Consider the following 54,835-nt stretch of genomic DNA (forward strand, 5'->3'; position numbering starts at 1 on the left):
TGTGGATAACTCCAACACCAAATTCCACAAACCACTGGTTAGACGGTTTTTGGCGTTTTCGGTTTTCCGAAGGTCCAGACCTTATTGATCACAAAGTTCACCGGCATCGCGATCAGTGTGGAGATGGCTTGGGCCCAGTAGGATTTGGTGCGCAGGCCGGTGGAGTCGTCGAAAAGTGAATCGGAGAGTCCGATGGGGGTCGTCGGGTTCATGAGCAACGTCATGCATGTCAGCGACACCGCGAACGCGAGCGCGCCGGTGGCCAAGAAGGGGAAGAACCCGCGCAGCCAGGAGCGCGCGTGCACCCCACGGAAGGTCCAGGCGCGGTTGAGTTGGTAGTTCCACGTGTTGGCCAGGAGGAACGCCAGGGTGGACATGAGGTGGTACCAGCGGATGTTCCAACGGGTGGAGCCGAGTTGCATGAACACGTCGTTGGCGTGCAGATCAAAGCCGTTCTCTAAGGCTTTGTTGGCCAAGTAGAACACGACGAAGTTCACGAGCACGCCGGAGCCGCCGACGATGCCGAAGCGCAAAAATTGGCGCAGCCCGGCCACGAGGCGTACGACAGTGCTGCCGCTTTCGGGCGCGACGGCGTGTTGGTCGCCGGTGGCCGGCGACGGATGAGTGGGGTTAGTCAACGGTGTTTCCTAGGCGGGCGACTGCCGCTTCGATGCGCTCGTCGGGTGCGGTGAGCGAGATGCGCACGTGTTGGGCGCCGGCGGGGCCGTAGAAGTCGCCGGGGGCGCCGAGGATGCCGTGGTCGGCGAACCAGTTGAGGAGTTCGCGGGAATCCTTGCCGTCTTGGTGGACCCAGAGGTAGAGGCCTGCGTCGGAGTCGTCGATAGTAAGGCCTGCGTTTTTAAGGCCCTTCATCAACACAGCGCGGCGCGTGGCGTAGGTGGAGCGCTGCATTTGTTCGTGCAGGTCGTCGCCGAGGGCGGCCACCATGGCGGCTTGGATTGGGCCGGGCACGATGAGGCCGGAGTGCTTGCGGATAAGCAGAAGTTCTTGCACTAGGGCTTCGTCGCCGGAGATCGTGCCGGCGCGATACGACGCCAGGTTGGACGTCTTGGACAGCGAATGCAGGGCGAGCAGGCCAGTGTTGTCGCCGTCGGTGACGGACGGGTGCAGGATGGATACCGGTTCGGCGGACCAGCCGAGGTAGAGGTAGCACTCGTCGGAGGCGATGATTGCGCCGGTTTCGCGGGAGAATTCCACCCAGGCGCGCATCTGCTCGACGTCAAGGACTGCGCCAGTTGGGTTCGACGGCGAGTTGATGAAGACGAAGGCGGCGTCGCGGGGTGCGGCGGCGGGGTCGTCGCAACGAATAACTTCGCAGCCTGCCATCAGCGCGCCGACCTCGTAGGTGGGGTACGCGATCTCGGGGATCACAACTTTCTCGCCGCGCAGGCCCAACAATGTGGGCAGCCACGCGACGGCTTCTTTGAGCCCGATCACGGGCAGCACGGAGCGTTCGGTCAACCCTGCGATGCCGAAGCGGCGGGCGTGGGAGGCCACGATCGTTTCGCGCAATTCCGGCGTACCCGCGGTTTGCGGGTAGCCGGGCGTTGCGGCAGCTTCGGACAGCGCGAGTTGGATGGATGGGGCGACTGGGTCGACGGGGCCGCCGACGGAGAGGTCGATGAGCCCGCCGTCATGGGATGCGGCGCGCTTGCGCACGTCGGCGATGGTGTCCCATGGGAAGTCGGGCAGTTGTGATCCGAGTGGGGTGCGTGCCACGGTTTAGTCCTGGTTCTGCGGCGGCAGTGCTGCGACGAAGGGGTGGTCGAAGTCCTGCGGGCCGGTCTTGGCGGCGCCGCCTGGCGAGCCGAGTTCGTCGAAGAAGCCGACGTTGGCGTCGTAGTATTCGCTCCACTCGTCGGGGGTGTCGTCTTCGTAGAAGATGGCTTCGACGGGGCAGGCAGGTTCGCAGGCGCCACAGTCGACGCATTCGTCGGGGTGGATGTAGAGCATGCGCTTGCCCTCGTAGATGCAGTCAACGGGGCATTCTTCGACGCAGCCGCGGTCCATGACGTCGACGCACGGTTGAGCAATCACGTAAGTCATGGGAAACAGTATGTCACTTCGCCCTGATGAGTGGCCAAACGCCTCCGGCGATTCCGGTGAGAAGGAGTGCGAGGGTCCACCCGGTTGGAGGGAGGATGACCATGGAGGCGAACAGTGCTGCTGCCCAGACGGCGAGTGGAACAATCATGCTTCTCGACGACCACAGCCTCGCCGTCTTCGTCAACACCGCATTGAACACGGCGGCGATGATCACCCAGAACCAGTTCAGGTACGCCACTTCCAGGATGAGCGAGCCGAGCGCGCCGACGCTCAGCCAGGTGATGCCGGCGATGGCTTCACCGCGTGAAAAATTGTCGCGGATGACGGGGTGGCTCATTTGGGGATTCCGGATAGGACGTGGGTGGCGTCGTCGTGAAGTGGCGTGCCTGCGCCGAGTTGGAAGTGTTCGACGCGTTGGATGGGCTGGGTGATGAGGTTGGACAGGGCGTAGTAGACGACGGGACCTTGGGCGATGGCGGCGTGGGGGTTGACGTCGGTGGTGCGGCCGTCGGCGATCCAGAGTTGGGTGGCGTGGGCGCGCATGGCGGTGATTTTGGCGCTGTAGGCGTGGTCATCGAGGGTGACCGCAATGTCGGAGGTGGCGACTCCGTCGAGTTCGCCGGGTTGGGCAAGGCGCCAGCCGTCGGGGGCGGTCTCGGGCGTAAGCGCTGCGGTTTCTTCGGCGAGGCGCACGGCCCACAGGATGCGCGGGATAGCGACGCGTTCGGCGGCGGTGTGGGTGATTTCGTGGGCGCGGATGTGGTCCGGGTGGCCGTAGCCGCCGTCGGGGCCGTAGGTGATGACAAGGTGGGGGCGCTCGGCGTCGAAGATCGCGGCGAGTTCGGCTACTGCGGCGTCGCCGGAGTTGACAAAGGCGCGCGGGTTGCGGCTTGCGGGCGAGCCGGCCATGCCGGAGTCGCGGAAGCGGCCAGCTCCGCCGAGGAAGGTGCCGCGCGCGCCGATGGCGGCCAACGACTCGCGTAGTTCGCCGATGCGGAATCCGCCTAGCTGGTCGGCTTCGTCGACGACGAGGTGCTGGTACGGCTCGCCGATAACTTCGCCTTCTTCGCCGAGTGTGCAGGTGACGACGAGGACGTCGGCGCCACGTCGGCTCAGATCGGCGATGACGCCTGCGGTGGTGATGGCTTCGTCGTCAGGGTGGGCGTGGACGGCCACTACTCGGTAGCCGGTGAGGTCGCGCGTTGTCATGGTTTCTCCTTCGGTGTCGGGCCTACTGTATCGGCCAGTTGCCAGCGGGCGGCGTCGCTGATACCCCCGGGCCAGGTGGAGACGCCTGGGATGGCGACGCCACCGGAGGATGCTGCGATGCGTGTTTCGTTGAGGATGGGCACCCACACGGCGTCGCGCTCTTCGGCTTCGGCCACGGCTGCTCGGGCCTCGGTCGCACTCATGGTCCCGTCCAGGATTCGCCCGGCGAGCGCTTCGTTGCCTACGGAGCACAGGCCGGAGAGGTTGCCAGCACGCGAAGTTTTGGACGGACACGCCATGCGGCTGGCAAGCGTGGTCATGGACGTGGAGTTGCGCTGCCACACCACTGCCAGGTCAACTTCCGACGATGGCAGGCTGCGCCCGGCGAGCGTCGTCGCGTCGGTAGAGGTGAGTTTTGCGGGAATGCCGGCGCCGTTGAGGATGTCGACAAGCGTGCGCGCCGCTGCGGCCGCCGCCGGGTCCATCGCATCCGCCCCGACGCGGATGGGAACGGTGCGCGCTCGTAGCGCTGCGGTGTCCTTCTCCCCCGGCGTGAACGCATGCTCTGCTACGGCCAGGTTGGTGCTGCGGCCGGCGGCGATGTGGGCGAGCAGGGGGACGTCGATAAGCGATCGCACTTGCTCGCGCATTGCTTGGTCGAGCCCGCTTGTCGCGGAGATGACGACGCCAAGCACGCGTGACGACGACCCCTCGCGCACCTCCACCCCCGGCACCCGGCGAAAGACCTCTTCCGTGGTTTCCTGCGGCGTGACGTCGGCGAACGCGAGCTGGCCGGAGCGCAACTGGTCGGCGGTTTGTATTGTATCGCGCGCGGCGGTCAGCGTCAAAATGTCCACGCTTGCTGGCTCAGTACCCCAAAACCTGTCGTTTCTATTCAGCACTACCGTGCCGCGGGCCCGGCCGACATCTGCCATGAGGAAACGCCCGGCAGACGCAGGGACCATGTTGCGCAGTGCGAACGGGAAATCGCTGGCGTCAGCGGCGAACAGGTGCGACGGCAGCAGGTAGGCAAAGAGCTCCTCGCGGTTGGCCACGGGGCGCTCAAAGTCCACATCGACGACCTTGCCGCCTTGACCAGAAATGCGGATCGCCTGAATTGCCCGGTAGGCCGCAGGGTTGACGGTGCCGGCGGTGGTCACCATCCCGCGCCACAGGTAGGCAAAGTCGGATCCGGTAATCGGGGTGCCGTCAGACCACTGCGCCTCCGGTGCGATGACGTAGCGCACGGTTTGGGCCGCGGGCGAGGTCGGCAGCGTTGAAACCCCCACCAGCAGGTCCCTGTTCGGGCTCGTGCCCACATATGCGCTAGGCAGGGTGAGGTCTGCGATGGCACGCACCGTCGAGGAATCGTCCGCAATGAGGTGCGGGTTGAAGCCTCCTCGTACAGGGTCAACACCCACTTGCACCTGAGTGCGGTCGCTGCGGCGCGGGTTGTCGTCGGAAGGTGTCGTCGATACGCCAGATGTTTCGCTTTGGGCGGACTCCGGCTCAACGAGCGGCGGCGGGCCCGGGTTCGCCGAGCACGACGCGACGAGGCAAAGCGCGGAAAGCGCCGCCGCAGCACGGGTGGCTGGGCGGCGCGATCGAGGAGGCTGCATGAAGAACAGGCTAGCTGTTCTTCTGCTTCGCACGGGAGCGGGCACGGCCACGCTCGGTAGCGTTCAGGATGAGCTTGCGCACACGCATCGCCTCAGGGGCGACCTCGACGCACTCGTCCTCGTCACAGAACTCGATGGCCTCATCCAGGGAGAGGGTGCGGGCCTTCTGCAGCGTGACAGTCGCGTCCGCGGTGGCGGAGCGCATATTGGTCAGCTTCTTTTCCTTGGTGATGTTGACGTCCATGTCCTCGTCACGCGAGTTCGCACCAACGACCATGCCTTCGTAGGTCTCGGCACCCGGCTCGACGAAGAAATCGCCGCGGTCTGCAAGCTGCTGCAGGGCGTACGCGGTGACCTGGCCGGAACGGTCGGCGACGAGCGAACCGGTCGGGCGGCCCTTGATCTCGCCGGCCCACGGACGGTGCTCGATCGAGTAGGAGTTGGCAATACCGGCACCACGGGTCTCAGTGAGGAAGGTCGTACGGAAACCGATCAGGCCACGCGACGGGACGTCGAACTCCATGCGGACCCAATCGCCGGAACCCGCGTTGGACATTGCGGTCATCTGACCCTTGCGGTTTGCCATGAGCTGGGTGACAGCACCCTGGTGCTCCGACGGGACGTCGATGATCATGTGGTCGTACGGCTCGTAGGTCTTGCCGTCGATCTCCTTGGTCACAACCTGCGGCTTGCCAACGGTGAGCTCGAAGCCTTCGCGACGCATCGTCTCAATCAGCACGGTCAGCGCCATCTCGCCACGGCCCTGAACCTCCCACGCGTCCGGACGCTCGGTCGGCAGCACCTTGATGGAGACGTTACCGATGAGCTCCTGATCCAGGCGAGCCTTGACCATGCGGGCGGTGAGCTTGTCGCCACCGTTACGGCCAGCCATCGGCGAGGTGTTCACGCCGATGGTCATGGAAATTGCCGGATCGTCGATGGCGATGCGCGGCAGCGGCTCGACGTGCTCCGGATCGCACAGCGTGTCACCGATCATGATGTTTTCCACACCGGAGACAGCGGCAATGTCACCTGCGACAACGTCGCCTTCAGCCGGAACACGGTCGAGACCTTCGGTGACGAGCAGCTCAGCGATCTTGACGTTCTTAACCTGCTGGTTGCCGTCCTCGTCGTAGTGGACCCATGCGACCTGCTGGCCCTTCTTTACCGAGCCCTTGAACACACGGATCAAGCCGATGCGGCCCAGGAAGGAGGAGGAGTCCAGGTTGGTCACCTGTGCCTGGAACGGAGCGTCGATCTCAGCGGACGGCTCCGGCAGGACGTCGTAAATGACGTCGAACAGCGGCTGTAGGTCCTCGTTGTCCGGCAGGTTGCCGTTGCCCGGGTTCTCCAGGGACGCGCGGCCTGCACGGCCTGAGGTGTACAGCACCGGCAGCTCGAGGAGGTTCTCAGCAGCCTCTGCAGCCTCCGGGTCCTCCAGGCCAGCGCCAAGTTCGAGCAGGAGGTCCTGTGCTTCCTCAACGACTTCGTCGATACGTGCGTCCGGACGGTCAGTCTTGTTCACACAGATGATGACCGGCTTCTTCGCTTCGAGGGCCTTGCCCAGGACGAATCGGGTTTGCGGAAGCGGGCCTTCGGAAGCATCGATCAGCAGCACGACACCATCAACCATGGACAGGCCGCGCTCGACCTCGCCACCGAAGTCGGCGTGGCCCGGGGTATCGATAACGTTGATGACCAGGTCCGCACCGTCCTTGCCTTTACCGGCGCGACGGATGGCGGTGTTCTTGGCCAAAATGGTGATGCCACGCTCGGACTCGAGCTCGCCGGAGTCCATCACGCGGTCGCCGTGCTCGCCGTGGTCGCCGAAGACGCCGGACTGCTCCAGCATGGCGTTGACCAGGGTGGTTTTGCCGTGGTCAACGTGGGCGACGATGGCTACGTTGCGAAATTCAGGGTGCGACACTCAACAGATCCTTTTACATTGTCGGAAATAACGGTTACACGATACTCCCCAGCTAAGTTGAGCGCACCTCTCCGCTACCCCTCCAACGTGGCGCGGAGCTCTGCAAACGCGTCATTAAAAAACTGTTCGGCCGTTCCAGTAGTAATGACAGCACCTTCAGTCCCTCGCGCGGAGAGCTCGACGGTGGTGGTGCCATCGCCGTTATCTGCGGCATCGATAGCCAGCGGCGCCTGGTAGTCCTTATTCAAATACACACCGATAAGACGGAACTTCAGTGCACTGCCGACGTTGACAGCCAGTTCGCTGGCGGTTTTGTCCTTGACGTTGAACTTGTCCAGTCCGGACAGCCGCTGCTCAATCTCTTGCAGTGACAGGTTGGTGGTGAACGTCTGGGTATCCATTGCGATCAGTCCTTTCAGTGTTGGGGACAACGGATCTCACGTTCTCACAGGCCTTAAATGTGCCCGTGCTCACAATCGTAATCAGGTGTAACTGTGGGCACGACTGGAGTTTCCCGGCAATTTTCCTTGCAAAATCAACGGTTTCCACTTGACGCTGTTACTTATGTGACTAATGTTGCTTGAGTTAATGTCCGTGGCCCCTATGTAATAAAGGACAGCCGTGCGCACTCCCCGATCTTTTGCACGCTCCGCCGTCGCGGCGGTTTGCGCTGCCGGCATGCTGATTGCCGGCGTCGTCGATACGCAAATGGCTCATGCCAAATCATCGAACCCGCTCGATAGCCTTGGCCGCCCCACCCCCGAGACCGTCGCCCGAGTCCACGCGTTCGCGGACCAACCACAGGTGCCGGAACAGGTCGGCAACGCGCTTCGCACCGCCGTGAACTTCTTCGCTGGTACCGGCGAGCTCGGCGGCCCTCCACTGCCAGAGGACGCCCCCGCCTTCACGCAGTTCGCCTGGCCGACGGTCTCCGGGCACTGCATGGGCAAGGGGCTGCACTCGACCGCGTCCGCAATTGCGGTACCGGGACCGACCAAAACACCAGCGCCAGGCGCAGGCGCGGGACAGACCACGTTTGTATTCACCGCACTGGGCACCCCGGCCGCCGCCAAGGACCAGGGGCTCATGAAGGTGTACTGGGTTAACCTCAACACTTTTCGCACCGGCGTAACACCTTTAGATAACAACGGGATAAACCCAACAGGACCGTCCACCCTGTCCGCCACCGCAAACACAGGCAAGGGCCGCGTCCTCGCAGTCGTCGACGGTGCAGTACGCACCACCGACAAGACCTGCGCATTTGCCCCGACCGCCGCTTCGATCAACGTGAGGTAACCGATGACCGTCGACCTACACCCGGTAAAGCAAGAGACCTTTGACACGTCCGCGAACATCAACACGGACCCAAAGGGATTCCTGCGCGAGGTAGACACGTACCAGGTCACCGACTTTGGCCTCTACATGGCACGCGGGGCGAATCACCCCGAGTTCGGCTACCTAGAAAGCTGGCTGCTGCCGGAACTCGGCCTGCGGGTAAACATCTTCCACTACCGCGAGGGCGCAGAGCGCGATCAGGACTTCTACTTCGACATCGCCGACATTGACGTTGATGGCGATATCTGGCGCACACGCGACCTGTACGTCGACATTGTGTCGCTGACAGGCAACCCGATCGACGTGCTTGATATCGACGAACTCGCAGCCGCGACGTCTGCAGGCTTGATCACTGCCGAGGAGGCAGAGAAGGCCATGGACGTCACCCTCAACGCCGTTGAGGGCATTACTCGGCACGGCGACGATGCCATGGAGTGGCTGCGCGCCCTGGGTATTGAACTGACGTGGGCGGACGAAGTCGAGTTAACTCCTGTGGCATAACACCCCAATTCCCGTACTGCACCCCACCTGCACCCCGCAGGTGGGGTCGTTTTATGCGAATAACATTCACGATCCGTGAAGAAGCTGAGAAAGCGTTGCGATGGCTACAGATGCCTATCAGCGTGCAGAAACACCCATTCCTGTCATAGCCCTGTGAGGCAGCGTGCATTTCGCCGTAAATTACTTTTCACAAACACTGTGAACTGCCTAACACTTCATGTAAGTTTTTGTGCAACCTGATTACGTCGTGTTCACCTGAGCTTCAAGTTTTGGTGGGCCCAATCGTGGTGCAGGGGTCGTCGAAATACCCATTTCGTCGTACCGCCCAAACACGGGCAACCGTCGCAAAGTTCTCTGCGTACGGACGATCACTGAAAGGACCCAGACCATGAGCAAACGCCTCCGTGTCGCCGCTCTCGCCGGACTCTCCTCCCTGTCCCTCGTCCTCGCCTCCTGCTCCTCGGATGGCGGAACCGAAGAGACCACCGCAAACCAGGCCGGACAGGACTCCGCGAACTCCAAGGAAGCTGACAACTCGGGCGAGCAGCTCGAAGTCAACGCTGCCGGTGACTACAACCCGCTCGAGCGCGACCAGATCCAGGATGGCGGCGAGCTCACTCTCGCGATTACCGAAATTACTGAGCAGCAGAACGTGTTCCACGCGAACATGACGTCCTACACGGACACCATCTGGAGCAAGTACAACCCGCAGCTCACGCTTTTCGACGGCGACGGCACCTATCACCCGAACCCGGCTTATCTGACCGACGTGAAGGATGAGACCGTCGACGGCAAGACCGTGGTCACCTACACCATCAACCCGGACGCCGTGTACAACGACGGCACCCCGCTTGACTGGACCGCCTTCGAGAACACCTTCAAGTTCAACAACGGCTCCAACCCGGATGTCCAGGTCAACTCCACCGACGGCTACGAGCTCATCGAGTCCGTCGAGCGCGGCGAGGACGACAAGCAGGCCGTTGTCACCTTCAAGCAGGCATACCCGTGGTGGGAGGGCCTCTTCGGCACCCTCGTGCCGCCGCAGGTCAAGGACGCGGACACGTTCATGAACGCTTACCTGAAGAAGGTCAACCCGGAGTGGGGCGCTGGCCCGTTCAAGGTTGAGAACGTTGACTTCGAAGGCGGCACCGCCTCCTTCGTCCCGAACGAGAACTGGTGGGGCGAGAAGCCGAAGCTGGACAAGATCACCTACCGCCAGATGGAAGACCAGGCATCCCTGAACGCCTTCCGCGCAGGCGAGATCGACGCAACCGGCGTTTCTTCCCGTGACCGTCTGGCAACGGCGAAGGAGATGGGCGACTCCATCGAGATCCGCACCGCCCTGAACCCGGCGAACTACCTGATGACGATCAACTCCACCGCCCCGGGCCTGGACGACATCAAGGTCCGCGAGGCCATCATGCGCGGTGTTGACCGCGAGCAGCTCGCCGCGATCCGCTTCCAGGGCCTCGGCTACACCGAGGATCTGCCAGGTTCGTTCAACCTGTACCAGACCCAGCCGGGCTACGAGGACAACTTCGGCGAGGTCATCCAGTACGACCCGGAGAAGGCCAAGGAGCTGCTCAAGGAAGCAGGCTACGACGAGTCCAACCCGCTGTCCGTGCGCTACGTCACCCTGGGTGACTCCCCGATGATCCAGGCGACCACCACTGCCCTGCAGGCAATGCTGCGCAACATTGGCATCGACGTCCAGGTTGAGGAGCGTCCGAGCTCCGACTTCTCCAAGGTCGTCTCCGAGCGCGACTTCGACCTGTTCATGTCCGGCTTCCGCTCCTCCGACCCGTTCGGTGTGGCGTACTTCGGCCAGATCTACAAGTCCGATTCCGAGCTGAACAAGTCCGGCACCGGCACCCCGGAGATGGACCAGAAGATCGAAGAGCTGCAGCAGCTCCCGGATGCTGACGAGCAGATCAAGCGCGCAAACGAGCTTGAGAAGGAAGCCCTGGCTCAGTACGGCATCATGCCGTACGCCAACGGCCCGGCCATCGTCGCCGTGAAGAAGGGCCTGGCAAACTTCGGTGCTAACTCCTTCGCGATCCTCCCGATCGAGAACGTGGGCTGGGCGAAGTAACCGTAACGGTTCGACGCACGTGAAATCCACGAACTGAGTGCGAGCCCGCCCAGCATTCCCACGCTGGGCGGGCTTCCAATCTTTCTCAATAACTCCCCCGTCCGCCCACCACGGAACTGAGAGACACTATGTTTCGATACCTGATCCGGAAGACGCTGAGCTGGGGCTTGATTGTTTTTCTTGCCACCAACCTCACGTTTTTTCTCGCCAGCTTTTTCCTCGATCCCCGCGCCAACTACTTTGGCCGCCGACCACCTCTGCCAGAAGAGCAGATCGATGCACTGCTCGATCCGTTGAACTTGAACCCAAACACACCAATCTTCGAGCGTTGGTGGACGTGGCTTACTGGCGTCCTGACTCGTTGGGACTGGGGTAAATCCCCGATCGGCGACTCCGTCAATGAACAAGTCTCCTACCGCATCTGGGTCTCCGCGCAGCTGACCCTGTTTGCCACCCTGCTGTCGATCCTCCTCGGTGTCGCCCTCGGTGTGTACACTGCGTCGCGCCAGTACAAGCGCGCCGACCGCATGTGGCAGGGCATCTCGATCATCACGATGAACATTCACGTGGTCGTCGCCTCGATCGCCGTGGTGTGGTTCGGTCTGAAGGTCAACGAGTGGACCGGCAAGCGCGTCTTCTACGTCACCGGTGCTTCCAACCCTGGCGTTGAAGGGTTCTTCCCGAAGATGGTCGACTACGCCCAACACCTCGTGCTCCCCACCTTGTCACTGTTGATCATTTCGTATGCGGGCTATCACTTCATGCAGAGAACACTGCTGTTGGATAACTTGAACGCCGATTACGTCCGCACCGCCCGCGCGAAGGGCCTAACCAAGGCGCAAGCAGTGCGCAAACACGCGCTGCGAACCTCGCTGATTCCGGTTGCTACCTCGGTGGCGTTCTCGGTGCCCGGCATCTTCACCGGTGCCGTGATGACGGAGCGCATCTTCGCGTGGCAAGGCATGGGCCAGTACTTCATCCAAACGATTGCGCGTAACGACGTCCACGGTGTCGTCGTTGTGGCCGCATTCGGTGCCGCAATGACCGCAGTGTCCGCTATCTTGGCCGACCTCATCGTTGTTGCCCTCGACCCGCGCGTGCGCGTGAGCTAAGGAGATCACAGCCATGACAAACAAGCCACCACGCGGTACATCCCGCAAGCTCAGTGACCCCCGCGCCCACGCCACCTCGAGCGAGCTGGCGCTGCACGCCGCAATGCCGGTCAACGACATGACCGCCATCTCTGAGACCGGCCGCCAGGCCGACGGCGTTATGAGTAAAGACAAGAACACGCCGCCAATCCTGCCGAAGCAGGGCGATAGCATCGAAGATCAGCAGACGATGCGCGCAACGCGTAAGTCGAAGATTTACCTGCGCCGCTTCATGCGTAACAAGGCCGCGGTTGTCGGCCTGGTGATTTTCTTCCTGATGGTACTGCTCGCGCTCTTTGGCAAGTTCATGACGCCGTGGAGCTACGACGACCCGGACTTCATGAACCTGTCCGTCGCGCCCTCCGCTGAACACTGGTTTGGCACTACTGACTCCGGCAACGACCTGTTTGCACAGGTGGTGCACGGCCTCGGTCGCTCGCTGTCGATCGCTGTGCCGGCATCGATTGCCACGACGGTGATCTCCGCGATTGTCGGTGCAGGTGCTGCCCTGTTTGGCGGAAGCTTGGAGAAGATTGTGCTGGCAGTGATCCACTTCCTGCTGGCTGTGCCGACGTTCCTCATCATCGCCCTGCTGGTATCCGGCTCGGGCGGCGACTGGAAGGTGCTCACCGTCGTGCTCATCGCGTTTGGCTGGATGTACTCAGCACGTGTGATTTGGTCCTTGTCGTTGTCCATCCGCGAAAACGACTATGTGCGTGCCGCCAAGTTCATGGGCGTGTCCAACTCCAAGACGATCGTGCGCCACATCATCCCGAACGTCGCGTCGCTGCTGATTATCCAGCTGATGTTGGGCATCGTGTCCACGATCATGTCGGAGACTGCCCTGTCGTTCTTGGGCCTCGGTGTGAAGCTGCCGGACGTGTCCCTGGGTACGTTGTTGCAGTCTGGTACCGCAACCCTGGTGACCGCTCCGTGGCAGTTCTACTTCCCTGCCCTCGTCCTGACCTTGCTCACCGTGTCCATGGCGTTCATCGCCGATGGTCTGCGTGACGCACTCGACCCGAACTCGAACTCTGGAGGTTCTGCAGCATGACAACCAGCATCAACAACTCGGGTTCCCCGGTGCTTTCGGTACGCGACCTCAACGTGTCGTTCCCGTCGGAAGCCGGTGTGGTCCGCGCGGTGCGAGGCGTGGATTTCGATCTCCTCCCAGGCCGTACCCTCGGCATCGTGGGCGAATCAGGTTCCGGCAAGTCCGTCACCTCTCTCGCTGTCATGGGCCTGTTGCCGGATTACGCCAAGGTCACCGGTTCTGTGATGTTTGAGGGCGAGGAGCTCCTGGGCAAGTCGGATGCCGCCATGTCGAAGATTCGTGGCAACGGCATCGGCATGATCTTCCAGGATCCGCTGTCCGCTCTGACTCCGGTGTACGACATCGGCACGCAGTTGGTGGAAGCCATCCAGGCGCACACGAACATCTCTAAGTCGAAGGCGATGGACCGTGCTGCAGAGTTGCTCGATCTGGTGGGTATCCCCGAGCCGAAGAAGCGGCTGCGTTCCTTCCCGCACGAGTTCTCGGGCGGCATGCGTCAGCGTGTGGTGATCGCAATTGCGATTGCGAACAACCCGAAGGTGCTTATTGCCGACGAGCCCACCACCGCCCTCGACGTGACCATCCAGGCACAGATTCTGGAAGTGATCAAGACGGCGCAGCGTGAGACCGGCGCTGCCTGCATCATGATTACCCACGACATGGGCGTGGTCGCAGGCACCGCCGATGACGTGCTGGTGATGTACGGCGGCCGCCCCGTGGAACGCGCCGAGGTCCACCAGCTCTTCGGCAACCCGAAGATGCCGTACTCGGTGGGCCTGCTGGGTTCCACTCCACGTGTGGATCAGCCATCGAACGAGCCGCTAACGTTTATCGACGGCAACCCGCCGATGCTCATCGACGTCGCCGACCGCTGCCAGTTCGCACCACGCTGCCCCATCGCCACCGAGGCCTGCCTGACGCAGGAGCCGCCGCTGGTGCCGAACAAGGGCGACGAGAACCACATGGTTGCGTGCGTGCGCCACGATGAGATTGAAAACGGCACTCTCGACGGTAAGCCGCTGTTCCCCGCCCCTGTGCTGCCGGAGAACAAGTTCGCCGGCATCCCGCGCGAGGAGCGCGAAGTCACCCTCGAGGTAGAGAACCTTTACCGTGCGTTCCCACTGACCAAGGGCGCGCTGGTGAAGCGCCGCATCGGCACCGTGGAGGCTGTGAAGAACATCTCCTTCGATGTTCGCGCCGGTGAGTGCATGGCCATTGTGGGTGAGTCCGGTTCCGGTAAGACCACGACCCTGCTGGAGATCATGGGCCTGGATCCACAGGGTGATTCCCGCATCGTGATCTGTGGCAAGGACGCGGCGAAGATGAGTGCGTCGGATCGTCGTCAGGCACGCCGCAATATTCAGATGGTGTTCCAGGATCCGATGAGCTCGCTGAACCCGCGTATGACGGTCAAGGAGATCATCCAAGAGCCGTTGGATGCGTTGGGCTACGAGGGCGACAAGGATGCCCGTATCTCCGAGCTCATGCGCACGGTGGGTCTGGATGAGAAGCAGTTGGACCGCTTCCCTGGCCACTTCTCTGGTGGTCAGCGTCAGCGCATCGGCTTGGCTCGTGCGTTGGCGACGAACCCTGCGGTGATCGTGCTCGACGAGCCGGTATCGGCCCTCGACGTGTCCATCCAGGCCGGCGTGATTAACCTGCTGGATTCGCTCAAGCGCAAGCTTGGCCTGTCCTACCTGTTCGTCGCACACGATCTGTCGGTGGTGCGCCACCTGTCGGATCGTGTGGCCGTGATGTACAAGGGCGACTTTGTGGAGTTCGGCGAGACCGACGACGTCTTCGACAACCCGCAGCACCCGTACACGAAGGCGCTGCTGTCGGCGATTCCGATCCCTGATCCGGATGCGGAGCGCTCCCGCGTGCGTACGGTGTACAAGCCGGCGGAGGAGGCTATCTCCTAACCGTCACATCGACGGGCAGCGTCGGAAGTCGTGCTTCCTGCGCTGCCCACATCCCCCACCAGGGGGCGTAGCCCGGGTCCCTGCGCAGGGCCCGGGTTTTTCGCATCTTTAGGTCGGCGGTCACGCGGATGGTGTTGACGGTTCCACGCGCCCGGGCGGCGCGTATCGACGACTCCGTGACCGCCCCAACACCTTCCACCACAAGATCCTCTGCGGGGTCGAGCGGCACCCACTCGGCGCGCTCGTGGTTGATCCAGTCCCAGCGCCAAAACCCTGGCCTGGCAGGGTGCAGCACATCGCGGGCGACCATCGCGGCACCTTCTTCGAGGCCGTACCAACCGGGGTAAAAATCGTCGAGGTGCACCACCCGGATACCGAGCGCGTCGCCGATCTGGTTGGCCAGGGTGGTCTTGCCGGAGCCGGAAGGGCCATCGATGAGCAGGGTGTATGTCATCGCACTGACCACACTGGGCGCAGGTCGCCTGTGAGCCACGCGATGCCAAGTGCGACAAGTGCCACCCCAAGGCACACAACCATGACGCCCCAGTCGCGGCTGCGCAGTTTGGATTCTCGGGCCCAGGAACGCTTCGTCGGTCCGCCAAAACCGCGCGCCTCCATTGCGGTGGCGAGTTTTCCGGCACGGCGCAGCGACATCACCAACAGCCCGAATGACAAGGTGAACCAGTATTTGATCTTGCCTTGGTCTGCGATACCGCGGGCGCGACGCGATCGGCGCATGGCGTCGAGGTCGTCGCGAAGCAGTGTGAGCATGCGAAGGGCCGCGACAGTACCGATGACAAAGCGTTCGGGGAGGCGAAGGACTTGGGAGAGGCCGTCGCCAAGGTCAGTCGGGTCGACATCGGCGGACAACAGCACCACCGGCAGCGCGATGGCAAGCACGCGCAACACCATCGCACCGGCTAAGGAAACGGACAGTTCCGTGACGTGAATCAAACCCCAGTTGAGGTAAGTCTCCCCGCCCGCCTGTCCGTAGAGCGCCATCGGGATACCGGCCAGGGGCGCGACGATGAGGATCGGCAATGCGCGTTTGAAAAAGCGTCCGTAGCGAAGCCCGCATAGCGGCACCATGAGCAGCGTGAACGCGAGCACCACGGTGGCGGAGACCCAGTCCACGGTGAACATCAGCGGCGTGGTCAGCAGCGCCAAGCCGAGAATGCGGGTGACGGGGTTGATGTTTGCCAGCAGGTTCATGGCTACCTCTCCCCTGCCGTGATGTGCTCGGTGTGGTCGCCGAGCGATGCGATAAACGCCTCGTCATGGGTGATCGAGATGACCGTGACGCCCTTGTGCGTGAGTTCGCGGATCAGGCCGACGAGTTCGACGAAAGTGCGGTCATCCTGGCCGAAGGTCGGCTCGTCCAAAATAAGCAATTTCGGAGCGTTGACCAGCGCGGTTGCCACCGAAAGTCGGCGTTTCTCCCCGCCAGAGAGTGTGAACGGGTTGGCGTCGACGAGGTGGGTCAGGCGCAGGCGTCGCAAGAGATCGTCGATACGTTCCTGCGGCGCACCAGACAGCGCCATTTCCTCGCGCACGGTGGCAGTGACAAATTGGTGTTCCGGTTCCTGGAAGACGTACCCGATGCGTTGCGCCAGATCTGCCGATGCCCACTCGATTGACGGCTTCGTCAACCCCTGCCGAATGGTGTCGGAATACTCCACCCGCCCTTGCTTCGGCGGTGTTAGCCCGGCAAGTACCTGCACGAGCGTAGTTTTTCCCGAGCCGTTTTCACCGGTGACCACAGTGGAGAACCCCTCAGGCGCGCGCACCGTGCGCGGCGGGCCGAAGCGGGTGAGCAAGTTCTGCGTCGCAACCGCAGCCGGCGTGCCAGCGGGAACCTGCTTCGCCGGCGGCAACGAAGGCACCTGCGGTAGCTCTTCTTCGGTAATGCGGCGAAAACCGTCCGCATCCAAGCGGTAGTAGGTGTCCACCACGTGCGACCAGTGCTTGGGGCGGTGCTCCACCACAATCAGGGTCGCGCCGGTGCGTGTGCAGACGCGGTCGACAGCGTTGATGACCTCGTCGCGGCCACGCGGGTCGAGGTTCGCCGTCGGCTCGTCGAGCACCAAAATATCGGCTCCCATGGCCAACACCCCGGCCAGTGCAAGGCGTTGCTTCTGTCCACCGGACAGGCGTGATGTGGGGTGATCGAGCGGCAGGTCCAGGCCCACGGCCTCCAGGGAGGCCTCCACGCGGCGCCAGATCTCGTCGCGCGGCACGCCAAGATTTTCGGCGCCGAACGCGACATCGTCGCCCACGCGCGACAGGATTGTTTGCGCCTCCGGGTCCTGCAGCACCATGCCTACCGTGCCGTTGACCTCGAGGATGCCGGTTTTACTGCCGTCCTCGGAGTCGTCGATAAGTTTCGCGATGACCGCGAGCAACGTGGACTTGCCGGAACCAGAGTCGCCGGAGATGAGGATGCGCTCGACGCGCTCGACGTCGAGATCAACGCCAGTAAACGCAGGTTGGGGACGCGTGGCGTGCTGGTACGTCAACCCTCGAGCACGAATCGCCAGCGTCATTTACGCAGCCTGGTTGAAACGCTCACGGCCTGCGCCGAAGCGGTCCAGCGCACCGGTCTTCGCGAGTGCCTTGACCAGGTAGTGGCACAGCACGCCGCCAAGGATCGCGCCGGAGATGACCATGCAGGTCAGGTAGATGATGTTGAACTGCAGGCTCATCGCCAGGTTCGCCGACAGGAACAGCTCGAGGATGAACGCGCCGACAGCGGAGCCGATACCGGCCAAGATTGCCACCGTCAGATCGAAGCGACGGTACGCGAACAGCAGGAAGATCAGCCCTGCGCCAAGACCCTGTGCAAGGCCCGAGTAGAGCGTCTCAATGCCCCACTGGCTGCCGATCAGCGCTGAAACCGACGCCGCGATGACCTCGACGAACACGGCTGCGCCAGGCTTGCGGATGATCAGCCCGCCAAGCACACCGCCGGTAAACCAGATACCGGTGACCAGGCCACCAAGGCCAGGCGTCAACGTATCCAGCGCCTTAAACCCTGCGTAGCCAACGCTGTTCCACACCCAAAACAGCAGACCACACGCCACACCGAGGACGGCGGCGGTGACAATATCGATTACACGCCAAGAATTGTTTTTAACAGGCACAGTCATGTGCTTTCCTTCCTATCGCCGGCATTACCCGGATCAGGTTCAACGGTCCGCCCGAAGGCATCTCAGCTGCGAATGCAGCACCCGTGTGTGTTCAGTTCTCGGAGGCGATGCTACAACACGCCCCAGACATGCTTATCGACGACGTCCCGCATCGGTGCGGTGGCGTCGTCGATAAGCAATTATGCTCCTAGCCGCGCCCCAACTCGATGTGGAGACCCGGCACGGAATCGATCAGGTTGCGGGTGTAATCCGCCTGCGGGTCGGCGAAGATCGCATCCGCCGGCCCCTGCTCCACAACCTTGCCCTGGCGCATCACCACAATGTCGTCTGCGGTCTCGCGGACCACAGCCAAGTCGTGGGTGATGAACAGGTAGGACAGGTTCATCTCATCCTGCAGGCCCTTGAGCAACTGCAGAATCTGATCCTGCACAAGCACGTCGAGGGCCGAGACCGCCTCGTCGAGGACGATGACCTCTGGGCCCAACGCCATCGCACGTGCAATCGCGATGCGCTGACGCTGACCGCCAGAGAGCTCGTTCGGGTAGCGACGCATCGCGGACCTCGGCATCTGCACCATGTCCAGCAGCTCCGCCACGCGAGCGTCGCGCTCCTTACGCGAGCCCACCTTGTGCAGGCGCAACGGCTCCTCGATGCAGCGGTAGATCGAGTACATCGGGTCGAGCGAACCGTACGGGTTCTGGAACACCACCTGCATCTTGCGACGCAGTTTGAACAGTTCCTTGCGGTTTAACTCCGAGATGTCGCGGCCCTCGAAGTACACGGTGCCGCTGGTCGGCTCAAGCAGGCTTAGCGCCATGTTGGCCACAGTGGACTTGCCGGAGCCAGACTCACCCACCAGCGCAAGCGTGGTGCCGCGGCGAAGATCGAAGGACACCTCGTCGACCGCGCGCAGTGTCTTCTTCGCACCCTTTTGGCCACGGACGTCGAACTCCTTGACCAGGTTATCCACCCGGATGACCACGTCCTCCGGCTTGGTCTCGGCCACCGTGACGTCTTCATCCTTCAGCGCAGCGTGCGTACGCGCGGCTGCCAGCGACGGAGCCGCGTTAACCAGCCTGCGGGTGTACGGATGCTTCGGGTTGCGCAAAATATCCAGGCTCGGGCCGCGCTCAACCACACGGCCGCGGTGCATAACCAGCAGGTGGTCAGCGCGCTCTGCTGCAAGCCCCAGGTCGTGAGTGATGAACAGCAGCGCGGTCTGGGATTCCTGGGTGAGCATCTCAAGGTGGTCCAGGATGCGCTTCTGCACGGTCACATCGAGGGCAGACGTGGGCTCGTCGGCAATGAGCAGCTCCGGGTTCGCAGCCAAGCCCATCGCGATGAGCGCGCGCTGGCGCATGCCACCGGAAAACTCGTGCGGGAACTGACCCGCACGACGCTCCGCGTCCGGCAGGCCTGCATGCTCAAGCAACTCGATGACGCGCTGGTGGCGCTCGGAGCCTTCGACGATGTTGTTCGCCTTCAGCGACTCCTCCACCTGGGTACCGATACGCCACACCGGGTTCAGGTTAGACATCGGATCCTGCGGCACCAGACCAATCCTGTTGCCGCGAATCTTCTGCCAGCCCTTCTCATCGAGCTTGGTCAGTTCCTCGCCGCGCAGCTTGATCGAGCCGCCAGTGACCTTGCCGGTGCCAGGCAGCAGGCCGAGCACCGCCATGGCGGAGGTGGATTTGCCCGAACCGGACTCGCCCACGATCGCGACCTTCTGGCCCGGGTAGATCGTCATATCGAAGTCACGCACAGCCTCAACCACACCCGTGGAGGACTCGAACGTGATGCGGAGGTCGGTCACCTCAAGCAGCGGCTCGGGCGCGCCAGTGTTGTTGTCTTTACCGATTGCGGTGGTCATCGCTTCCTCGCCTTCGGATCAAGGGCGTCGCGCACAACGTCGCCCATCATGATGAAGCTCAGCACCGTCAGTGCGAGCGCAATTGCCGGGTAGAACAGCACCATCGGCTGGGTGCGTAGCGACGCCTGCGCAGCCGAAATATCGCCACCCCACGACACCACCGTGGACGGCAGACCGATGCCCAGGAAGGACAGGGTCGCTTCGGCCACGATGAACTGGCCGAGCGCAACCGTGGCGTACACGATCACGGGCGCCGCGGCGTTCGGCAGGATGTGGGAGGTGATGATCTTCCAGTCGCTCGCCCCCACCGCGCGGGCGGCGGTGACGAACTCGTCGTTCTTAATCCCCATCACTGCACCGCGGGTGATGCGGGCGATCTGAGTCCAGCCGAACATGGACAGCGCGAATACCACCATCCAGATCGAGCGCTTGTTCTGGAACATGGACATGACGACGATCGCGGCCAGCACGAGCGGCACCGCGAAGAAGATGTCAGTCAGACGCGACAGCAGTGTGTCCCAGATGCCGCCGAAGTAACCGGCGATCGCACCGATGAGGCCACCAAGCACGGTCACGATCAGTGTGGTCAGCACGCCGACCGTAACCGATGCGCGAGCACCGTACATCATGCGCGAGTAAATATCGCAGCCTTGACGGTCAAAGCCGAAGATGTGCCCGTCCGTCGGCCCGTTCAGCGAGCGCGACAGCATGCACTCGCGCGGATCGACGCTGGTGAACAGACCAGGGAACACAGCGACGGTGACGGCAAGCAGGATCAATACTGCAGAGAACCAGAACAGCGGCCTGCGACGCAGGTAGTTCCAAGCTTCAGCCCACTGGCTGGTGGGTGTACCGGCATCCGGCACAGCATCAACTGCGCCGAGGCCAGTCTCATCGGTCTTTGCGACGTAGTATTCCTGACCGCGCAGCACCCCAGCATTGGCCATCGTGCGATCAGCCGACATTTCAGGTTGTGGAATGGAATTAGTCATAGCGGATCCTTGGGTCGAGTACTGCGTAAAGCAGGTCAACGATGAGGTTGGCAACGATGTAGATAATCACCAGCACAGTGGTGATCGACACGACGGTCGCGGGCTCGCCCTTAATGATCGACTGGTAGATCGTGCCACCGATACCGTTAATGCCGAAGATGCCTTCGGTCACAATCGCGCCACCCATCAGCGCACCAAGGTCAGCGCCAAGGAAAGTCACGACCGGGATCATGGAATTGCGAAGCACGTGGCGAGTCATCACGGTACCGTCGCTCAGACCCTTAGCTCGCGCGGTACGGACGTAGTCTGCGCGAAGGTTTTCGCTCACGGACTGACGCGTCAGCCTGATCACGTACGCGCACGACAGCGCACCAAGCACGATCGCAGGCATGAGCAACGCTTCAAATGACTCATTGCGCCCCACCGTTGCAGGCAACAGTCCCCACTTCACGCCGAAGAGGTACTGCATGACAAAGCCGATCACGAACGACGGGACGGCGATGACGATCAGCGATGCGACGAGAATCGTGGAGTCGAAGACACCGCCGCGGCGCACACCGGCGATCACGCCGAAGATGATGCCGAACACAGCCTCAAACGCCAGCGCCATCAAACCGAGCTTGATGGTCACCGGGAACGCGTTAGCCATCACCGACGCGACGGGCTGGCCGGAGAAGGTCTTGCCAAAATCGCCCATGAAAATGCCCTTGATGTAGAGCAGGTATTGGACGATAAATGGTTTATCAAGGTTGTATTCCGCTTCGATGCGGGCGCGGGCGGCCTCGGACAGGCCGCGGTCTCCGCCAAGCGCCTGTACGGGGTCGCCCGGCATGAGGAACACGAGGGCGTAAAGCAACAGTGTGGCCCCGAAGAAGACGGGGATCATTTGGAGCAGTCGCCGCCCGATATAACGCAGCATGGTTCCGGGCTCTCCTTTTCCATGTGAGTCGGGACGAAAACCAGTATTGAGTGTGAAACGAGTAATGACCCGCCGCAAAATGCGAACGGGCCACTTTGCGTGGTTGCTTAGGTTACCACTTAGTTTTTGGTGATCTGATGCAGCACCGGAAGTGAGCGCCAGGAGAACGCGACGTTCTCTACGTTTTCGGAGTAGCCACCTGCAACGTTGGAGTACCACAGTGGGATCGCTGGGAGATCCTCAAACAGAACCTTCTGCACCTCGTTGTACTTTTCAGCGGCAGCCTCCGGAGAAGCTGCGGTTGCTGCTTCTTCCAGCAGTGCGTCGACTGCCGGGTTGGAGTAACGCGCATAGTTCGAGGAAGCACCCGTGCCGTACAGCGGGATCAGGAAGTTACCCAGCGACGGGTAGTCAGCGCTCCAGCCGGTACGGAATGCGCCCTTGACAGCGTCGTTGTCCATATCGTCGAGCATGGACTTGAAGTCCGGGTAGGCGTTGCCCACTGCCTCGATGCCGATGGCGTTGCGGATGGAGTTCGCAACAGCATCGACCCATGCCTGGTGGCCACCATCGGAGTTGTAGGAGATCTCCAGGTCACCGGTGTACGGGTTGATCTTGTCGGCTTCCTCCCACAGGCGCTTTGCCTCCTCCGGGTCGTACTTGAGCACGTCGACGCCCTCAAGGTTGTCGGAGTGGCCCGGGATCACCGGTGCGGCAAAGTCGGTCGCCGGGGTGCGGGTGCCGTCGAAGATGGTCTTGGTGATCTGGTCGCGGTCGATCGCCTTAGAGATTGCCTGGCGACGAAGCTTGCCTTCCTCGCCGCCGAAGTGCTCTTCGTTCTCGTTGATGGTGATCGACTGGAATGCAGCGGCTGGCTGGTTCACAGCGCGCTCGCCAAGCTCGTCTTCGAAGTTGGCCAGTGCAGAATCCGGCACAGCATCGAGCACGTCGAGATTTCCGGAGAGCAGGTCGGCATAGGCCGCGTCCTGCTGGGCGTAGAAGATGAAGTTCACGCCGTCGTTCTGCGCCTTGCGATCACCCTGGTACTCCTCGTTCGGCACCACGATGGCGTCCTGGTTGTGGTTCCACTCCAGCAGCTTGTAAGGGCCGTTCGAGATCGGGTTTTCGCCGTACGCTTCCATGTCGTCGAACGCAGACGGGTGAAGCGGCGAGAATGCCGTGTAGCCGAGGCGCTGCGGGAAGTCAGCCTCCGGCTGCTCGAGCTCGATGGTGAAGGTCTTGTCGTCGATAACCTCCAGGCCCTCGAGCGGCTTTCCGTCCTCGTAGCCCTTGATCGGCTCGAAGAAGTACGCGTTCATCTGGGAGTTCTCGACTGCGTAGTTCCACGCGTCGACGAAGTCCTTCGCCGTCACCGGGGTACCATCGGCCCACTTCGTGTCCTTCAGCGTGACACGGTAGGTCTTCTCACCCTCGAGATCGATGGACTCTGCGAGCTCGTTGTGGCTTTCGCCGTCCTTGTCGTAGTAGGTCAAACCTGCGTACAGGACATCGACGATGCGGCCGCCGCCAGTCTCATTCGTATCTGCGGGCAGCAACGGACGCTGCGGCTCGGAACCGTTGGTCAGAACGTAGTTTCCAGCTCCGTCGGCAGAATTGTCGGCGGAGCCACCACATGCGGCAAGGCCGAGCGCCAGTGCGCCGGCGCCGAGGGCGGCAACTGCTTTCTTGATATGCACCTTGACTCCTTGTGTCTTTTCATGTTTTCGCATGTTGTGCTGTCAAACACTCAGCGTGCTCTAAGGAGTCCACCACAATAAACGTAACCTCCCATAATCCGGCCGCCCCGCGCGTGCGGTCCAAGGGACCGAAAAATAGAAACTGCGCCGCCACAACCCAGGGGGGATGTGGACGGCGCGGTCGTTGCCGTTGTCGCGAATCTAATTCGCCAACAGCGGGGTGTTACTTCTTGGTGATCTGGTAGTAGAGCGGCACCTGGTTCCAGCCGAAGACAACGTTGTCAACGTCCTCGGAGTAGCCACCGGTCAGGTTCGAGTACCACAGCGGGATTGCTGGCAGATCCTTCAGCAGGATCTCCTGCGCCGCGTTGAGGTCCTTCACGGCTGCTTCCTGGTCTGCTGCACCGTTGGCCTTCTTCAGCAGGTCGTCGAACTCAGCGTTGGAGTAGTCGCCGTCGTTCGAGCCTGCGCCGGTGCCGTACAACGGGCCAAGGAAGTTGCTCAGCAGCGGGTAGTCTGCCTGCCAGCCGGTACGGAATGCGCCTTCGATGGTGCGGTTGGTCACGTCATCGCGCAGGGACTTGAAGTCCGGGTACGCGTTGCCCACTGCCTCGATGCCGAGGGTGTTGCGGATGGAGTTCGCAACAGCATCGACCCATGCCTGGTGGCCACCGTCAGCGTTGTAGGAGATGGTGAACTCGCCGGTGAACGGTGCGATTGCGTCGGCTTCAGCCCACAGACGCTTCGCCTCCTCCGGGTCGTACTTCAGTACCTCAACACCGTTGAGGCTGTCGGAGTGGCCCGGCAGCACCGGGGAGGTGAAGTCCGTGGCCGGGGTGCGGGTGCCGTCGAAAATCGTTGCCGTGATCTCCTCGCGGTTGATCGCACGCGAGATTGCTTGACGACGAAGCGCACCCTCCTCACCGCTGAAGTGGTCGGCCTTCTCACCGATCGTCATGGACTGGAAGATCGCTGCCGGCTGGTTCACTGCACGGTCGCCGAGCTCGTCTTCGAAGGTGGCGAATGCAGAGTCCGGGATGGCGTCGAGGACGTCCAGGTTGCCGGAGAGCAGGTCGGCGTAGGCGGCGTCCTGCTGCGCGTAGAAGACGTAGTCCAGGCCGTCGTTCTGGGCCTTGCGCGGGCCGTCGTACTCAGCGTTCGGGACAACAACTGCGTTCTGGTTGTGGTTCCACTCGGACAGCGTGTACGGGCCATTGGAGATCGGCTTCTCACCGTACGCCTCGATGTCGTCGTATGCGGACGGGTGCATCGGGAAGAACGCCGTGTAGCCAAGGCGGCTCGGGAAGTCAGACTCCGGCTGGGTCAGCTCGATGGTGAAGGTCTTGTCGTCGACAACTTCGAGGCCCTCGAGCTTCTTACCCTCCTCGAAGCCCTTGATCGGTTCGAGGTGGTACGCGCCGAGCAGCGAGTTTTCTACCGTGTAGTTCCATGCGTCGACGAAGTCCTTGGCGGTCACTGCGGTGCCGTCGGACCACTTCGCGTCCTTCAGGGTGACGCGGTAGCCTGCGTCGCCTTCCGGCTCGATGGACTCGGCGATATCGTTTTGCACTTCGCCGTCGCCGTCGTAATAGACCAGGCCTGCGAAGATCTGGTCGATGATGCGGCCGCCACCGGTCTCGTTGATGTTGCCCGGTACGAGCGGGTTCTGCGGCTCCGAGCCGTTGACAAGAACGTAGTTGTCGCCACCGCCGTTGTTGGTGCCTTCAGCGCCACCGTCTGCAGAATCGTTTGAGTCACCGCAGGCGACCAGACCGAGCGTCAGAGCACCGGCGCCAAGAATCGCCGCTGTCTTCTTCAGTTGCATGTGTTCTCCTTCGACCAAGTATGGAGCCAAGGAATGTCCTGTGGCTCACAATTTGGATGTCCATGTATTTCACCACACTTGACGGTCGCCCGTGCGAAGTTTCACAAATATCTTTTGAAACGCTGTGAGCACCGTGTGTCAGGAGGTACGTGCAATACACTCGAGGCCCGTGGCGTTTGCGTCGCAAAGCAGTTGCACCTGTATGAAAGGACCCTCATGGCCGGTGGCCTCCTCGCACTTCTCGACGATGTCGCACTGATCGCACGACAAGCCGCGGCAAGCGTCGACGATGTCGCCACCTTGACCGCAAAAACATCCACGAAAGCAGCCGGGGTTGTAATCGACGATGCCGCGGTCACCCCGCAATACGTCTCCGGTGTTACTCCGGCGCGTGAGCTTCCGATGATCTGGCGCATCACCAAAGGATCCCTGCGCAACAAGCTGCTGTTTATCCTGCCGGTCGCACTGCTGCTCAACGCGATTGCACCGTGGGCGTTGGTCCCGATCCTCATGCTTGGCGGCGCATACCTGTGCTTTGAGGGCGCGGAGAAGATCGCACACAAACTTTCCTCCGACGCCGAGGAGCAGCAAGAACAAGCGGTCAATAAAACAGAGCAGGACGAGGATTCCCTGGTCAACAGCGCGATCCGCACGGACTTGATCCTTTCCGCGGAGATCATGATCATCGCGTTGGACGAGGTCAAGGACCAGTCAATTTGGATAGAGGCCGCAGTACTGCTCGCGGTTGGCATTTTCATCACGTTTGCCGTCTACGGCGCTGTGGCACTACTGGTGAAGATCGATGACATCGGCCACGGCATGATCAAGCGTGGCAACGCACCGAAAACCGGTCACGCACTGGTGAAAGGCATGCCGTACGTGCTTAGCACCATCGGCGTTATCGGCACTATTGCGATGCTCTGGGTCGGCGGTCACCTCATTGTTCGTGGCCTCGACGAGGTCTTCGGCATTGACTGGCCACACCACATCATCGAAAAGGGTCAGGAACTCGTCGGTGGCGGTGTGCTTGGCTGGTTCGTGGACACCGGCGTCTCGCTCGTCGTTGGCCTGATCGTCGGCTTCATCATCGTCGGCATCGTCACTGCTGTGGGCAAACTGCGCGGTGGTAACGCATCCGAGCGCTCCCAAGAGACTGCCCCGACGGACGCTGCGTAGGCTGCGCCTACAATGCGCCCATGGCACAAAAGCTTTACCCACTGGCTCCATCCACATGGGGTGCGGCCGTTGAAATCCCCGTAGATCACGTCTCCCAAGCGGCGTTGTTCTCGGATTTCGCTGGTAAGCGAGGCACCTCCTATGTGCCCGTCGTGCTTGAGGCGAACCCCCTCAACGCGTCGTGGCGTGTGCGGCTACACAATGCAGCATCGCAAAACAGCATGCTGGCTGGACCAGTGCTTGGGGAGGTTTCGCCGCAGTGGCGTTCGCTTTTCGACGAGGTGGAGCGCGTCCACTCCTCAATCCTGAAACCCGTTGCCCTGGCGGCAGTGAAGTTGGAACGCGACATCGGCCAATTCGAGGTCAACTTGTTGCTGCCCGAGCCCCAGTTGGCGGTTCCGCGCAACAACGCACCTGAGACTGCCTCTGTCCTGCGTGCCGGCGACATGTTGGTCATCGACACCACCGAAGGGGAATTTAACGCGGCAGATCTAGCACACCGCTCCCCTGGCCAATGGTTCGTCGGATTGCAAGCGCTCGGCGACACCGCCGTCGCGACCCTGGATGGCAAGGTGCTCGGCTCGCTTGCGGAGCCCGAGGTCGTCGAATGGGTTCGCTCCTACGAGCACGGCAACCTTTGGGCACGCGCGATCCTGCTCGACGGCATGGCGGCGCTGGATGCCGCAAGCCCGGACGAAGGCACCGACACCGTCCCGCCGCTATCGGCGGCGCCGGCACGCCAGATCACGCCGTGGCAAGTGATCGACTTTCCAGACGGCAGCTGGGCCATCACCGTGGAGCGCGACGCAGCGATCGACCCCCAAGACACGGTGCACCCGAAGCACACCGCACGCTATGTCTCGCTCGAGGGCAAAGGCCGCCCAGACGAGCTCGACGCACCGACGGAGATGTTCGCGCGTCTCGACGAGACCGAAACACCCGACAAGCCCACAGCGCCCGCAGCGCCCGCGAAGCGCCCGGACGCAACACGAGTTGCGCAGAACGACCGCCCAGAGGGCTACCTCACCGAGGTGGAGAAGGTCCAGCTCAGGAGGCGGAACCGGAAGCGTCGTCGTGGTGGAAGGCATCGTCGATAAGCAAAAGCTCCTATGGTGGGAACCGTAACGAACCCGAAGTTTAAGGAGCGATCATGGCTGACCATGGACCGAATCCGTACGTCGTTGACATTGAAAAGGCGACGCTTGATAACGAGGCGTTCCGCGACACCCTGTGGACCGGCAAGTTCCTGCAGCTGACCGTCATGACCATCCCGCCGGGCGGCGAGATCGGCGCTGAGATCCACGACGGCCATGACCAGTTCCTGCGCCTCGAAGAAGGCGAGCTGCGCGCAATGATCGGCGCATCCGAGGACGACCTCGAAGTCGACGAAGTGATCAAGGATGATTGGGCAGCATTCGTCCCGGGCGGCAAGTGGCACAACTTTGTCAACGAGTCCGACAAGCCGGCAAAGCTGTACTCCATTTACGCACCGCCGGAGCACAAGCCGGGCACCCGCCACGAAACCAAGGCGGACGCGGATAACGACCCGGATGAACACGACGCTGTCTAAGCCAAACACAGGCAACGTACAGTAATAACGTCACGGCCCCGAGCACCTGCCGGGGCCGTTTTCGTTTGCTACATTCTAAGGGCTTATTCACACGCAATTCGACATCTTTGTTTAAGAAGGCCCTCCCATGCGTTTCTCCTCTCGTCGCAACGCTTTGCTGTGTGCTACCACCGCAGGCAGCTTGCTTCTCGCCGGTTCCGTATGCGCCCCCGCGCACGCCCAGTCCAGCCTGAGCTCTTCTAGCTCGTCTGGTTCGTCCGGCTCGTCGCGCCCCTCATCGCCGTCGAACGAGTCCTACACCTTCCCGAAACCACCTGAGAAGCGCGCGTCCGACCCTGTGACCATGCCCGACGGCACAATCGTGCAGGTGATGGACGATGTGCTGGGCAAGTATTCGAAGCACGTCGGGTTTAAGGACGGCGACCTGGGTGCGATGGCGCCGCTGAACAACAGCAAGGAGTTTGCCATGATCTTCGGCGACTCCTTCCGCGAATCCATCAAGGGCCCCAAGAACGAATGGTTGAGCCCGGTTGGTGTTGTGGCGAAGATGAACGACGACGGTTTTATTGAAATCGTCCGCCCCCTGAACAACGGACGCCGAGTGGAAAGCCTGGTGTCGTACCACCACACCGACAACCTGACGCTTATCCCGTCGGATGTGATCAACCTCGACGGCACCTTGTACATGCAGGGCATGTGGAACAAGGGCATCGGTAACGTGCTCTACACGGAGATCTGGAAGTCCACTGACAACGGCCAGACCTGGAAGTCGATTTCCAAAACCCCAACGAATTACATTCCGGGAGGCCTCGGCGACCTGATCACCTGGGAGAAGGGCCCGGACGGCTACGTGTACGTGATGTCGAGTGCCTTCACCCGCAAGGAAAAGGTTTTCCTTTCGCGTTTTAAGCCGCAGGACATTGCGGATCGCAGCAAGTGGGAGCTCTACGACTACTCCGAACCCGACGCCGACAAGAAGTGGAGCAACGTCGCTGCCCCAATTCTGTCGGACGGTGTCAAGGCCGGCGAGATGAACCTGCGCTACATCAACGGTCACTGGGTGCTCGTGATGTTCAACGAGGAGAAGCTGGCCATCGAGGTACGCATCTCCGACACGCTTGAGCAAAACTGGGACAACGTGCCCGTGGCGACGATTGCCAAGCACGGCTCCTGGCTCAGGCCGCAAAATCCCAAGAACTGGTCGCAGCCTTACGGCGGCTACATCGTGCCTGGGTCCACGATTGACAACATGGACATCGTCGTCTCCCAGTGGAACACCGGCACGAACGACCGCTACATGTCCACCCAGTTCAACGTGAAGGGCCTGGACACCTTCTTCGGCATCAACATGGATGAGGCTATCGAGGACGACAAGGTCCTGGAGGTCGAAGAGCACGCCGCCACCGACACTCCGGACATGCAATCCGAGGAAAATCTGGTCCAGAGCAAGCCGGAAACGCTCCTGTCCTCCGAGGACAACGACGCGCTGCGCACCACAGGCATCGTGTTGGGCGTCGTCGCCGCACTTGGCGCGGCTGGCATGCTGGTGTTCCCGTATGTGAAGGACCAGATCCCGCAGCAGGTCGTCGATATGCTTCCGCCTCAGATTCGACAGATGCTCGGCCTCTAGCCACCCCTGGGAAAGCCCAGTATCATCTCGGCAGTGACTGTCCCTGTAAAGCGCTCGCCGTGGCCTGCTCTGTGGAGCATGATGCTGGGCTTTTTCATGATTTTGGTGGATTCCACCATCGTCTCCGTAGCCATCCCGGCGATCTCTGACGGGTTGGAGGCGTCCTATAACGAGGTGTTGTGGGTCAACAGTGCTTACCTGCTCGCCTACGCGGTGCCGCTGCTGATCACGGGGCGTCTCGGGGACCGCTTCGGGCCGCGCACGATCTATCTGATCGGCCTGACGATCTTTACTGTTTCTTCGCTGGCGTGTGGCTTGGCGGGAAGTTCGGCTGCGCTCATCGCCGCCCGGGCCTTCCAAGGTTTGGGTGGCGCGCTGGTAACGCCGCAGACGATGTCGGTGATGATCCGCACGTTTGCACCGAAGGAACGCGGCGGCGCCATGGGTGTGTGGGGTGCGACTGCCGGCCTTGCCACGGTGACCGGACCTCTGCTGGGCGGGGTGCTTGTCGACGCCGCCGGGTGGCCCTGGATCTTCTACGTCAACGTCCCAATCGGCATCATCGGCCTCATCCTGGCCTGGATATTTGTACCGAAGCTGGAGCAGAATAACCGCCACTTTGACTTGCTTGGCGTGGTGCTCAGTGCGCTTGGCATGTTCTGCCTCGTCTTCGGCGTGCAGGAAGCCCAGCACTTCGGCTGGGACTGGCGCGTGTGGACCCTGCTCGTCGTTGGCGTTGTTGCGATGGTGTTCTTCTTCCGCTGGCAGTCACGCCAATCCACGAACGCATTGGTGCCGCTTGCACTTTTCGACGACCGCAACTTCTCCCTCGCCGCCTTCACCATCTCCACCGTCGGCTTCGCGGTATCCACTTATGTCATTCCGTGGATGATCTACATCCAAACCGTCGGCGAGCTCTCCCCTACCCACGCCGCGCTGCTGATCTTGCCGTCTGGCTTGGTCTCCGGGGTGTTGTCGCCGTACATCGGCAGACTCACCAACACGCACGACCCGAAGCCGTTCGCCATAGCGGGAATGACGCTGGCGGCGCTAAGCATCGGCGCAACCGCACTGATCACAACACCTGGGGTTGACCCGAACTGGATGTATGCCATTTCGGTGGTGTACGGCGTGGCCAACTCGATGATGTGGGGGCCACTTTCCATGATTGCCACCCGCAACCTGAACCCGAAGTTGGCGGGTGCCGGTTCGAGTGTGTACAACACCACCCGCCAGATTGGTGCAGTGATCGGATCGGCGGCGATTGCCGCGATGATGTCCGCGCAGCTCGATTCGCGGTTGGGTACACACGCGGGTGCGAACGGCGGCGCCGCGGAGACACCGCCAGCATCGCCAACTGCATCGCCAACGCAGGTTTCCGGCCCCCTGCCGGAGTTTTTGCACGAGCCGTTTGCGGCTGCGATGGCAACGTCGATTTGGTTGCCGTGCCTCGTTATCGCCGCCGGCGCTCTGACTGCCTGCTTCTTTGCAAAAACCAAGTCCTGGGGCAGCGCCTAGAGAGGTAGGACCGTAGCGGAACAGCGCCTAGGTTGGTGCGCTTAAGGGCGCGGCATGATGCGAACGCGGTCCCAGTCGCCGTGGTCATTGAGCACGTAGGCCACGCGGTCCGAGTTTGAGCGGTCGTCCCAAAGGTTGAAAAATTCGAAGTGGTTCGGCTCCACCCGCCAGAGGTTGAAGCGGTCACCATCGACAACGCGCGACGCAGCGCCGCGGATGCGCACTGCCCGGCGCATGGGCTGCCACCAGAAATTCAGCGCTGCGGCCCAGCTCTTCTCAAGCTGGTCCACCTTGGCCGTTCCTGTCGCGGTTCCGAAGTGGAAGCCGTCGGAGTTGAGGTACAGAAGGTCGACGACTCGCGCATCGGGCTGACCGTTGTCGTCCACCGTGGCCACGGTGACCGCAGTAGGGTCGCCGACTTCGTTCTCCACGGCTTCTTTAAACCACGTGGCAAACAGTTCGTTCGGGTCCGCAGGAATATTGTCGGGATCAAACTTTCCCAGCGAGATATGTTGCTTGGGTAGCTCACCGATATAATCCTGCGACAAGTAGATCATGCAGCGATCGTAACAACTGGTCCGACCCTGTGCTGGTATTTCCCTTATGAACTCCCCACGGCGTAAACCTCGTGCGCCAAAGCGACGCATCACGGGCACCTACCCCATTGCTTCAGGCCACGCGGCCATCATCGCGGATCCGGACCGCGACGGCGGCTACACGTTAGAGGTGAATAACGTCCCGTCGTCGTATGTGGTGCCCGGCGCGCCCGAGGTGTTGGAGTACGACTACATGCGGTGGATCGCGGGGTTTATCCAGGGGTTTGTGGAGGACCGGCCCCTCGCGCCGTTTGCTGCGGTGCATCTGGGTGCTGCGGGGTGTGCGTTGCCGAGTTATGTGCAGCATCGGTGGCCGAGCAGCAACGTTGCGGTGGAGCTGGATGGTCAGTTGGCGCGGTTGGTGCGCGATGCGTTTGATCCGCCGGTGGCGATCAAGGTGGCGGAGGCGCGCGCGTTTACGCATGCGTTGCTGGAAGGTTCGGTGGATATGATTGTGCGCGATGTGTTCGCTGGCCCGGACACGCCCCGCCCACTAACCACGGTGGAGTTTTATCGGGCAGTACATCGAGCGTTGTGTCCAGGTGGGTTGTTTGTGGCGAACATTGGAGATGCCGCTGGTCTTGCACGCACGCGTGCGGAATTAGCGGGTTTGAGCGAGGTGTTTCGCCACACCATGGTCGCGGCAAGTGCGCCGGTGCTCGCCGGCGGCGCGTACGGCAACGTGGTGGTCGCGGCGTCTGATCAGCCGTTGCGGTGTTGTGCTGACGTGCCGTCGAAGTTGGGGCAATTGCTTATCGACGACACCCCGCCCCACCACGACTAACCCACCGCAAGGGACTTCAGAGCCGTAACTCAGTGCCCAGCGACGGCTGGTAGAGCGCGGCGTATTCCGCGGTGAGTTCTTTGAAGTGCGGGGATGTGACCTCGGCTAACGCTGCGATGTAGTCCGGCACCATGGCCTTGGGAATACGCAGTCCCATGGTCAGGTGCGGGATCCAGCGAGCGCCGCGACCGTCCGGGTTGGCGGCGCTGACGCGCTGGGCTGCCGTGTCGAGGGATTCGGGGGCTTCAAGCAGCCAGGCCACGGTTTGTTTGGATTTGGTGCCGAAGACGACGACCCCGGTTCGTCGTAAAGCAGCTGGCAATTCTGGCGGCAGGATGACTGCCGCCTCCCCGATGGCGTTGCGGTGCATTGTCGGTGCGAAGGTAACCGAGATGTGCGGCCGTTGGTGCTGCTGCGGGAAGCCCCGCTCCGCGAGCTCCGCGTAGATCTGCCGAACTGCGCGTTCTTCCTCCTCCGGGATGCGCAACAAAATATTCTCGGGTGACACGCCAGTAGCGTACCTATTTACATGCGTATTGTGGCTGCATGAATCCTTTCGAGCGCGCGCTGGCCGCCGCACCCGATTACGTTCCGTCGTATTTATCCAAGGTTTCACCGGGGGACTTTTCGCTTATAGGCGACACCTGGCAGATCCACGCCCGCACCTACACCGGCGGCGACGCCGTGTACGGTTTACGCCTCGGCGAGGACAACACTGTGGAATCCGTGACCATCAACGGTGTTCTCACCCGTGATATCCCCGAGTTGCCGCAGCGACCGGTGACGCTTCTGGACTGGTACGACGCCATCGTCTACCTCGACGGCTGCGGGCGCGAAGCCGACCGACAGGATCCGCGCTGGCACGGCGACGATCTGGATTCCGAACTTCAGCGCGCCGAGCACAACGTGGTCGAGGTGTCCTACACCCCGGTGCGCCTGGAAGCGTTCGCCGACCCGAAGGCCTGCGAGGACTACCTCAACCGTGTCCTTTCCTCCAGCCCAGTGCGAGTCGAGGTGCGCGAGCTGTCCTGGCCAGGCAATGCGACACAAACCGGGCTTGGGGATGCCAGCCTGATCGCCGACACCGGCCACCCCGACGCATACTCCCCAGGCCCCTACACCACCTCGATCGAGCCAAACCAGTGGTACGAGATCCTCCAGGACATGGGCTACGTCTCCTACGTCTACGCCCAGTACATGGACGCCGCCGCAAGCACCCAGCCAACCCAGTGCGGTGCGGCGACCGCGTACCGGATCTCCGACCTGCCCGAATACGTCACCTTCGAACCGTCGGCTGAGTACAACTGGTGGGCACTGTTCTTTCCCGACCTGAACTTCATGTTCAAGGTCTCCCCTGACGCCACGCTGCTGTACATCACGGTGGATAACAACGGGGGTAGTGTGGTCGTCGAAAATAAGCACCAGGGGCCGTACGCCAAACGCCACGAACTCCAGGAACGATTCCAGCGCAGGTGGGGGCATCTTGCCGACGACTCCATCCCGCACACCGACGCCGAAATCGACGCCGCAATCGCGACCGCACTCGAAGCCATTGGGGGTAAATGATGAGCACACGCTTTACCACCGACACCGTCGATTCGCTGCCACCGATGGACACCGACGACGGCTGGTCCCACAAGGGCTGCAACTGGACCAACGCACCGTGTGGCGACACCGCACAGTACTTCGTGTCCTATCCCTGCCCCGAACATGGCTCAGCGCACGCGGGTGAAACGCTGCTGTTCTGCCCACGCCACTATGCACTCAGCCTGCTGTACGTGGCCGAGGTCGCTATGCCCGACGGCGACCTGGACTTCGCCGACCTCGTGTTGGAGCACGGGGCGCTCTAGGCGATTCCCCAGCGTCCCCCTAACTCACCCCCAGACACTTGACGCCAAGCCAGGCTTGCCTTACCTTACCTCCGAGGCTTGTAAGGTAAGCCTAATCATTGTTTAGAAAGGTACTGGGTTGAAGCTCATCCAGCGCGCAGGGGTAGCCATTGTCTCCGCTGCAACAGTTCTCGGTCTCGTCGCATGCTCCGGCGAGACCCAACCACAAGACACCACCGCAACGTCGGCGACATCCGCCACGGCGTCCTCGACACGCAAGGCGGACGGTAGCGTCCACGTCACAGACGCTGCGGGACGCACTCTCGAATTCGACGAGCACCCCGACCGCATCGTCCTCGCCGAAGGACGCGCGGTCTTTGCTACCTCTGCTCTGCAAGATGACCCATTCGACAACATCGTCGCCTACGGCCAAGACCTGTTTAAAGCCGCACCCGCATTCCGCGAGAAGCTTTTCCAGCAGTTCCCGGAAGCCATCGACATGCCCATGATCGGCTCGATTCAAAAGGGTGACGTCACGGTGGAAAACCTGCTCGCTCAGGATCCGGACGTAGTCATCATGACGCTCGACCAGAAGAAGGCCACCGAAGAAAGCGGCTTCCTGGCGGACATGGACGCCGCCGGCATCACGTACGCCTTCATCGACTTCCGCCAAAAGCCACTGGAAAACACTACCGTTTCCATGTCCCTGCTCGGCGCCCTGTTGGACAAAGAAGATCGGGCAGCGAAGTTCAACGACTTCTACGACACTAAGGTCCGCACTGTGACAGACCGTGTCGCAACCATCAAGGACCGCCCCGACACCTTGGTATGGACCGCAGCTGGGTTCACCGACTGCTGCAACGTCGCAGGCGATGTCCACCTGGGCACTCTGGTCACCGCTGCAGGTGGGCATAACCTCGGACCTGATGTCATCAGCGTTGACTCTCCAAAGCTCACCGCAGAGAAGCTGGTAGAGATCAACCCGGAGAAGCTCATCGTCACTGGTGGTGAGTGGGCCCGCGATCCGAACAAGACCGAGCAGTTCCAGCATGTCGAACTCGGCTACCAGGCCGACGCCAACACAGCACTTAAAACCTGCTCTGGTCCGTTGGAGATCCCCGGCATCGAGCTGCTCGACGCCCCGAAGAACGGCAACTATTACGCCATCTACCACCAGTTCTACGACAACCCGTTCAACGTGTTCGCCCTCGAAGCGATTGCGAAGTGGCTGCACCCCGAGGAGTTCAAGGACCTCGATCCGGCAAAGGATTTCGAAGAGTTCCACGACGAATGGCTGCCGTACGACTACAGCGGCACCTTCTTCGTCAACGCGTCGGATGCTAACTCCTAATGGCTACAGCGGTAACACCTCCAGTCATGTTTGACGAGGCAGAGGCAATGGAGGCGATTGCGACGTACCGGCAACGGGGTCGTCGCAAAGCAATCGCGATTGCGGGGCTCACCCTCGCCGCGGTTGTGAGCTTCCTCATCGCAGTCATCGTCGGTCCGTTGGACATTTCGCTCGGCCAGGTTTGGAATGCGGTTTTCCGCCCTGAACTTGTCGGCGAGCAAACGCGCACCGTCATCCGCACCCTACGCCTTCCGGCTGCGATCATGGCAGTCCTCGTCGGCGTAGCACTGTCGCTCGCAGGCGCGCAGATGCAGACAATCCTGGACAACCCGCTAGCGGAACCGTTCACCCTCGGTATCTCCGCTGCGGCAGCCTTCGGCGCGGCAATGTCCATCGTCATCGGTTGGGTGGTGTTGCCGAACGCTCAACTCAACTTGGCGTTCACCGCAGCATTGTCGGCACTTGTCGCAGTCGCCATCGTTGCTGCGGCCGCAGTATGGAAAGGCGCAAGCGCCGAATCGATGATCCTGCTCGGCATCGCCCTATCGTTCCTCTTCCAGGCGCTACTTTCGCTGTTGCAATACGGCGCGAACACCGAAGCGCTCCAACAGATTGTGTTCTGGACAATGGGCTCGCTGCAACGTGCGAACTGGACCACCACGTCCATTCTTGCCGTGGTTATTGCGGTCGCCATCCCATTTTGCGTTGCCAATTCATGGCGCCTTACAGCGCTTCGACTTGGCGACGACCGAGCCGCCGCCCTTGGCATCAATGTCGCCCGTCTCCGCGTCAGCACTCTGCTCGTCGCTTCAGTGCTCGCAGCAGCCTCGGTGGCGTTCACCGGCATCATCGGTTTTATCGGTCTCGTCGGCCCGCACGTGGCCAGGATGCTGGTCGGCGAAGACCAAAAGTTCTTCCTACCCGCCTCAGCTGCAGCTGGGGCAATGCTGCTCAGCGTCGCTTACGCCGTATCCCTTTCCATTATCCCGGGCGTGGCGATCCCGATCGGCATCATCACGGCGCTCGTCGGCGTGCCATTCTTCATCTTCCTCATTTTCACCCGCAACCGGCGGAAAGGCTGAAACCATGGCAGTCCAAGTAGACGACCTGACAGTGAAATACGGGCGCAGCACCATCCTCGACTCCATGTCGTTCGGCCCGCTAACTGAAGGCAACGTAATCGGCCTGCTCGGCCCAAACGCCGCCGGAAAATCAACGCTGATCAAGACCCTGGCAGGCATTAAAACGCCAACGTCCGGCACCTGCACAATCACTCTCGACGGTGCGAATGTCTCCGACGCTAACCGCCCTCACGTCGTCGGTTATGTACCACAGGATCTGCTCACTGGAGCCTCGCTCACCGCGTTCGAGTCCATCGTGATCGCAGCCCGGCGCGGCGGTGGCTCCACCGAAAATCCCGTCGAAGCCACAGCGCGCATCATGAGCCGGCTCGGAATCACAGCGCTTGCAGACCGCATGATGTCCGCCATGTCAGGCGGCCAGCGACAACTCGTCGGCATCGCACAGATGTTGGTACGCGAGCCTCGCATCTTGCTTCTCGACGAGCCCACCTCCGCCCTCGACCTCCGCCACCAAGTCGACGTCCTCCAGCTGGTCCGTGAGGTCATCGCAGGCACCGACAAGCTGGCAATCGTCGCCATCCATGACCTCAACCTCGCTGCCCGCTACTGCGACGAGCTACTCGTCATGAAAGGCGGCAAAACGATCACCCACGACTCACCCAACGATGCATTCACACCCGAACTGTTGGAGCAGGTCTACGGCATCCGCGCCAAAGTGCTCCACGACGGCAACGTTCCTGTCATTTGCCCGGTGTAGGTGCCAGCACAGATCCCGGGCAGGTCCGGGGCAATCATGGGAGTTGAAGATACGGATTACCCCCACTGCGGGTTGTCCACATCCACGCCTGCGTTCTTGGCGTGCGCGGTGATCAGTTCGAGCAGGTAATCCTGCGCGCCATCGTAGGCGGCGTGGAAGCGGTCGTCGCCGACGTACATGCGGGCCAGGATGAGCTGGCGCGCCGGGGTGACGTCGTACCACTGGCCGATGCTCGCGCGGTGGCGCTCCACCAACGCCTCGGCCTCCTCGGAACCAGGTGCGACGCCGGCATCGCGGGCCGCGACTAGGTCCTTAGCCAGCGCTTCCTGCTCTTCCTGGAGGCGCTTGAAGTCGCCGTCCCCCATCTGCGCCAGCTTCTCCTGGGACTGCGCCCACTCGGGCGTATCGCCCCAGCGTTGCTGTGCTTCCTCCTGGTAGGCGGGCATGTTCTCGCCGAGATACTTCTTCATTGCGTCCATGTTGATCGCTCCTTGTGTTGATTCGTTGATGAGTTGTTCGACAGAGGCGAGTTGTTCCTCGAGGGCGTCTCGTCGAGAAGCAAGTGCCCGCTTGTGGTGCTTGAGGGCGTTTGCGAGGGTGTGCGGGGAGGCGTCGAGAAGCGATGCGATCTCCGCGAGTGGCACACCAACGCCGCGGTAGAGCGCGATAGCTGCGCCGCGTTCAAGATCCGCCTCGGTGTAAATACGGTGGTCCGCCCACGTGCGCTCCGGCTCGATAAGCCCGAGGGTTTCCCAGTGACGCAACGCTTTCGTCGATACGCCAAGAGCTTGTGCTGCTTGCCCGATCGTGTACTCGTTATCCTCTGTCATGATTGTGATTGAACAGGTTGCCGCTGGGGCAAGCGCAAATTGGAGGCGAACATGGACGATGTGCGTGTAGGCGATTCGGAGCGCTCAGCAGCCCTGGACAGGTTGGGCACACTGTTCGCCGACGGTTACCTCGACGTGGGCGAGTTCGAAGAACGCACAGGGCAGGCTGCAGTAGCGCGCACACGCGGCGAGCTTGCAACGCTTTTCGACGACCTCCCCGACCAACCCGCAGCCCCCGCAAAGCCGTCCGTTTCTGAGATCGAACTGGAGCAAAAACTCGCGGCGAAAAAGAAGATGGATGCCGCCATGGTCGCAACCGGTGTCCTCGGCGCCCTCACATACTTCATCCTCCAAATTGGCTTCGACTGGGATTACGCGTGGGCAGTCTGGCCGATAACTGGTGTTCTGATGATCACTTGGTTCCCCGTGTTCAACATCTCTGAAGAAGAGGATGAAGTCCTCGAAGAGCTGCTACAAAAGGACAAGAAGGAACGCGCGAAGCGCCTCAAGCTCGCGTACGAACGCCGCAAAGAACTTGGGAAATAGCCGGATATTTCCTGTGCACGGCGGTTAGAGTTGACGCATGATATTGCGTCGCGCCCTTGCGCTTGTTGCTGCCAGTTCCGTTGCGTTCGTCTCCGCCTGCGCGGGTGGGGATTCACGGGAGACCGTGGTCGAGACCTCCGTGAAGTGGGTCAACCCTGACGGCTCGGAGTTCGAAGGGGAAGATGAGCCGGATGGTGAGAAGGGGTCGTCGACAAGCAATTGGCGCGAGCTGTACGCGACAGTCCTTGACGCGCCAGGCGAGCAGAATTTCGACGTTCCGCTGGCCACGGATGGCGAGCTCGATTTCACGCTGAACGGCAATTACAACTACGCGCTCGTCGAAGCCAACGGTGGCGGCAACCCGGAACTGCTGCTCAGCCAGTGGGGCGACAACATGTACTCGGACCGTTATGCCAGTGTGTTGGTGTTCACGACCGATGGCGGGTCGCTGGAAGTTGCTAACCAATCACTCGTATACGGCGCTGCTGGCGCCGGCGGCTTCCGGGCTGGTCTCTATGCCTCGCAGCTCGGGCATGGCTTGTACCAGACCACGCACTCTTCGGGCACGGGCAAGGGCCAAAGTACCTGGGTAGATCTGGAGGGCTCTTCGTTGGTTGCATCGCAGGAATCCTCTGATTTCTACGCCATGAATCCGTCACCGCTACACCTGGTCATTGACTGGATGACACTCGAAGACCGAGCACCGCTTGACGCTGGCGAACTCACCGTTCACCTGGAGGAAAGCACTGTCGAGCGCGTCGGTGGCGAGGACGTTGTTATCGAGGGCACTGTGGTGAAGAAAACTGGTACCGAGCTGCAACCCGAAGGCATGCCAAACGGCGAGGACCCCTCGAGCGAATACTTCCTGCTTGAGCTGGATTCGCCCCAGGAATTCACGTATTACCAGCACGCCGGATCCGTGTACACAAAGTCCACGGATTCCGTGAGCCTGGGGCGTCGGGAGATCAGCGCCCGTGGCCACCAGTACCTCCAAAACCTGGAGTGGGAGAAGGTCGTTGGACAACGCGTGCGGCTGACGGTTGCGCCTCAGTACATGCACTTCCAGACCGACGCCGGAATGCCGATGGGCGCGCTTCGCGTTGGGCGCTACGAGAAGGTGGAGATTCTTTAAATGTTCGAATGCGTGTTCGAATGGGTCGGGTTGATGTCGTGAGGGGTTGATAGGTTTATGACAACTCACGAAAGGAGGGGCCATGACCAGCACCATCACTCAATGCGTCAACGAGATTTCCGCTGCGCTTCGCACATTAAGCTCGCTTTTCGACGACCCCTCCACCCTCGCATTCAACGACATCCGCCGCGACATGGAACGCCTGGAAGAACAATTTAAAAAGAAGGCAACCATCGACGCCGCATTCGCTTTTATTGCCGAACGCGACGACGCCGGCCGCATCGTTGGCGCCAACTACCCCAACGCATACCTCCAGCAGTACCTCGACCTGTCGAAGGGCGAAGCCTACAACCGCCTCGAGCGCGGCCGCTTGCTGTTTGGCCCACCGCCGGAGCCTGCTGCTCCCCCGGTTGAGGAAGACCAGGATGACGACCTTTTTGGTGCCGCGGACGAGGACCGTCAGGAGCAGCAGGAGCAAGAGCAGCAGCGGGAACAGGACCGTCAGAAGCAGCAGCAAGACGACGCCCGCAAGAACTCCTCCCAAGTCAGCGCCGAAAAGCAAGACATCATCCGGCGCGAACTGGACAAACTTCTCAAGGCCGCCGCCGGCGAGCGCACCCGCATCTACGCCGACGCCATGGCCGAAGCGCTCCTGCGCAGCCCGGAAGACCTCCGCCAGTTCGTCCGCCGCGCCGTGGCCGAAGCGAACCGGAAGCACGCTCCCCACTCCAATCCGAATGCGGGGTATGAGAACCGTGGTTTGTCGTTTGGTCGTCGTAAAGCAGATGGCACCGTGGACATCCTCATCAACGCCACCGCCGGCGCCGCCGCGTTGATCAAGGCGCACGCGGACAAAGGTCTCGCGCCGAACTCCAACCTCCCCGCCGACCAACACAACGAGGTCGATTCCCGCACCCCACAACAGCGGCGCTTCGACCAGTTCTTCGCTATCTTCCAGCAGTACGAACAGGACTGCCAGAAGAAGAACGGCGGGGCGGCTTCGGTAGTGATCTCGATGACGCTCGACGACCTTGCCGACGGCGACGCCTCCATGCTCTACGACACCAACACCGGCATCGAAGTCGACTGCTTCGACCTCATCCGCCTTGGCATGGACGGAACCACCGACTTCCTCCTCCAAGTCGACGGCGTCACCTCAGTGCCGCTGTGGATGGGCCGGACCACACGACTCGCCTCGGTCGAACAGCGCATCGCAATGTTCGCCATCCAAGGCGTGTGCTCCTGGCTCGGCTGCACGACCCCAATGACGGAGTGCGAAGCCCACCACATCCTTGCCTGGATCAAGGGCGGCAACACCGACATCGAGAACCTCACCGGCCTGTGTCGCGAACACCACAGGTGCAACAACGACAATAGAGACGGCTCCTTGAACAAGGGGTACATGGATTACGACCCCCAAACAGGCAAAGCCGGGTACCGAAAACACCCCTTTGACCCGCTGAAATACAACCAATCAGTACCCGCGAAACACTCCGCAGTCAGCAGAATTTACGCAGCCAAAGGAAGATGCGACTGCGCCCGGACCGGGACACTCGACCCTGCCTTTTACCCACCGGGCCACCCACCTGGTAGCCCACCGATGCCCAAAGGTGCCTAACGGTGCCTACCCTCGAAGGCATGCGTATTTTCACCGTCGGCCATTCCAACCTCGAGTTTGACCAGTTCACTGGCATGCTCGAGGCTTCCGGCGTGCGCGCCATTGTGGACGTGCGCAAACTCCCCGGCTCCAGGAAGTACCCCTGGTTCAACGACGACCACCTCGCCACACACCTACCCGAGCACGGCATCGCCTACTCCCGAAGCGAAGGCCTTACCGGGCGGCGCAACGTCTCCAAGACCATCCCCTTTGAGGTCAACGGAAACTGGCGCAACCGCAGCTTCCACAATTACGCGGACCACGCGCTTGGTAGCGAGTTCGTGCAAGCCCTCGCAGAACTCAGAGACCAGGCCGCGGAAACCCCAACGGCGATCATGTGCTCGGAAGCAGTGTGGTGGCGCTGCCACCGTCGCATCATCGCCGACCACCTCCTCGCCCACGGCGACGACGTGCAGCACATCATGGGCATGACCCAGCACGGCCCCACCCTAACCCCCGCGAAGCTCAACGACGGCGCCACCGTCGGCGACGACAAAAAGGTGCGCTACCCGGCGAAAGAAACCGAGTAGCACAGTAACACTCAACAAAGCCCCCTAAACACAACGCTTAGTTAGAACGGCGACGCAGCAGCACCAGGAAGCCAGCAACCACGAGGGCCAAAACGCCCAGGCCGATGGCGACGTTGCGCCAGGACGCCGATGGCTCAGCCTGCGATTCCGGAGAGGCGGTCGCGGAAGAGTCTGCCGCGTCACCACCAACAACGTTGCGGATCCACTCGGCCTGCTCGGCAACCGGCGCCACCGCGACGGCGGCGTTGGAGGTCATTTCCTCCTCGGTCGGGTTCTCGGGATCCTCAAACAGACCGGCCGACATGACGCCAGCGACCTTGCCGTCGGCGAAGATGGCGCCGCCGGAGTCGCCCGGCTGGATGCGGGCGCCGTTCTTGAGGGCGACCTCGAGGGCGGTTGGGGCGTCGAAAAGGGCGAGCGGGGAATCGCCACGCACCTCGGCCTCGGCGGAGGGCAGCTTGGTGGAGCCGCCCGAGCCGTCGGAGGACCAGCCGTAGATGTTGACTGCGCCAGCGGGGACCTCGTCGGCAACCTCTGCAAACGTGTCTAGCTGCATTTCCTCTTCGGTGTGGAGCAGGGCGATGTCGCCGCGCGGGGCGATCTCGTGGCGGTCGACGTTGTAGACGCGCTGGTCGTCGCCCTGCCCGGTGCGCACCGAGCCGCCCGGCTTGGCGGCAGCCTCGACGCAGTGGCGGGCGGTGATTACCCAGTGGGGGTCGATGGCGGTGCCGGTGCAGACGCCGTCGTCGGGGTCGGAGTCGTCGACACGCACGGAGACCACGGGCTTGGCCTCGTCGGCATCACCGGCGAAGGTGGTGCTTTCCATCGCCCATGCGGGTTGGGCGATGAGGGCGCCTGCGACGGCGAGGCTAGCTGCGTACTTTTTCACGATTGTTCTCCTTCACTACCGCGGTGATGCGGCGAATTACAGTTTCAAGCGGCCCGCGCGGAAATACCGCGAGCCATACGTAGGCGATCACGATGGCGCCGCCCACGGTCACCCAGACGTTGAGCCATTCGGCGGTGAGCACGTGGATGCAGTACAGGGTCAGCGGCATCCGCCCCAGCGGCGCGAGCCATCCGAGCCACCGTTGCGCCAGGCAGCACAGGGAGCAGATGCTTATCGACGCCCCCACGCTGCCCACAACGTCTATGAGCCCGCCGGTGTGTCCGGTGGCGTCGAGAAGCGGTGGCAACGGTGTGGTCCAGCGCAGCGCCACATCCAGGGCGAACAGCGCCCCGCCGACCACGAGGCCGGGCCACAACGGCATGTAGCGTTTGAACAGGATGCCGGCGATCATGAGCGTGGCCCACATCATGGGCGGGTACGGCCAGGACGACGGCGCGAGCACCGCCGAGCCAAAAGTGAGGGCGCACGCGAGCCACAGCAACAGTGGTGTGTCCCAGCGTGGCGCCCAGGCGAGCAGCGCCATGCAGACCCCGATGGTGCCGAGCACCACCACGATCGATCCCGAGAATGGGGCGAGCGCGAAGTGCAGGGCGATCAGAAGGATGCCGCGCACGATGAACTCGGCGGGCTGGGCGCGCATGTACCCCATTGAGACACCGGCGATGAAGGCGAACAGCGCGGCTGGGAAGCCGAACAGCACCTGTGCGGTGATGCCGTCTTGGACGGTGAGGTGCGCGACCATCATGGCGACGAGTGCCACCGCGCGGGCGGCGTCGATTCCTACGTTTCGGGTCTGCATGGCTGTGGAAGTTACGCAGCCAGATGTTGCGGTGACGTTAACGTGGACGCAACACCCCCGCCGATACGATCGGGGCCATGACAATTCGGGTACTTGTGGTCGACGACGAAGCCTATCTCGCCGACGCCATCGCCACCGCGCTCAACAACGCGAACATGCAGGCTAGCGCCGTGTACGACGGGTTAGAAGCGCGTTCGCGTATCGACGACACCCGCCCCGACGTTGTCGTCCTCGACCGGGACCTGCCGGGGTTGCATGGTGATGAGGTGTGCAGGTGGGTCGTCGATACGCATCCCGCGACCCGGGTGATCATGCTGACCGCATCCGGATCCCTGGACGACCGGCTGGAAGGGTTCGGGCTCGGCGCCGACGATTATCTGCCCAAGCCGTTCGAGGTCCCGGAGCTGATCGCGCGGGTTAATGCGTTGGCGAAGCGCAACGCCCCGGCGCGCGGCGAGGTATATCGGTGCGGGGATGTGCGCCTAGACACCTTTCGGCGCGAGGTCACCCGTGGTGGCGAGACGGTACCGCTGAGCCCGAAAGAGTTCGCTGTGCTCGAGGTACTCATGGAGGCCGACGGCGGGGTGATCTCTGCCGAGGACCTGCTCGCGGAGGCGTGGGACGAAAACGCGGACCCGTTCACTAACTCCCCGCGCGTGACGGTGTCGCACCTGCGCAAGAAACTAGGCGAGCCGCGCATCGTGCACACCGTGGCCGGCGCCGGCTACTACGTGGCGGAGGAGGAACGATGAGGCTGAGTTTGCGGGCCCGCATCACGGTGATGTTCGTGGCCACGGTGCTTGGGATGGGGTTGGCGCTGATCGGGCTGGTGTATGCCTACCTGAAGCTCACCCCGGTGCCGGTAACGGCCACCTTCCCCACGGTGGAGGACGGTGTCATCATCGACGGCGCCGTGCCAATTACCAGCGAGATCCTGCGCCGCGTCCTCCTCGCCTCCCTGTCGGTACTCGCCCTGTTGACCCTGCTTGCGGGTGTGATCGGCTGGTTCGTGGCAGGCCTGGTGATCAAACCTCTTCGCGACATTGCCGACGACGCCGCCATCGTCACCCGCGGCGACCTCTCAGCCCGCATCACCCACCATGGTCCCGATGACGAGGTCGGCGAACTCGCCGACGCGCTCAACGTGATGCTCGACGAGTTGGCGGGCGCAGTGGAGCGCCAGCGCCGGTTCGCCTCCAATGCGTCCCATGAGTTGAAGACTCCGATCGCAACCATCCAGACCATGGCAGACGTGGCCCTGACCGGCGACGACGGCGGGCTGCGTCCCACGCTAACCCGCGTGCGCGAGGTCAACGCCCGCAGCGCCGACACCGTCGCCGCCCTACTCCAGCTGGCCAACGTGGACGTGCGCGACCGGCAGCGCCTCGACCTGGCAGAACTGTGCCGCGAGGTGTGCGCCGACCGCAACGTCCCCGCCGACGCCGTGCCCGTGACCGTGGACGCCTCCCCCACCCTGACCCGCCAGGCGGTGGACAACCTGGTGCGCAACGCACTCACCCACGGCAACAACCCCGCGCTCACCCTGCGCAAGGTGGGCAACTTCGCTGAGGTCACCGTGGAATCCGGCGGCGAGACCTACTCCGCGGCCGAGGTTGCAACCTGGACCGAACCATTCGCGCGCGCCGAACGCACCGCAGGCGCCGGCCACGGGCTCGGGCTGGCACTCGTCGATGCGATCGCGAACGCCCATGGCGGATCCCTGGTGCTTGCGCCGCGGGCCGGTGGTGGGCTCGTCGCAAAGCTATCGCTTCCGGCCTAAAGCTCCCGGATGTAGAGCAGCATGCGGGAGCCTTGCTCGATGTTGGTCAGGCCGTGGCGCTCGTAAAAGCGGCGCGCATCGGTGTCTACCTCGTCGACGTTGATTTGTAATTCGCCGGCGCTGTGCTTGCGGATCTCCTCGAAGACCCGCTGCAGCAGCGCCGTGCCGACCCCGCGATTGCGGTGGGCAGGTGCGACGTAGAGCTCGTCGAGCATCGCCACCGGCCCGTCGTAATACGGGCTCGGGCGCAGGGTGACGTAGGCGAAACCAATATCGCCGGCGAGGAGAACGAAGGCGTCGTCGTGTGCGATGATCTGCGCAAACCGCTCCTCAAGGCCTTCGGGAACCGGGGTATCAAACTCTGTGTTGAAATCGCGCAATAGCTTTGCGACGACCCCCGCGTCCGCTACCTCCGCGACCCTGATCTCGTTGGTTGTAGTCATATGCGCACACCTTAACGGCCCTCTTCTGAAACATTTTGAAGTGACCATTAGAGTATTTCGAGTGCCCTAGCAGGGCAGCATGAGAAAAGTTCGATATTGAGGAGGCCCCGGTTGCGTCATTTCAGCCCACTATTCACGATGGGACCTGCACGACGCGACCACATCCCCGCCTTCCGCACCGCGCTCGGCGTGGCCATCCCCATGTTTACCCTGCTGGCGCTCGGGCGGCTCGACCTTGCCATCTACGCGAACTTCGGCGCTTTTACCGGCGTGTACGGCCGCCATGCCACCCGCGAGGTTCGTCTGAAGCACCACATGCTTGCCGGCACCGCACTGACCTTGATGGTCACCCTCGGCGCCACCATCGCGTGGTTTGATGTCAGCCCCTGGGTCCTGCTGATTGTCACCTCTATTGCGTCGTCTGTGTGGGCGACGATCGCGCTGGCCACCGACATGAAACCGACCGGCTCCGTGTTCGTGATCTTCGCTGTCGCCGCCGTCGGTTCATTGAGCAACCCGGTCCATCCGCTGCTCGCCTGCGCCATCGCAGGCGGCGCGGCCCTGGTGTGCCTTGTTTTAGGTTTGTTCTCTCACCTCATCGGCGAAGGGCCGGGTGGCGACGCGAAGGAAAGCGAAATCCCCACCCGATCCCCCGACGCAGGCCGGGTGCCGCGCCGCCGCCTTGCGGTCGAGGCCAACCGGTTCTTCTTCGCCCCGCTGCTCGCTGGAACCTTAGGCCTGATTTCGGTGACGCTTTTCGACCCCCTCTCCCACTCCTACTGGGCCATGGTCGCCGCGGCCGCTCCCCTAGTGAACTCCCGGTTTAAGGTGCAGTACTTCCGTGCCATCGAGCGCGTCCTTGGCACCCTGACCGGTATCGCTGTGACCGGCTTCCTGCTGTCGCATCACCCGCAGGGCTGGCAGATTGTGGTGTGGATCGTCATCCTGCAGTACCTGACCGAGATGTACGTGACCCGCAACTACACCATCGCCGCCAGCTTCATCACCCCGACCGCGCTTTTGATGGTGCAAGTTGTCGACGCCGCCCCAGTCGTCCCAATGCTGCTCGCCCGCACCGCAGAAACCATGCTCGGCGCCGTGGCCGCCCTGACGATCATCGCGGTGGGATACGTGCGCAAGTACCCCACCGTGGTGCTGCCACGGCGTGGCGACGACCCCTACTAACCACATTTCCCCAGTTCGCGCATTTTTTATTCGCTATACTGGTGGCGGTTGCCCGTAAAGTTCGATCGGGCTGGGTGAGAAAGGATGGGGTCACAATGACACAAAAGGCGAATACTTCCCGCAAGAGCCGGAAGCTACTCAAGAGCAAGACCGACTTCAGCCGCGACCAGTTGGCCGACCTGTTTGAATCCCTCGCCACCCGCATCCGGGCCGGCGACATCACACTTGGTACCGGAGAATCCGCCCTAGCGATGGAACTGCCAGGTACGTTCCGCACCACGATGGAGGTCACCGACGCACAAAAGCGTCGCGGCATCGAGCGCGAACTCGAGCTGGAAATGAAGTGGTACGTCGATGACAACGGCGCCCCCGTCGATACGGAAGCGCCGGCGTCTGGGTTCACGATCTCCTAGCGTCGCGTATCGCCGAACCCAATGTCTTCTGGCACATCGACCGGTGCCGGGAATGTGCTCGTCGTCGGCGTGCTGGCAGGGCTCGGTGTTGACGTGGACGGCGAGAAGGTCCTCGGGTTGGCGTGGGGCGCAATCAGGGCTTGGATTGATATACCGTCCCTCCAGGTGATCGCATCAGACCAGTACTACAGCTCCGTCGATGCTGAAACTGTCCGATACGAAAGCGGAACACGGGGAGTCGACGTCGAGTTGGAGGTCGACGGTGACGGAGTGGTCGTACACTACCCTGATCTCGCACGGCGGGTCTGATCCGGAAACAACTCTGACTACGCTGGGCGGCATGCAGGACTTGATCATCGCGCCCGGCCCAGGGATCCCCGGTGGCCTTGTCGTCGCCGCGGCGGACCTGTCGGAGCGGTTCGCGAAGGCATCGGGCCCGGGCGGCCAGGGCGTCAACACCACCGACAGTAAGGTGCAGCTCTCCATCGACATCGCGGAATGCGCATCGCTTTCCGACGCCCAGCGTCGCTGCGCCCTGCGCAACCTCGAACACCGCCTGGACGGCACGGTGCTCACCGTGAGCGCATCGACGCAGCGCTCGCAGATCCGCAACCGTGCCGAGGCACGCGAACGCATGGCCGCCCTCTTGCGCGAGGCTCTCGCCCCACCGCCTCCCCCGCGGCGGAAAACGAAGCCGACGCGCGGCTCGGTGCGGCGCCGTCTCGAAGCGAAAAAGCGGCGCTCGGAACTCAAGTCCACGCGACGGCGACCCCAAATTCCCTAGTTCGAACCATCCGCGTGCATATCCTCACGCTGACGGACCTGGTTCGGGTAACCGCTACGTCGAGACAGCGTGAATCGGCTGAATCCTCTCGATCTCGGCGAGGATTTTGTCTTCTGCCACATCCAGGTCGTACTGGGTCTGTAACCCGAGCCAGAACTGGGGGCTCATTCCGAAGAACTTCGCTAGACGAAGGGCCGTGTCAGCGGTTACAGCGCGCTTACCGTGAACAATTTCGTTGATCCGGCGGGGCGGAACGCCGATGGAGACGGCGAGCTTGTGCTGGGTGATCCCCATTTCCTTGAGAAAGTCCTCCATGAGGATCTCACCGGGGTGAACCGGAGGGAGCTTGTCAGTGGTCGTCAACGATCTCAACCTCCTCTGACCTCGCGGCGGACCACCGAAAACAGATCCGCCACTGGTCATTGATTCGAATGCTGAACTGACCCCGCCGATCACCTTTCAACGCCTCAAGCCGGTTCTCCGGGGGATTCCGTAACTCATCAAGAGTCTGCGCGTGCCCAAGCTGGCGAAGCTTGCGCAGCGCTACTGAGTGAATGCGGGAATCGATCGAGCGAACCCGCTCTCGATTCCACAAACGCTCGGTGTCCTTGTCAGCGAACGACTGGATCATGCTTCACCTTATCCCCCCCATAACGCGAAGCGTCAATAACGCTACACGTTAAATTTGAACTCGACGGATTGTCGAAAGAATATAACCTCCCCCTAGCCGCCAAGCCTTTTCCGTATTACGATTACGTGCATGAAAACTATCAACGGGAAGCTAGTCAGCGAAGAGCAAATCGATGCGTGGGTAACCGAAGCCGAGAAAGGCTACGACGTAGAGACACTTCGTCGACGTGGAAGGAAACCTCGAAACGAAGATGCTGCGAAGGTTATCTCCATTCGGCTTTCCCCCGGCGAGATATCGGACCTCGACAAGTTTGCGGCTGAAAACGGATGGTCACGCTCTCAGGCAATCCGCGAAGCGCTAAAGAATGCTATTTAGAAATGGACGTACGCCGAAGCGCCACGAAACACGGCATCAAGCCAGACGACTCCGTTACTGCCGCGACTTCAGGCTGCGTTTTTAAGACCCCACTCGATGAGGAACACCCTCAAAGGGAACTGCGCCTCGGGTTCGACGGCTCAATGAGATTACTCGAGATTGTCGTACTCATCTGGGATGACGGCACCGAAACGATCATTCACTCCATGAAGGCACGCAAACAGTACCGCGCCCTGCTCGACTAGGCACGAATATCTTCGAAGAAACCCGGTGTGCTTACCGGATACAGCAATCATGCGCTCGCCAAGGCATTGCAAGTGTCTCAAAACTCGGCGAGTTTTGGTCCGCCGCAACCGGTTGCGAAATCGCCGCGGATTACGGCGATTTTGTGATGGTTGATTCCACCCCGGCGCTGGGATTTCAGCGCGTTAAGGATCCGATACCTGGGAAAACCGCATGCACATCGACGTTGGCGGGGCGGAGCGCGAAACTTTAATAGAACGCCTCAAAGACCTAGGCGCTACCGAACTCATCACCCACGAGGCGCCGGGATTGGTGTGGACTGTCATGCAGGACCCGGAAGGCAACGAGTTCTGCGTGAGTATTCCCGGGGCCTAGCTACACATTGAACTTGAACTCGACCCCGTTCCGTAGCCGAATAACCTTTGGAGCCGTGCCGTCAGTCAGCAGAGATGTGGCACCGCAGCGCCTAGGCAAGAGGAGGCAGATGAGTATCGACGACATCGCGGACCACGTCGATGTCGACGCCGAAATACTGGTGCACCAGGATGTTGCGGAGATCCCGAATCTGAGGCCAGACGATCTCAGGGTGCGCGCCGGTGATCTCATCGGGAAGATGGTTCACGGCTTCGCCGGACTGCGACTCACAGCGGCACCGCCTCGGCGAGCGTCGAAGCGGATACCGGGTGCCTGAGCAACTGGGCAGGAAACACATCGATGCCATCGCGCCCGAACAGAGCGCGACTCTCCTCGAGCAGACCAGACGCACGCATCAGGAGACGTCCCTCCGCAGGGTCCATCCCGACGAGGATGTCGATGTCCGATCCTGCAGACGCGGTGCCGCGCGCGACGGACCCGAACAACTTCGGGTTGGTCGCACCGTACCGATCGAGGAGCACCTGGAACTCGTCAAGACGCGCAACGAGAATCTCGCGTAGGGCAAGCGTCTCAGGCGTCATGACGGTCTCAGACATGCTTCCGGGGGTAACGGGCCCGGCAGCACGTCGACATGGAGCTTTGACACTGAAGCGGAACTCCACCGCGTTCTTAAGGGCCGACGACATTCTCCCGTCTCACCGCCGCACCAGGCGGCACTGACGCGCTGCCACCACTTACAGCCGGTCGTCTCGCCCGCCCGCCATGACGCACTCAACGAACGAGCGATAGAGCAGGCTTACACGCGTCTCGCACTAAACGACCGGGCAGCAGCGTCACGGAGGTTCCGAAGTAGCGGCTATCGCAGTGCACCTAAGGGTTTGGTGAGGGAACCAGCCATTCGGCAGCGGTACGAAACGTAGCCCTCAGTTGCGGGTGCTCCCGCACGATCTCTCGCTGTCGCTCTGCCGGCAACCCGAGCTCGTGCAAGACGTTGAGGATTACGACCGCGGTCGTCACCTCGACGACGGCGATCAGCTCCTCGATGGAATGGTTGGGCGTTCTGCCCTCGTGCGCGAGGTCATTGCGGGCGCGCGTCGTCCACTTCGCCCAATGGTCGACATCCGGTAAGAGCTGTGCGATCGCTTCCTGATCGGGTCGCGCGGCGAGGGCATGGAGCCGATCACGGAGGGTCGGGTCGTTGCGGATCGCTCCCTTGAACCTGTTTCGGTGCTCATCGGGAACCTGCGCCAGCATCGCCTCTCGCATCGCCCTGAACTCCGCGTTGGGGAACGGTTTCTCGTCGATGCGGAGGTTGCGGTGCAACACCTCGGCAGCACCGACTGCCGTCAGAAGATTGTTCTCAACAAAACGGGCCGGTGCGTAGCGCAAGCCCAAGATCATGTTTGTCGCTGCCTCCAGGCGGCCATGGGCGTCGCACCATCGGGGCATGACCTCCTCAAATGGGATCGTGCCGCAGGTGAAGAACATTCGGTGGTGATCGACGGCTTTCGCGTCGTGTTTTCCAAGCGCGGCCGGTGAGTAGAGCACATCGGCACGTCGGCGCGGCAGCGGGCGGCCATCAGGGAAGTGCGACTCGGTCCCGGCAACTTCCAGTCGGAGCCAGATCACTCCGGCCGCGCGATGCGTCGCCAGGGAGATCAGGTCCTGCACCAGGCTCGCCTCCTGCAGAGCAACACTCAGAGAGAATGGTTCGGCTGGCACGACGCAGATGGACACCGTGTCCCGCACACGTCCGACGCTTCCTCCCTTGCGCTGGTCGAAGAATGGAAGCGTGTGCGTGTGCTGAAGGCGATACTCAGTGTCGTCGACTACGACCGATTGCGCCTTGACCGGCTTCACCGAGATACGCCCGGTCCCGTCGATCTTGCCGTCGGGAGCCCCGAGGGATCCTTCGAACACAGAAGACACCGCCCAGAGACTCAGATCCTCGACTGAGACTTCTGCCCTAGCGAACGCCGGATCCGCGTCACCGCTGACATGCGCGCCGATGATGGCGACCGTCGCGGTCACGGTCTGCTTATCAGGGCTCGCCACTCGCGCGCCCATGGTCCTTCTGGTGCTCCTAGGAACACAGCCGAGCAGTGTGATCTCCCTGAGCTCGGCCACACCGTGCATGACTTCCCAGGTGCGGGTTCCTTCGTGAACAGCAGTCCATCCAGACGAGTCCGTCGTCAAGATCCGATCCTCGAAGGTGCCGATCAGCGACAGAGAGAGACCATCTTCCGGGTCGTACCGTAGGACACCCGGGACCTTCTCGCTAGGGGCTTCCGGCAGCCACCACACGCCAGCCCACTCGCCGGCCTTGTCGAGGTTGAGAGGATCATTAGGCATCGTGCTCCCGGTCCGGGCTCCTTCCTGTCTTGCGGCCAGATGTCAGGTCGAAAATCTTTACTCCACCACATGCCCCCCACGTAGGACAATCTACAGCGAGATCATGGTCAACTGAGATCGGATGCGGCGACTGGCACACAATCGCAGTTCGACGCGACGGCACAGCCCTCGCAACTGGCAACAATCAGCGAGGGCAGACCGACGTCGCCCGGTGGACACACGTGTCCGAGGTCTCTGCCGGCTACCTGCACACCGTCGGCTTACACGACGACGGCACCGTCGTCGCCGTCAGCGACGACAGCAGAGGCCAGTGCGAGGTGTCATCGTGGAGAAGCATCACCTCAGTGGCAGCCGGCTCCGTCCATACGCTCGCGCTGAGCCAGACCGGAAGGGTCTTCGGAACGGGCGACAACCAGTTCGGCCAGTGCGATGTCCAGTCATGGACCGGCATCACAGCGATCGCAGCCGGAGCGAGACACTCGCTCGGGCTGCGCGCCGACGGAACAGTCGTGGCTGCGGGCCGACGAAACAGTCGTGGCTGCGGGCGACCACACCGAGCAGCAATGCAATGTCAACGCCTGGGCCGCTCGACCACAGATGAACTGAAGTCCAGCGTGCCCGATAATCGGCCGTCGATCACACGTTGAATCTAAACTCCACCGAGTTCCGGCACATAGGTACATCTGAACACAGGGTTCACGTGCTCCCCCTCCCCACGGTCAGTGCTCGCTACTGATCAGGGGACACAGGCTCACCCTCGACGTGGGTCAGCCTGCAGGACGCCACGAAGGAGGTACCGCGCCATCACGCCGGCAGGGAACCCGGCTGAGACGCCACATACTAGGGATCTGAAGAGGGCTCGACCATGCCAGCGGTCGGCCCCTATTCCTTCGCGAGCACGGCGTTATCCGTCAGGCAGAAGTCATCGTTGATCTTGATGACCAGCGCAACGAGTAGGCGGAGCGCTGTTAGATACGTGTGGCGGTGAACGCGGTCGTCGTCACCGTCTGCCTGTGATCCATGGAGGTAGCGGTTGCGCAGGCTAGGTCCGTTGCTGAACTCCTTATCGTTAAGGAAGTAGTTGAAGTAGCTGACCTCCGCGGCGCTGAGCAGCGTTGATCGATGCACCAGCCATCCGGCGCTCACCATCTCGTCAATGGCTTTCTGGCCGGCCGCCGAATGATGGAGACAGCTCGTCACCTCGTACTCCCAGAGTTCCTTGAGCACATGCAATTGTGGCGCGCTTGCAAACGCAATTCGGTCACGATCTCCGGTCAGGATGCCCTTCTCGACCAGGAAGTCGATGTTGCGCTGTTGGTACTCGTGGAACTGGTCGTAGGCGATGTCATTGGCGATGACCAAGTGGAGGAAGCTCTCTGCCTCCAGATCGCTGCTGATGTGCACCAATCCGGATTGGTCCGAGAAGAGCAGGTGCTGAATTCCTTGGATGTCCGCGTTGTTGGCAACGTAGGCGTACTTATCCACAACCTGACTCGGGATGTCGCCGTAGGAAAGCTGCTCCGATGTGATTGTCAGCAGCTCCGGGTCAACCTCGCCGTAGTCGACATGCAGCGTGAACTGCTTGAGGACGCTCTCCATCTCTGAGAACAGATGGCGGCTCTTCTCAAGGTAGGTAGCGGTCGGGCTGGAGGCGCGGTACTTCAGCCCCTTGGCACCGAACTCCTGCTCAAGGTAGTCCGTGAAGAACCAAGCGATGACCAACTCGAGCTCTATACCTTCGGAGCTGAGGAAGCGCTCGTACATCAAGGTCTGGAGCAAGGACGCCTGATCCTTGAGCCTGAACACCGCCCCCGTCCGGTAGTCGCCCTTGCCCGGCGTACCCATGAACCGCTCGAAGACGCCAAGTTGCGCTCCGTAGGAAGGGAGTTCCAGGAGCATGTGGTCGTTGGCGAACTGGAACAGGTGAACAAAGTTATTCAGGATAGTCGGGTAGTCGAGGTTCTCCGTGAGCCAGGTTCGACTGTAGGAGTACTTGCCAACCATGCCGTCCAAAGACTGGACGACCTCTTCGACCTGATCGGCCGAGATGCCCACTTCGCAGCCGGTCTTGATCCCCTCCGTGGACTCGAACATCTTCTTCGTGAGCGCATCTGCCTTGCGACGAGCCTTTAGCTTCAGTCGAGCATCGACGCCGGTGTTCTTGTCAGCTCGTGCGGATGCGATCAGCTTGACGAAGTTGAGGTTAGGCTCTTCCTCATCGAGATATC

60 protein-coding genes and 1 riboswitch (1 of these 61 cut by a window edge) are annotated in these 54,835 nt (G+C 61.9%); of the genes, 31 read left to right on the top strand and 29 right to left on the bottom strand.

The genetic code is table 11. The annotated features are described in order from the left end of the window. Positions 1-38 precede the first annotated feature (38 nt). The 8 genes from HMPREF2617_RS03630 to HMPREF2617_RS03665 form a co-directional block, all read right to left on the bottom strand. Positions 39-545 carry a GtrA family protein gene (locus tag HMPREF2617_RS03630; RefSeq protein ID WP_070816902.1) on the bottom strand — a complete coding sequence of 169 codons (507 nt, stop codon included), beginning with the start codon at positions 543-545 and terminating at the stop codon, positions 39-41. An 85-nt stretch (positions 546-630) separates the two neighbouring features. Next, positions 631-1,740 carry a succinyldiaminopimelate transaminase gene (gene dapC, locus HMPREF2617_RS03635; RefSeq protein WP_070840001.1) on the bottom strand — a complete coding sequence of 370 codons (1,110 nt, stop codon included), beginning with the start codon at positions 1,738-1,740 and terminating at the stop codon, positions 631-633. 3 nt (positions 1,741-1,743) lie between these two features. Continuing rightward, positions 1,744-2,067, bottom strand: coding sequence for a ferredoxin (fdxA, locus tag HMPREF2617_RS03640; RefSeq protein WP_070421608.1), 324 nt, complete (start codon positions 2,065-2,067; stop codon positions 1,744-1,746). A gap of 13 nt (positions 2,068-2,080) precedes the next feature. After that, complete coding sequence (locus tag HMPREF2617_RS03645; RefSeq protein WP_070840004.1) at positions 2,081-2,404, bottom strand: hypothetical protein; 324 nt, start codon at positions 2,402-2,404, stop codon at positions 2,081-2,083. Continuing rightward, the gene (mshB, locus tag HMPREF2617_RS03650) at positions 2,401-3,276 is read right to left on the bottom strand and encodes an N-acetyl-1-D-myo-inositol-2-amino-2-deoxy-alpha-D-glucopyranoside deacetylase (protein ID WP_070840007.1); all 876 of its coding nucleotides are present in this window, start codon (positions 3,274-3,276) and stop codon (positions 2,401-2,403) included. Before mshB ends, HMPREF2617_RS03645 begins: the two co-directional genes overlap by 4 nt. Further along, on the bottom strand, positions 3,273-4,895 hold the full coding sequence (locus HMPREF2617_RS03655) for an ABC transporter family substrate-binding protein (protein WP_070840010.1): 1,623 nt from the start codon (positions 4,893-4,895) through the stop codon (positions 3,273-3,275). Before HMPREF2617_RS03655 ends, mshB begins: the two co-directional genes overlap by 4 nt. Positions 4,896-4,905: 10 nt before the next feature. Next, positions 4,906-6,822 (bottom strand): translational GTPase TypA, encoded by a 1,917-nt coding sequence (typA, locus tag HMPREF2617_RS03660; protein WP_070484497.1) that lies wholly within the window; start codon positions 6,820-6,822, stop codon positions 4,906-4,908. A gap of 74 nt (positions 6,823-6,896) precedes the next feature. Next, complete coding sequence (locus HMPREF2617_RS03665; protein ID WP_070452725.1) at positions 6,897-7,223, bottom strand: hypothetical protein; 327 nt, start codon at positions 7,221-7,223, stop codon at positions 6,897-6,899. Between the two features lie 277 nt (positions 7,224-7,500). Between HMPREF2617_RS03665 and HMPREF2617_RS03670 the strand changes: the two genes are divergently transcribed. The 6 genes from HMPREF2617_RS03670 to HMPREF2617_RS03695 all read left to right on the top strand — a co-directional run bounded on the left by HMPREF2617_RS03670 (position 7,501) and on the right by HMPREF2617_RS03695 (position 14,877). Continuing rightward, on the top strand, positions 7,501-8,118 hold the full coding sequence (locus HMPREF2617_RS03670; protein ID WP_246815464.1) for an Rv1157c family protein: 618 nt from the start codon (positions 7,501-7,503) through the stop codon (positions 8,116-8,118). 3 nt (positions 8,119-8,121) lie between these two features. After that, on the top strand, positions 8,122-8,658 hold the full coding sequence (locus tag HMPREF2617_RS03675) for a ribonuclease FAU-1 family protein (RefSeq protein WP_070614087.1): 537 nt from the start codon (positions 8,122-8,124) through the stop codon (positions 8,656-8,658). Between the two features lie 388 nt (positions 8,659-9,046). Next, positions 9,047-10,750, top strand: coding sequence for an ABC transporter family substrate-binding protein (locus tag HMPREF2617_RS03680; protein WP_070840013.1), 1,704 nt, complete (start codon positions 9,047-9,049; stop codon positions 10,748-10,750). Positions 10,751-10,878: 128 nt separating this feature from the next. Further along, a complete protein-coding gene (locus HMPREF2617_RS03685; protein WP_070421616.1) occupies positions 10,879-11,862 on the top strand; it encodes an ABC transporter permease in 984 nt (327 codons plus the stop codon). A 103-nt stretch (positions 11,863-11,965) separates the two neighbouring features. Then, entirely contained in the window at positions 11,966-12,955 is a 990-nt protein-coding gene (locus HMPREF2617_RS03690; RefSeq protein WP_101733235.1) for an ABC transporter permease, read from the top strand. Beyond that, a complete protein-coding gene (locus HMPREF2617_RS03695; protein WP_070840015.1) occupies positions 12,952-14,877 on the top strand; it encodes an ABC transporter ATP-binding protein in 1,926 nt (641 codons plus the stop codon). The genes HMPREF2617_RS03690 and HMPREF2617_RS03695 overlap by 4 nt, the downstream gene beginning before the upstream one ends. Here HMPREF2617_RS03695 and HMPREF2617_RS03700 read toward each other — a convergent pair. The 9 genes from HMPREF2617_RS03700 to HMPREF2617_RS03740 all read right to left on the bottom strand — a co-directional run bounded on the left by HMPREF2617_RS03700 (position 14,867) and on the right by HMPREF2617_RS03740 (position 25,329). Then, complete coding sequence (locus HMPREF2617_RS03700; protein ID WP_070568601.1) at positions 14,867-15,331, bottom strand: nucleoside/nucleotide kinase family protein; 465 nt, start codon at positions 15,329-15,331, stop codon at positions 14,867-14,869. The two genes, HMPREF2617_RS03695 and HMPREF2617_RS03700, sit on opposite strands and share 11 nt — an antisense overlap. Further along, positions 15,328-16,089: an energy-coupling factor transporter transmembrane component T family protein gene (locus tag HMPREF2617_RS03705; protein ID WP_070840018.1), complete on the bottom strand. Its 762-nt coding sequence runs from the start codon at positions 16,087-16,089 to the stop codon at positions 15,328-15,330. Before HMPREF2617_RS03705 ends, HMPREF2617_RS03700 begins: the two co-directional genes overlap by 4 nt. A gap of 2 nt (positions 16,090-16,091) precedes the next feature. After that, positions 16,092-17,420 (bottom strand): ABC transporter ATP-binding protein, encoded by a 1,329-nt coding sequence (locus tag HMPREF2617_RS03710; RefSeq protein WP_070840021.1) that lies wholly within the window; start codon positions 17,418-17,420, stop codon positions 16,092-16,094. Then, positions 17,421-18,023, bottom strand: a complete 603-nt coding sequence (locus HMPREF2617_RS03715; protein ID WP_070421621.1) for an ECF transporter S component — start codon at positions 18,021-18,023, stop codon at positions 17,421-17,423. Next, a riboswitch (TPP riboswitch) is annotated at positions 18,015-18,118 on the bottom strand. (Overlaps the previous gene by 9 nt.) A 92-nt stretch (positions 18,119-18,210) precedes the next feature. After that, entirely contained in the window at positions 18,211-19,896 is a 1,686-nt protein-coding gene (locus HMPREF2617_RS03720) for an ABC transporter ATP-binding protein (RefSeq protein ID WP_070840024.1), read from the bottom strand. Then, positions 19,893-20,843 carry an ABC transporter permease gene (locus HMPREF2617_RS03725; RefSeq protein ID WP_070840102.1) on the bottom strand — a complete coding sequence of 317 codons (951 nt, stop codon included), beginning with the start codon at positions 20,841-20,843 and terminating at the stop codon, positions 19,893-19,895. Before HMPREF2617_RS03725 ends, HMPREF2617_RS03720 begins: the two co-directional genes overlap by 4 nt. Positions 20,844-20,880: 37 nt before the next feature. After that, on the bottom strand, positions 20,881-21,807 hold the full coding sequence (locus tag HMPREF2617_RS03730; RefSeq protein ID WP_070421623.1) for an ABC transporter permease: 927 nt from the start codon (positions 21,805-21,807) through the stop codon (positions 20,881-20,883). Positions 21,808-21,926: 119 nt separating this feature from the next. Then, positions 21,927-23,504, bottom strand: a complete 1,578-nt coding sequence (locus HMPREF2617_RS03735; RefSeq protein ID WP_070421624.1) for a peptide ABC transporter substrate-binding protein — start codon at positions 23,502-23,504, stop codon at positions 21,927-21,929. Between the two features lie 223 nt (positions 23,505-23,727). Further along, complete coding sequence (locus HMPREF2617_RS03740; RefSeq protein ID WP_070829501.1) at positions 23,728-25,329, bottom strand: peptide ABC transporter substrate-binding protein; 1,602 nt, start codon at positions 25,327-25,329, stop codon at positions 23,728-23,730. A gap of 216 nt (positions 25,330-25,545) precedes the next feature. Here HMPREF2617_RS03740 and HMPREF2617_RS03745 point away from each other — a divergent pair, with 216 nt between their 5' ends. From HMPREF2617_RS03745 to HMPREF2617_RS03765, 5 genes are all read left to right on the top strand, one after another. Further along, a complete protein-coding gene (locus HMPREF2617_RS03745) occupies positions 25,546-26,505 on the top strand; it encodes a DUF808 domain-containing protein (RefSeq protein WP_070568617.1) in 960 nt (319 codons plus the stop codon). Between the two features lie 20 nt (positions 26,506-26,525). After that, positions 26,526-27,602 carry a hypothetical protein gene (locus HMPREF2617_RS03750; protein ID WP_070840027.1) on the top strand — a complete coding sequence of 359 codons (1,077 nt, stop codon included), beginning with the start codon at positions 26,526-26,528 and terminating at the stop codon, positions 27,600-27,602. A gap of 53 nt (positions 27,603-27,655) precedes the next feature. Then, a complete protein-coding gene (locus HMPREF2617_RS03755) occupies positions 27,656-28,075 on the top strand; it encodes a cupin domain-containing protein (RefSeq protein WP_070421628.1) in 420 nt (139 codons plus the stop codon). A 127-nt stretch (positions 28,076-28,202) separates the two neighbouring features. Then, positions 28,203-29,705, top strand: a complete 1,503-nt coding sequence (locus tag HMPREF2617_RS03760; RefSeq protein WP_070568623.1) for a DUF4185 domain-containing protein — start codon at positions 28,203-28,205, stop codon at positions 29,703-29,705. A gap of 33 nt (positions 29,706-29,738) precedes the next feature. Then, entirely contained in the window at positions 29,739-31,223 is a 1,485-nt protein-coding gene (locus HMPREF2617_RS03765; protein WP_246821692.1) for a DHA2 family efflux MFS transporter permease subunit, read from the top strand. Positions 31,224-31,264: 41 nt separating this feature from the next. On the opposite strand, the gene HMPREF2617_RS03770 is transcribed toward HMPREF2617_RS03765, so the two are convergent. Continuing rightward, on the bottom strand, positions 31,265-31,780 hold the full coding sequence (locus HMPREF2617_RS03770; RefSeq protein WP_070452676.1) for a pyridoxamine 5'-phosphate oxidase family protein: 516 nt from the start codon (positions 31,778-31,780) through the stop codon (positions 31,265-31,267). Positions 31,781-31,826: 46 nt separating this feature from the next. Here HMPREF2617_RS03770 and HMPREF2617_RS03775 point away from each other — a divergent pair, with 46 nt between their 5' ends. Beyond that, positions 31,827-32,603: a spermidine synthase gene (locus HMPREF2617_RS03775; RefSeq protein ID WP_070840034.1), complete on the top strand. Its 777-nt coding sequence runs from the start codon at positions 31,827-31,829 to the stop codon at positions 32,601-32,603. Positions 32,604-32,619: 16 nt separating this feature from the next. On the opposite strand, the gene HMPREF2617_RS03780 is transcribed toward HMPREF2617_RS03775, so the two are convergent. After that, entirely contained in the window at positions 32,620-33,111 is a 492-nt protein-coding gene (locus HMPREF2617_RS03780; RefSeq protein ID WP_070421633.1) for a 2'-5' RNA ligase, read from the bottom strand. A gap of 38 nt (positions 33,112-33,149) precedes the next feature. Between HMPREF2617_RS03780 and HMPREF2617_RS03785 the strand changes: the two genes are divergently transcribed. The 5 genes from HMPREF2617_RS03785 to HMPREF2617_RS03805 all read left to right on the top strand — a co-directional run bounded on the left by HMPREF2617_RS03785 (position 33,150) and on the right by HMPREF2617_RS03805 (position 37,622). Then, the gene (locus HMPREF2617_RS03785; protein WP_070840035.1) at positions 33,150-34,169 is read left to right on the top strand and encodes a hypothetical protein; all 1,020 of its coding nucleotides are present in this window, start codon (positions 33,150-33,152) and stop codon (positions 34,167-34,169) included. Next, positions 34,166-34,453, top strand: a complete 288-nt coding sequence (locus HMPREF2617_RS03790) for a hypothetical protein (RefSeq protein ID WP_070421635.1) — start codon at positions 34,166-34,168, stop codon at positions 34,451-34,453. Before HMPREF2617_RS03785 ends, HMPREF2617_RS03790 begins: the two co-directional genes overlap by 4 nt. Positions 34,454-34,571: 118 nt before the next feature. After that, entirely contained in the window at positions 34,572-35,783 is a 1,212-nt protein-coding gene (locus HMPREF2617_RS03795) for an ABC transporter substrate-binding protein (RefSeq protein WP_070614114.1), read from the top strand. After that, complete coding sequence (locus tag HMPREF2617_RS03800) at positions 35,783-36,865, top strand: FecCD family ABC transporter permease (RefSeq protein WP_083323191.1); 1,083 nt, start codon at positions 35,783-35,785, stop codon at positions 36,863-36,865. The genes HMPREF2617_RS03795 and HMPREF2617_RS03800 overlap by 1 nt, the downstream gene beginning before the upstream one ends. A 4-nt stretch (positions 36,866-36,869) precedes the next feature. Next, entirely contained in the window at positions 36,870-37,622 is a 753-nt protein-coding gene (locus HMPREF2617_RS03805) for an ABC transporter ATP-binding protein (protein ID WP_070840040.1), read from the top strand. Between the two features lie 56 nt (positions 37,623-37,678). Here the strand turns inward: HMPREF2617_RS03805 and HMPREF2617_RS03810 are convergent, their stop codons facing one another. Beyond that, positions 37,679-38,452: a MerR family transcriptional regulator gene (locus tag HMPREF2617_RS03810; RefSeq protein ID WP_070840042.1), complete on the bottom strand. Its 774-nt coding sequence runs from the start codon at positions 38,450-38,452 to the stop codon at positions 37,679-37,681. Between the two features lie 51 nt (positions 38,453-38,503). Between HMPREF2617_RS03810 and HMPREF2617_RS03815 the strand changes: the two genes are divergently transcribed. The 4 genes from HMPREF2617_RS03815 to HMPREF2617_RS03830 all read left to right on the top strand — a co-directional run bounded on the left by HMPREF2617_RS03815 (position 38,504) and on the right by HMPREF2617_RS03830 (position 42,317). After that, positions 38,504-38,998 (top strand): DUF1707 SHOCT-like domain-containing protein, encoded by a 495-nt coding sequence (locus HMPREF2617_RS03815; RefSeq protein ID WP_070819871.1) that lies wholly within the window; start codon positions 38,504-38,506, stop codon positions 38,996-38,998. Positions 38,999-39,035: 37 nt separating this feature from the next. Continuing rightward, complete coding sequence (locus tag HMPREF2617_RS03820) at positions 39,036-40,130, top strand: hypothetical protein (protein WP_070840045.1); 1,095 nt, start codon at positions 39,036-39,038, stop codon at positions 40,128-40,130. Between the two features lie 82 nt (positions 40,131-40,212). Continuing rightward, positions 40,213-41,748: an HNH endonuclease signature motif containing protein gene (locus tag HMPREF2617_RS03825; protein ID WP_070840047.1), complete on the top strand. Its 1,536-nt coding sequence runs from the start codon at positions 40,213-40,215 to the stop codon at positions 41,746-41,748. A gap of 20 nt (positions 41,749-41,768) precedes the next feature. Further along, on the top strand, positions 41,769-42,317 hold the full coding sequence (locus HMPREF2617_RS03830) for a DUF488 domain-containing protein (RefSeq protein WP_070816903.1): 549 nt from the start codon (positions 41,769-41,771) through the stop codon (positions 42,315-42,317). Between the two features lie 37 nt (positions 42,318-42,354). On the opposite strand, the gene HMPREF2617_RS03835 is transcribed toward HMPREF2617_RS03830, so the two are convergent. Together HMPREF2617_RS03835 and HMPREF2617_RS03840 are read right to left on the bottom strand one after the other, a co-directional pair. Next, positions 42,355-43,206: a trypsin-like serine protease gene (locus tag HMPREF2617_RS03835; protein ID WP_070840050.1), complete on the bottom strand. Its 852-nt coding sequence runs from the start codon at positions 43,204-43,206 to the stop codon at positions 42,355-42,357. After that, positions 43,187-44,026, bottom strand: coding sequence for a DUF418 domain-containing protein (locus HMPREF2617_RS03840; protein ID WP_070771197.1), 840 nt, complete (start codon positions 44,024-44,026; stop codon positions 43,187-43,189). The genes HMPREF2617_RS03835 and HMPREF2617_RS03840 overlap by 20 nt, the downstream gene beginning before the upstream one ends. Before the next feature lie 83 nt (positions 44,027-44,109). Between HMPREF2617_RS03840 and HMPREF2617_RS03845 the strand changes: the two genes are divergently transcribed. Then, the gene (locus HMPREF2617_RS03845) at positions 44,110-44,778 is read left to right on the top strand and encodes a response regulator transcription factor (RefSeq protein WP_210384137.1); all 669 of its coding nucleotides are present in this window, start codon (positions 44,110-44,112) and stop codon (positions 44,776-44,778) included. Further along, entirely contained in the window at positions 44,775-45,806 is a 1,032-nt protein-coding gene (locus HMPREF2617_RS03850; RefSeq protein ID WP_070840053.1) for a sensor histidine kinase, read from the top strand. The genes HMPREF2617_RS03845 and HMPREF2617_RS03850 overlap by 4 nt, the downstream gene beginning before the upstream one ends. Here the strand turns inward: HMPREF2617_RS03850 and aac(3)-XI are convergent. Further along, complete coding sequence (gene aac(3)-XI / locus HMPREF2617_RS03855) at positions 45,803-46,249, bottom strand: aminoglycoside N-acetyltransferase AAC(3)-XI (RefSeq protein ID WP_046095284.1); 447 nt, start codon at positions 46,247-46,249, stop codon at positions 45,803-45,805. The genes HMPREF2617_RS03850 and aac(3)-XI overlap by 4 nt on opposite strands. Positions 46,250-46,387: 138 nt before the next feature. Between aac(3)-XI and HMPREF2617_RS03860 the strand changes: the two genes are divergently transcribed. The 4 genes from HMPREF2617_RS03860 (at position 46,388) to arfB (ending at position 48,631) form a co-directional block, all read left to right on the top strand. After that, the gene (locus HMPREF2617_RS03860; protein ID WP_070614127.1) at positions 46,388-47,434 is read left to right on the top strand and encodes an FUSC family protein; all 1,047 of its coding nucleotides are present in this window, start codon (positions 46,388-46,390) and stop codon (positions 47,432-47,434) included. A gap of 95 nt (positions 47,435-47,529) precedes the next feature. Continuing rightward, positions 47,530-47,847, top strand: coding sequence for an amphi-Trp domain-containing protein (locus HMPREF2617_RS03865; RefSeq protein ID WP_070614128.1), 318 nt, complete (start codon positions 47,530-47,532; stop codon positions 47,845-47,847). Positions 47,848-47,868: 21 nt separating this feature from the next. Next, the gene (locus tag HMPREF2617_RS12255; RefSeq protein WP_070614129.1) at positions 47,869-48,156 is read left to right on the top strand and encodes a putative glycolipid-binding domain-containing protein; all 288 of its coding nucleotides are present in this window, start codon (positions 47,869-47,871) and stop codon (positions 48,154-48,156) included. Between the two features lie 31 nt (positions 48,157-48,187). Beyond that, positions 48,188-48,631, top strand: a complete 444-nt coding sequence (gene arfB, locus HMPREF2617_RS03875; protein WP_070614130.1) for an alternative ribosome rescue aminoacyl-tRNA hydrolase ArfB — start codon at positions 48,188-48,190, stop codon at positions 48,629-48,631. Positions 48,632-48,685: 54 nt separating this feature from the next. On the opposite strand, the gene HMPREF2617_RS03880 is transcribed toward arfB, so the two are convergent. Together HMPREF2617_RS03880 and HMPREF2617_RS03885 are read right to left on the bottom strand one after the other, a co-directional pair. Continuing rightward, the gene (locus tag HMPREF2617_RS03880; RefSeq protein ID WP_070568690.1) at positions 48,686-48,946 is read right to left on the bottom strand and encodes a HigA family addiction module antitoxin; all 261 of its coding nucleotides are present in this window, start codon (positions 48,944-48,946) and stop codon (positions 48,686-48,688) included. Positions 48,947-48,980: 34 nt separating this feature from the next. Then, a complete protein-coding gene (locus HMPREF2617_RS03885) occupies positions 48,981-49,262 on the bottom strand; it encodes a type II toxin-antitoxin system RelE/ParE family toxin (RefSeq protein ID WP_070840056.1) in 282 nt (93 codons plus the stop codon). 129 nt (positions 49,263-49,391) lie between these two features. On the opposite strand from HMPREF2617_RS03885, the gene HMPREF2617_RS03890 reads away from it, so the two are divergent. The 3 genes from HMPREF2617_RS03890 (at position 49,392) to HMPREF2617_RS12260 (ending at position 50,255) form a co-directional block, all read left to right on the top strand. Next, positions 49,392-49,637, top strand: a complete 246-nt coding sequence (locus HMPREF2617_RS03890; protein ID WP_034662589.1) for a ribbon-helix-helix domain-containing protein — start codon at positions 49,392-49,394, stop codon at positions 49,635-49,637. Between the two features lie 2 nt (positions 49,638-49,639). Continuing rightward, a complete protein-coding gene (locus HMPREF2617_RS03895) occupies positions 49,640-49,882 on the top strand; it encodes a hypothetical protein (RefSeq protein ID WP_070568665.1) in 243 nt (80 codons plus the stop codon). Positions 49,883-50,093: 211 nt separating this feature from the next. Next, on the top strand, positions 50,094-50,255 hold the full coding sequence (locus HMPREF2617_RS12260) for a VOC family protein (RefSeq protein WP_246816755.1): 162 nt from the start codon (positions 50,094-50,096) through the stop codon (positions 50,253-50,255). Positions 50,256-50,346: 91 nt separating this feature from the next. Here HMPREF2617_RS12260 and HMPREF2617_RS12365 read toward each other — a convergent pair whose 3' ends face one another. From HMPREF2617_RS12365 to HMPREF2617_RS03915, 3 genes are all read right to left on the bottom strand, one after another. Next, the gene (locus HMPREF2617_RS12365; RefSeq protein WP_083308018.1) at positions 50,347-50,601 is read right to left on the bottom strand and encodes a HepT-like ribonuclease domain-containing protein; all 255 of its coding nucleotides are present in this window, start codon (positions 50,599-50,601) and stop codon (positions 50,347-50,349) included. Next, on the bottom strand, positions 50,522-50,851 hold the full coding sequence (locus HMPREF2617_RS03910; RefSeq protein WP_070614131.1) for a nucleotidyltransferase family protein: 330 nt from the start codon (positions 50,849-50,851) through the stop codon (positions 50,522-50,524). Before HMPREF2617_RS03910 ends, HMPREF2617_RS12365 begins: the two co-directional genes overlap by 80 nt. Positions 50,852-51,125: 274 nt before the next feature. Beyond that, entirely contained in the window at positions 51,126-52,607 is a 1,482-nt protein-coding gene (locus HMPREF2617_RS03915) for an ApeA N-terminal domain 1-containing protein (RefSeq protein ID WP_070568670.1), read from the bottom strand. Between the two features lie 29 nt (positions 52,608-52,636). Between HMPREF2617_RS03915 and HMPREF2617_RS12435 the strand changes: the two genes are divergently transcribed. Next, positions 52,637-53,254 (top strand): RCC1 domain-containing protein, encoded by a 618-nt coding sequence (locus HMPREF2617_RS12435; protein ID WP_210386074.1) that lies wholly within the window; start codon positions 52,637-52,639, stop codon positions 53,252-53,254. Between the two features lie 235 nt (positions 53,255-53,489). Here HMPREF2617_RS12435 and HMPREF2617_RS03920 read toward each other — a convergent pair whose 3' ends face one another. After that, positions 53,490-54,835, bottom strand: the 3' portion of a protein-coding gene (locus HMPREF2617_RS03920; protein WP_210384715.1) for a hypothetical protein. The gene runs 601 nt beyond the window's last position; only the last 1,346 of its 1,947 coding nucleotides appear in the window; its start codon lies beyond the right edge, outside the window; it ends in the stop codon at positions 53,490-53,492.

It is taken from the genome of Corynebacterium sp. HMSC070H05 (assembly GCF_001837615.1).
Taxonomy (GTDB): Bacteria; Actinomycetota; Actinomycetes; order Mycobacteriales; family Mycobacteriaceae; genus Corynebacterium; species Corynebacterium coyleae.

Coding starts and splice junctions, on each gene's coding strand:
- fdxA (WP_070421608.1), bottom strand. CDS start 2,067: ATGACTTACGTGATTGCTCAACCGTGCGTCGACGTCATGGACCGCGGC.
- HMPREF2617_RS03645 (WP_070840004.1), bottom strand. CDS start 2,404: ATGAGCCACCCCGTCATCCGCGACAATTTTTCACGCGGTGAAGCCATC.
- mshB (WP_070840007.1), bottom strand. CDS start 3,276: ATGACAACGCGCGACCTCACCGGCTACCGAGTAGTGGCCGTCCACGCC.
- HMPREF2617_RS03655 (WP_070840010.1), bottom strand. CDS start 4,895: ATGCAGCCTCCTCGATCGCGCCGCCCAGCCACCCGTGCTGCGGCGGCG.
- HMPREF2617_RS03665 (WP_070452725.1), bottom strand. CDS start 7,223: ATGGATACCCAGACGTTCACCACCAACCTGTCACTGCAAGAGATTGAG.
- HMPREF2617_RS03670 (WP_246815464.1), top strand. CDS start 7,501: ATGCTGATTGCCGGCGTCGTCGATACGCAAATGGCTCATGCCAAATCA.
- HMPREF2617_RS03675 (WP_070614087.1), top strand. CDS start 8,122: ATGACCGTCGACCTACACCCGGTAAAGCAAGAGACCTTTGACACGTCC.
- HMPREF2617_RS03680 (WP_070840013.1), top strand. CDS start 9,047: ATGAGCAAACGCCTCCGTGTCGCCGCTCTCGCCGGACTCTCCTCCCTG.
- HMPREF2617_RS03685 (WP_070421616.1), top strand. CDS start 10,879: ATGTTTCGATACCTGATCCGGAAGACGCTGAGCTGGGGCTTGATTGTT.
- HMPREF2617_RS03690 (WP_101733235.1), top strand. CDS start 11,966: ATGCCGGTCAACGACATGACCGCCATCTCTGAGACCGGCCGCCAGGCC.
- HMPREF2617_RS03695 (WP_070840015.1), top strand. CDS start 12,952: ATGACAACCAGCATCAACAACTCGGGTTCCCCGGTGCTTTCGGTACGC.
- HMPREF2617_RS03700 (WP_070568601.1), bottom strand. CDS start 15,331: ATGACATACACCCTGCTCATCGATGGCCCTTCCGGCTCCGGCAAGACC.
- HMPREF2617_RS03705 (WP_070840018.1), bottom strand. CDS start 16,089: ATGAACCTGCTGGCAAACATCAACCCCGTCACCCGCATTCTCGGCTTG.
- HMPREF2617_RS03710 (WP_070840021.1), bottom strand. CDS start 17,420: ATGACGCTGGCGATTCGTGCTCGAGGGTTGACGTACCAGCACGCCACG.
- HMPREF2617_RS03715 (WP_070421621.1), bottom strand. CDS start 18,023: ATGACTGTGCCTGTTAAAAACAATTCTTGGCGTGTAATCGATATTGTC.
- HMPREF2617_RS03720 (WP_070840024.1), bottom strand. CDS start 19,896: ATGACCACCGCAATCGGTAAAGACAACAACACTGGCGCGCCCGAGCCG.
- HMPREF2617_RS03725 (WP_070840102.1), bottom strand. CDS start 20,843: ATGGCCAATGCTGGGGTGCTGCGCGGTCAGGAATACTACGTCGCAAAG.
- HMPREF2617_RS03730 (WP_070421623.1), bottom strand. CDS start 21,807: ATGCTGCGTTATATCGGGCGGCGACTGCTCCAAATGATCCCCGTCTTC.
- HMPREF2617_RS03740 (WP_070829501.1), bottom strand. CDS start 25,329: ATGCAACTGAAGAAGACAGCGGCGATTCTTGGCGCCGGTGCTCTGACG.
- HMPREF2617_RS03745 (WP_070568617.1), top strand. CDS start 25,546: ATGGCCGGTGGCCTCCTCGCACTTCTCGACGATGTCGCACTGATCGCA.
- HMPREF2617_RS03750 (WP_070840027.1), top strand. CDS start 26,526: ATGGCACAAAAGCTTTACCCACTGGCTCCATCCACATGGGGTGCGGCC.
- HMPREF2617_RS03755 (WP_070421628.1), top strand. CDS start 27,656: ATGGCTGACCATGGACCGAATCCGTACGTCGTTGACATTGAAAAGGCG.
- HMPREF2617_RS03760 (WP_070568623.1), top strand. CDS start 28,203: ATGCGTTTCTCCTCTCGTCGCAACGCTTTGCTGTGTGCTACCACCGCA.
- HMPREF2617_RS03770 (WP_070452676.1), bottom strand. CDS start 31,780: ATGATCTACTTGTCGCAGGATTATATCGGTGAGCTACCCAAGCAACAT.
- HMPREF2617_RS03775 (WP_070840034.1), top strand. CDS start 31,827: ATGAACTCCCCACGGCGTAAACCTCGTGCGCCAAAGCGACGCATCACG.
- HMPREF2617_RS03785 (WP_070840035.1), top strand. CDS start 33,150: ATGAATCCTTTCGAGCGCGCGCTGGCCGCCGCACCCGATTACGTTCCG.
- HMPREF2617_RS03790 (WP_070421635.1), top strand. CDS start 34,166: ATGATGAGCACACGCTTTACCACCGACACCGTCGATTCGCTGCCACCG.
- HMPREF2617_RS03800 (WP_083323191.1), top strand. CDS start 35,783: ATGGCTACAGCGGTAACACCTCCAGTCATGTTTGACGAGGCAGAGGCA.
- HMPREF2617_RS03805 (WP_070840040.1), top strand. CDS start 36,870: ATGGCAGTCCAAGTAGACGACCTGACAGTGAAATACGGGCGCAGCACC.
- HMPREF2617_RS03810 (WP_070840042.1), bottom strand. CDS start 38,452: ATGACAGAGGATAACGAGTACACGATCGGGCAAGCAGCACAAGCTCTT.
- HMPREF2617_RS03815 (WP_070819871.1), top strand. CDS start 38,504: ATGGACGATGTGCGTGTAGGCGATTCGGAGCGCTCAGCAGCCCTGGAC.
- HMPREF2617_RS03820 (WP_070840045.1), top strand. CDS start 39,036: ATGATATTGCGTCGCGCCCTTGCGCTTGTTGCTGCCAGTTCCGTTGCG.
- HMPREF2617_RS03825 (WP_070840047.1), top strand. CDS start 40,213: ATGACCAGCACCATCACTCAATGCGTCAACGAGATTTCCGCTGCGCTT.
- HMPREF2617_RS03830 (WP_070816903.1), top strand. CDS start 41,769: ATGCGTATTTTCACCGTCGGCCATTCCAACCTCGAGTTTGACCAGTTC.
- HMPREF2617_RS03840 (WP_070771197.1), bottom strand. CDS start 44,026: ATGCAGACCCGAAACGTAGGAATCGACGCCGCCCGCGCGGTGGCACTC.
- HMPREF2617_RS03850 (WP_070840053.1), top strand. CDS start 44,775: ATGAGGCTGAGTTTGCGGGCCCGCATCACGGTGATGTTCGTGGCCACG.
- HMPREF2617_RS03860 (WP_070614127.1), top strand. CDS start 46,388: ATGGGACCTGCACGACGCGACCACATCCCCGCCTTCCGCACCGCGCTC.
- HMPREF2617_RS03865 (WP_070614128.1), top strand. CDS start 47,530: ATGACACAAAAGGCGAATACTTCCCGCAAGAGCCGGAAGCTACTCAAG.
- HMPREF2617_RS12255 (WP_070614129.1), top strand. CDS start 47,869: ATGTCTTCTGGCACATCGACCGGTGCCGGGAATGTGCTCGTCGTCGGC.
- arfB (WP_070614130.1), top strand. CDS start 48,188: ATGCAGGACTTGATCATCGCGCCCGGCCCAGGGATCCCCGGTGGCCTT.
- HMPREF2617_RS03880 (WP_070568690.1), bottom strand. CDS start 48,946: ATGGAGGACTTTCTCAAGGAAATGGGGATCACCCAGCACAAGCTCGCC.
- HMPREF2617_RS03885 (WP_070840056.1), bottom strand. CDS start 49,262: ATGATCCAGTCGTTCGCTGACAAGGACACCGAGCGTTTGTGGAATCGA.
- HMPREF2617_RS03890 (WP_034662589.1), top strand. CDS start 49,392: ATGAAAACTATCAACGGGAAGCTAGTCAGCGAAGAGCAAATCGATGCG.
- HMPREF2617_RS03895 (WP_070568665.1), top strand. CDS start 49,640: ATGGACGTACGCCGAAGCGCCACGAAACACGGCATCAAGCCAGACGAC.
- HMPREF2617_RS12260 (WP_246816755.1), top strand. CDS start 50,094: ATGCACATCGACGTTGGCGGGGCGGAGCGCGAAACTTTAATAGAACGC.
- HMPREF2617_RS12365 (WP_083308018.1), bottom strand. CDS start 50,601: ATGGCATCGATGTGTTTCCTGCCCAGTTGCTCAGGCACCCGGTATCCG.
- HMPREF2617_RS03910 (WP_070614131.1), bottom strand. CDS start 50,851: ATGTCTGAGACCGTCATGACGCCTGAGACGCTTGCCCTACGCGAGATT.
- HMPREF2617_RS03915 (WP_070568670.1), bottom strand. CDS start 52,607: ATGCCTAATGATCCTCTCAACCTCGACAAGGCCGGCGAGTGGGCTGGC.